This window comes from Streptomyces sp. NPDC053673, assembly GCF_055585225.1.
Genome location: NZ_JBVJKN010000021.1, coordinates 1 through 56,167 on the forward strand (window position 1 = coordinate 1; position 56,167 = coordinate 56,167).

Annotated in this window: 48 protein-coding genes and 5 pseudogenes (1 of these 53 cut by a window edge); 23 read left to right on the forward strand and 30 right to left on the reverse strand. The window is 69.9% G+C overall.

Translation table 11 applies throughout. The features are described from left to right. Window positions 1-3,716: type I polyketide synthase (locus tag ACZ6ZQ_RS26090; RefSeq protein ID WP_469770934.1), on the reverse strand; the 3,716-nt coding region annotated here is incomplete at its 3' end. 134 nt (window positions 3,717-3,850) lie between these two features. On the opposite strand from ACZ6ZQ_RS26090, the gene ACZ6ZQ_RS26095 reads away from it, so the two are divergent. Then, window positions 3,851-4,087, forward strand: a complete 237-nt coding sequence (locus ACZ6ZQ_RS26095; protein ID WP_469770935.1) for a hypothetical protein — start codon at window positions 3,851-3,853, stop codon at window positions 4,085-4,087. A gap of 174 nt (window positions 4,088-4,261) precedes the next feature. Next, entirely contained in the window at window positions 4,262-5,146 is an 885-nt protein-coding gene (locus tag ACZ6ZQ_RS26100) for a LysR family transcriptional regulator (RefSeq protein ID WP_469771021.1), read from the forward strand. Window positions 5,147-5,156: 10 nt separating this feature from the next. On the opposite strand, the gene ACZ6ZQ_RS26105 is transcribed toward ACZ6ZQ_RS26100, so the two are convergent. The 8 genes and pseudogenes from ACZ6ZQ_RS26105 to ACZ6ZQ_RS26140 all read right to left on the reverse strand — a co-directional run bounded on the left by ACZ6ZQ_RS26105 (window position 5,157) and on the right by ACZ6ZQ_RS26140 (window position 12,135). After that, on the reverse strand, window positions 5,157-6,458 hold the full coding sequence (locus ACZ6ZQ_RS26105) for an MFS transporter (protein WP_469770936.1): 1,302 nt from the start codon (window positions 6,456-6,458) through the stop codon (window positions 5,157-5,159). Between the two features lie 38 nt (window positions 6,459-6,496). Continuing rightward, the gene (locus tag ACZ6ZQ_RS26110) at window positions 6,497-7,168 is read right to left on the reverse strand and encodes an alpha/beta fold hydrolase (RefSeq protein WP_469770937.1); all 672 of its coding nucleotides are present in this window, start codon (window positions 7,166-7,168) and stop codon (window positions 6,497-6,499) included. Then, window positions 7,168-8,109: an NADP-dependent oxidoreductase gene (locus tag ACZ6ZQ_RS26115; RefSeq protein WP_469771022.1), complete on the reverse strand. Its 942-nt coding sequence runs from the start codon at window positions 8,107-8,109 to the stop codon at window positions 7,168-7,170. Before ACZ6ZQ_RS26115 ends, ACZ6ZQ_RS26110 begins: the two co-directional genes overlap by 1 nt. Before the next feature lie 298 nt (window positions 8,110-8,407). Continuing rightward, window positions 8,408-10,294 (reverse strand): ABC1 kinase family protein, encoded by a 1,887-nt coding sequence (locus ACZ6ZQ_RS26120; RefSeq protein ID WP_469771023.1) that lies wholly within the window; start codon window positions 10,292-10,294, stop codon window positions 8,408-8,410. Between the two features lie 213 nt (window positions 10,295-10,507). Next, window positions 10,508-10,957, reverse strand: a complete 450-nt coding sequence (locus tag ACZ6ZQ_RS26125) for a nuclear transport factor 2 family protein (protein ID WP_469770938.1) — start codon at window positions 10,955-10,957, stop codon at window positions 10,508-10,510. A gap of 143 nt (window positions 10,958-11,100) precedes the next feature. Further along, window positions 11,101-11,272: pseudogene (locus tag ACZ6ZQ_RS26130) on the reverse strand (DNA-binding protein); the annotation flags it as partial. A 192-nt stretch (window positions 11,273-11,464) separates the two neighbouring features. After that, window positions 11,465-11,992: a hypothetical protein gene (locus ACZ6ZQ_RS26135; RefSeq protein WP_469770939.1), complete on the reverse strand. Its 528-nt coding sequence runs from the start codon at window positions 11,990-11,992 to the stop codon at window positions 11,465-11,467. Further along, window positions 11,992-12,135 (reverse strand): hypothetical protein, encoded by a 144-nt coding sequence (locus tag ACZ6ZQ_RS26140; protein ID WP_469770940.1) that lies wholly within the window; start codon window positions 12,133-12,135, stop codon window positions 11,992-11,994. The genes ACZ6ZQ_RS26135 and ACZ6ZQ_RS26140 overlap by 1 nt, the downstream gene beginning before the upstream one ends. Window positions 12,136-12,255: 120 nt before the next feature. On the opposite strand from ACZ6ZQ_RS26140, the gene ACZ6ZQ_RS26145 reads away from it, so the two are divergent. The 3 genes and pseudogenes from ACZ6ZQ_RS26145 to ACZ6ZQ_RS26155 all read left to right on the forward strand — a co-directional run. Next, complete coding sequence (locus tag ACZ6ZQ_RS26145) at window positions 12,256-12,897, forward strand: TetR/AcrR family transcriptional regulator (RefSeq protein ID WP_469770941.1); 642 nt, start codon at window positions 12,256-12,258, stop codon at window positions 12,895-12,897. 74 nt (window positions 12,898-12,971) lie between these two features. Further along, window positions 12,972-13,175, forward strand: coding sequence for a hypothetical protein (locus ACZ6ZQ_RS26150; RefSeq protein ID WP_469770942.1), 204 nt, complete (start codon window positions 12,972-12,974; stop codon window positions 13,173-13,175). Window positions 13,176-13,233: 58 nt separating this feature from the next. Then, a pseudogene (locus ACZ6ZQ_RS26155) lies at window positions 13,234-13,665 on the forward strand (multicopper oxidase domain-containing protein); the annotation flags it as partial. 384 nt (window positions 13,666-14,049) lie between these two features. Here ACZ6ZQ_RS26155 and ACZ6ZQ_RS26160 read toward each other — a convergent pair. Further along, the gene (locus tag ACZ6ZQ_RS26160; protein ID WP_469770943.1) at window positions 14,050-14,964 is read right to left on the reverse strand and encodes a F510_1955 family glycosylhydrolase; all 915 of its coding nucleotides are present in this window, start codon (window positions 14,962-14,964) and stop codon (window positions 14,050-14,052) included. Window positions 14,965-15,311: 347 nt separating this feature from the next. Then, window positions 15,312-15,464, reverse strand: coding sequence for a DUF305 domain-containing protein (locus ACZ6ZQ_RS26165; protein ID WP_469770944.1), 153 nt, complete (start codon window positions 15,462-15,464; stop codon window positions 15,312-15,314). Window positions 15,465-15,635: 171 nt separating this feature from the next. Between ACZ6ZQ_RS26165 and ACZ6ZQ_RS26170 the strand changes: the two genes are divergently transcribed. Then, on the forward strand, window positions 15,636-18,377 hold the full coding sequence (locus ACZ6ZQ_RS26170) for a heavy metal translocating P-type ATPase (RefSeq protein WP_469770945.1): 2,742 nt from the start codon (window positions 15,636-15,638) through the stop codon (window positions 18,375-18,377). A 131-nt stretch (window positions 18,378-18,508) separates the two neighbouring features. Here ACZ6ZQ_RS26170 and ACZ6ZQ_RS26175 read toward each other — a convergent pair. From ACZ6ZQ_RS26175 to ACZ6ZQ_RS26195, 5 genes and pseudogenes are all read right to left on the reverse strand, one after another. Beyond that, a pseudogene (locus ACZ6ZQ_RS26175) lies at window positions 18,509-19,049 on the reverse strand (transposase); the annotation flags it as partial. Window positions 19,050-19,130: 81 nt separating this feature from the next. After that, window positions 19,131-19,418: a hypothetical protein gene (locus tag ACZ6ZQ_RS26180; RefSeq protein ID WP_469770946.1), complete on the reverse strand. Its 288-nt coding sequence runs from the start codon at window positions 19,416-19,418 to the stop codon at window positions 19,131-19,133. A 237-nt stretch (window positions 19,419-19,655) separates the two neighbouring features. Further along, window positions 19,656-20,009: a VOC family protein gene (locus ACZ6ZQ_RS26185; RefSeq protein ID WP_469770947.1), complete on the reverse strand. Its 354-nt coding sequence runs from the start codon at window positions 20,007-20,009 to the stop codon at window positions 19,656-19,658. A gap of 698 nt (window positions 20,010-20,707) precedes the next feature. After that, window positions 20,708-21,046, reverse strand: a pseudogene (locus tag ACZ6ZQ_RS26190) (zinc-binding dehydrogenase); the annotation flags it as partial. Window positions 21,047-21,117: 71 nt separating this feature from the next. After that, window positions 21,118-21,369 (reverse strand): annotated as a pseudogene (locus tag ACZ6ZQ_RS26195) (helix-turn-helix domain-containing protein); the annotation flags it as partial. 187 nt (window positions 21,370-21,556) lie between these two features. Between ACZ6ZQ_RS26195 and ACZ6ZQ_RS26200 the strand changes: the two are divergent. The 6 genes from ACZ6ZQ_RS26200 (at window position 21,557) to ACZ6ZQ_RS26225 (ending at window position 25,450) form a co-directional block, all read left to right on the forward strand. Further along, entirely contained in the window at window positions 21,557-22,339 is a 783-nt protein-coding gene (locus ACZ6ZQ_RS26200) for an SDR family oxidoreductase (RefSeq protein ID WP_469770948.1), read from the forward strand. 53 nt (window positions 22,340-22,392) lie between these two features. Further along, a complete protein-coding gene (locus ACZ6ZQ_RS26205; RefSeq protein ID WP_469770949.1) occupies window positions 22,393-23,301 on the forward strand; it encodes an SDR family NAD(P)-dependent oxidoreductase in 909 nt (302 codons plus the stop codon). A 32-nt stretch (window positions 23,302-23,333) separates the two neighbouring features. Continuing rightward, window positions 23,334-23,549, forward strand: a complete 216-nt coding sequence (locus tag ACZ6ZQ_RS26210; protein WP_469770950.1) for a tautomerase family protein — start codon at window positions 23,334-23,336, stop codon at window positions 23,547-23,549. 125 nt (window positions 23,550-23,674) lie between these two features. Continuing rightward, complete coding sequence (locus ACZ6ZQ_RS26215; RefSeq protein ID WP_469770951.1) at window positions 23,675-24,586, forward strand: hypothetical protein; 912 nt, start codon at window positions 23,675-23,677, stop codon at window positions 24,584-24,586. Between the two features lie 22 nt (window positions 24,587-24,608). After that, window positions 24,609-25,157, forward strand: a complete 549-nt coding sequence (locus tag ACZ6ZQ_RS26220) for a hypothetical protein (protein WP_469770952.1) — start codon at window positions 24,609-24,611, stop codon at window positions 25,155-25,157. Next, a complete protein-coding gene (locus ACZ6ZQ_RS26225; protein WP_469770953.1) occupies window positions 25,043-25,450 on the forward strand; it encodes a helix-turn-helix transcriptional regulator in 408 nt (135 codons plus the stop codon). The genes ACZ6ZQ_RS26220 and ACZ6ZQ_RS26225 overlap by 115 nt, the downstream gene beginning before the upstream one ends. Here the strand turns inward: ACZ6ZQ_RS26225 and ACZ6ZQ_RS26230 are convergent. The 6 genes from ACZ6ZQ_RS26230 to ACZ6ZQ_RS26255 form a co-directional block, all read right to left on the reverse strand. Next, a complete protein-coding gene (locus tag ACZ6ZQ_RS26230) occupies window positions 25,447-26,304 on the reverse strand; it encodes an MmyB family transcriptional regulator (RefSeq protein ID WP_469770954.1) in 858 nt (285 codons plus the stop codon). The genes ACZ6ZQ_RS26225 and ACZ6ZQ_RS26230 overlap by 4 nt on opposite strands. 571 nt (window positions 26,305-26,875) lie before the next feature. Then, entirely contained in the window at window positions 26,876-27,091 is a 216-nt protein-coding gene (locus tag ACZ6ZQ_RS26235; protein ID WP_469770955.1) for a ferredoxin, read from the reverse strand. Between the two features lie 4 nt (window positions 27,092-27,095). After that, window positions 27,096-28,349, reverse strand: coding sequence for a cytochrome P450 (locus ACZ6ZQ_RS26240; protein ID WP_469770956.1), 1,254 nt, complete (start codon window positions 28,347-28,349; stop codon window positions 27,096-27,098). A gap of 71 nt (window positions 28,350-28,420) precedes the next feature. Continuing rightward, the gene (locus ACZ6ZQ_RS26245) at window positions 28,421-29,212 is read right to left on the reverse strand and encodes an ABC transporter permease (protein ID WP_469770957.1); all 792 of its coding nucleotides are present in this window, start codon (window positions 29,210-29,212) and stop codon (window positions 28,421-28,423) included. Next, a complete protein-coding gene (locus ACZ6ZQ_RS26250) occupies window positions 29,209-30,180 on the reverse strand; it encodes an ATP-binding cassette domain-containing protein (RefSeq protein ID WP_469771024.1) in 972 nt (323 codons plus the stop codon). Before ACZ6ZQ_RS26250 ends, ACZ6ZQ_RS26245 begins: the two co-directional genes overlap by 4 nt. Window positions 30,181-30,343: 163 nt before the next feature. Next, window positions 30,344-30,796, reverse strand: a complete 453-nt coding sequence (locus ACZ6ZQ_RS26255) for a hypothetical protein (RefSeq protein ID WP_469770958.1) — start codon at window positions 30,794-30,796, stop codon at window positions 30,344-30,346. Window positions 30,797-31,325: 529 nt separating this feature from the next. On the opposite strand from ACZ6ZQ_RS26255, the gene ACZ6ZQ_RS26260 reads away from it, so the two are divergent. Together ACZ6ZQ_RS26260 and ACZ6ZQ_RS26265 are read left to right on the forward strand one after the other, a co-directional pair. Further along, window positions 31,326-32,420, forward strand: coding sequence for a hypothetical protein (locus tag ACZ6ZQ_RS26260; protein WP_469770959.1), 1,095 nt, complete (start codon window positions 31,326-31,328; stop codon window positions 32,418-32,420). 277 nt (window positions 32,421-32,697) lie between these two features. Next, window positions 32,698-32,922, forward strand: coding sequence for a hypothetical protein (locus tag ACZ6ZQ_RS26265; RefSeq protein ID WP_469770960.1), 225 nt, complete (start codon window positions 32,698-32,700; stop codon window positions 32,920-32,922). A 278-nt stretch (window positions 32,923-33,200) separates the two neighbouring features. Here the strand turns inward: ACZ6ZQ_RS26265 and phnE are convergent, their stop codons facing one another. Genes phnE through ACZ6ZQ_RS26285 form a run of 4 tightly spaced genes read right to left on the reverse strand, consistent with a single transcriptional unit; the run spans window position 33,201 to window position 37,805 of the window. Beyond that, entirely contained in the window at window positions 33,201-34,847 is a 1,647-nt protein-coding gene (phnE, locus tag ACZ6ZQ_RS26270; protein ID WP_469770961.1) for a phosphonate ABC transporter, permease protein PhnE, read from the reverse strand. A 26-nt stretch (window positions 34,848-34,873) separates the two neighbouring features. After that, complete coding sequence (locus ACZ6ZQ_RS26275; protein ID WP_469770962.1) at window positions 34,874-35,686, reverse strand: phosphonate ABC transporter ATP-binding protein; 813 nt, start codon at window positions 35,684-35,686, stop codon at window positions 34,874-34,876. Between the two features lie 50 nt (window positions 35,687-35,736). After that, entirely contained in the window at window positions 35,737-36,690 is a 954-nt protein-coding gene (locus ACZ6ZQ_RS26280) for a phosphate/phosphite/phosphonate ABC transporter substrate-binding protein (protein WP_469770963.1), read from the reverse strand. 26 nt (window positions 36,691-36,716) lie between these two features. After that, window positions 36,717-37,805, reverse strand: coding sequence for a thioesterase domain-containing protein (locus tag ACZ6ZQ_RS26285; RefSeq protein WP_469770964.1), 1,089 nt, complete (start codon window positions 37,803-37,805; stop codon window positions 36,717-36,719). Window positions 37,806-38,098: 293 nt separating this feature from the next. Here ACZ6ZQ_RS26285 and ACZ6ZQ_RS26290 point away from each other — a divergent pair, with 293 nt between their 5' ends. The 3 genes from ACZ6ZQ_RS26290 (at window position 38,099) to ACZ6ZQ_RS26300 (ending at window position 43,143) form a co-directional block, all read left to right on the forward strand. Next, on the forward strand, window positions 38,099-39,673 hold the full coding sequence (locus ACZ6ZQ_RS26290) for a condensation domain-containing protein (RefSeq protein ID WP_469770965.1): 1,575 nt from the start codon (window positions 38,099-38,101) through the stop codon (window positions 39,671-39,673). Continuing rightward, window positions 39,670-41,070, forward strand: a complete 1,401-nt coding sequence (locus tag ACZ6ZQ_RS26295; RefSeq protein WP_469770966.1) for an MFS transporter — start codon at window positions 39,670-39,672, stop codon at window positions 41,068-41,070. Before ACZ6ZQ_RS26290 ends, ACZ6ZQ_RS26295 begins: the two co-directional genes overlap by 4 nt. Window positions 41,071-41,382: 312 nt before the next feature. Next, entirely contained in the window at window positions 41,383-43,143 is a 1,761-nt protein-coding gene (locus ACZ6ZQ_RS26300) for an amino acid adenylation domain-containing protein (RefSeq protein WP_469770967.1), read from the forward strand. A gap of 88 nt (window positions 43,144-43,231) precedes the next feature. Here the strand turns inward: ACZ6ZQ_RS26300 and ACZ6ZQ_RS26305 are convergent, their stop codons facing one another. From ACZ6ZQ_RS26305 to acnA, 3 genes are read right to left on the reverse strand one after another with little or no spacing between them, the layout of a single operon-like run. Further along, the gene (locus tag ACZ6ZQ_RS26305; protein ID WP_469770968.1) at window positions 43,232-44,491 is read right to left on the reverse strand and encodes an ATP-grasp domain-containing protein; all 1,260 of its coding nucleotides are present in this window, start codon (window positions 44,489-44,491) and stop codon (window positions 43,232-43,234) included. Beyond that, window positions 44,488-45,993 carry an AMP-binding protein gene (locus ACZ6ZQ_RS26310; protein ID WP_469770969.1) on the reverse strand — a complete coding sequence of 502 codons (1,506 nt, stop codon included), beginning with the start codon at window positions 45,991-45,993 and terminating at the stop codon, window positions 44,488-44,490. The genes ACZ6ZQ_RS26305 and ACZ6ZQ_RS26310 overlap by 4 nt, the downstream gene beginning before the upstream one ends. 26 nt (window positions 45,994-46,019) lie before the next feature. Beyond that, window positions 46,020-48,686, reverse strand: coding sequence for an aconitate hydratase AcnA (acnA, locus tag ACZ6ZQ_RS26315; protein ID WP_469770970.1), 2,667 nt, complete (start codon window positions 48,684-48,686; stop codon window positions 46,020-46,022). 54 nt (window positions 48,687-48,740) lie between these two features. Between acnA and ACZ6ZQ_RS26320 the strand changes: the two genes are divergently transcribed. Next, on the forward strand, window positions 48,741-49,817 hold the full coding sequence (locus ACZ6ZQ_RS26320; protein ID WP_469770971.1) for an isocitrate/isopropylmalate family dehydrogenase: 1,077 nt from the start codon (window positions 48,741-48,743) through the stop codon (window positions 49,815-49,817). A gap of 42 nt (window positions 49,818-49,859) precedes the next feature. Here ACZ6ZQ_RS26320 and ACZ6ZQ_RS26325 read toward each other — a convergent pair whose 3' ends face one another. After that, complete coding sequence (locus tag ACZ6ZQ_RS26325) at window positions 49,860-50,999, reverse strand: homocitrate synthase/isopropylmalate synthase family protein (protein ID WP_469770972.1); 1,140 nt, start codon at window positions 50,997-50,999, stop codon at window positions 49,860-49,862. A 478-nt stretch (window positions 51,000-51,477) separates the two neighbouring features. On the opposite strand from ACZ6ZQ_RS26325, the gene ACZ6ZQ_RS26330 reads away from it, so the two are divergent. The 5 genes in view from ACZ6ZQ_RS26330 to ACZ6ZQ_RS26350 are tightly spaced (at most 43 nt apart) and all read left to right on the forward strand, a layout consistent with a single transcriptional unit that may run on beyond the window. Next, entirely contained in the window at window positions 51,478-51,678 is a 201-nt protein-coding gene (locus ACZ6ZQ_RS26330; RefSeq protein WP_469770973.1) for a hypothetical protein, read from the forward strand. 8 nt (window positions 51,679-51,686) lie between these two features. Then, a complete protein-coding gene (locus ACZ6ZQ_RS26335) occupies window positions 51,687-52,790 on the forward strand; it encodes an isocitrate/isopropylmalate family dehydrogenase (RefSeq protein ID WP_469770974.1) in 1,104 nt (367 codons plus the stop codon). Window positions 52,791-52,833: 43 nt separating this feature from the next. After that, on the forward strand, window positions 52,834-53,670 hold the full coding sequence (locus tag ACZ6ZQ_RS26340) for an AAC(3) family N-acetyltransferase (RefSeq protein ID WP_469770975.1): 837 nt from the start codon (window positions 52,834-52,836) through the stop codon (window positions 53,668-53,670). Continuing rightward, window positions 53,667-55,013, forward strand: coding sequence for a FrbG (locus ACZ6ZQ_RS26345; RefSeq protein WP_469770976.1), 1,347 nt, complete (start codon window positions 53,667-53,669; stop codon window positions 55,011-55,013). Before ACZ6ZQ_RS26340 ends, ACZ6ZQ_RS26345 begins: the two co-directional genes overlap by 4 nt. 17 nt (window positions 55,014-55,030) lie before the next feature. Next, window positions 55,031-56,167: the 5' portion of an aminotransferase class I/II-fold pyridoxal phosphate-dependent enzyme gene (locus ACZ6ZQ_RS26350; RefSeq protein ID WP_469770977.1), read on the forward strand. Its footprint extends 696 nt past the window's final position; only the first 1,137 of its 1,833 coding nucleotides appear in the window; its start codon is at window positions 55,031-55,033; its stop codon lies beyond the right edge, outside the window.

The following is a 56,167-nucleotide window of genomic DNA, read 5'->3' on the forward strand; positions in this document are numbered from 1 at the left end:
CGCTGACGCGAGAACTCCACGAACGTCGCCGGTGTCGACATCACCGTCACACCACCGGCCAGAGCCAAGGAGCACTCACCCTGCCGCAGCGCCTGCACCGCCATATGCAAGGCCACCAGCGACGACGAGCACGCCGTGTCCACGGTCACCGCCGGGCCGTTGAATCCGAAGGTGTACGCGAGGCGTCCAGAGGCGACGCTCGACGTGGTGCCGGTCAGCAAGTGGCCATCTCCCAGGCCGTCCGGCTGGTGCAGGCGCGGGCCGTAGTCGGAGCCCATGGAGCCGATGAAGACTCCCGTGGACGAGCCCCGCAGGCCGGCGGCGTCGATTCCGGAGCGCTCGATGGCCTCCCAGGCGGTCTCCAGCAGCAGCCGCTGCTGCGGATCCATCGCCAGCGCCTCGCGCGGCGAGATCCCGAAGAAGGCCGCGTCGAACGAGGCCGCCTCCTCGAGGAAGCCGCCGAACCTGGTGGCGGAGAGGCCGGGTGCGTCAGCCGTGGTTCCATAGAGCGCGTCGAGGTTCCAGCCGCGGTCGACCGGGAAACCGGAGATCGCGTCCGTACCCGTGGCGACCAGCTGCCAGAGGTCTTCCGGTGAGGTGACTCCACCGGGATAGCGGCAGCCGATGGCCACGATCGCGATCGGCTCGTTGCCGTCTGCGTCATCGGCCCCGTCCGCGGCGGCGGAGACGACCATGTTCTGCGATCGGTCGCCTTCACTGTCGCCCGTCAGGCGGTCGTGGAGGTGGTCAGCGAGGCGGCTGGGCGTCGGATACTCGAAGACCACCGTGGTCGGCAGCCGTACGCCCGTCAGGTCGCTGATCTGGTTGCGGAGGACGACGGCTCCCGCCGAGTCCACTCCCAGTTCCTTGAACGTACGGGACGGGTCGACGGCCTGCTTGTCGCGGTGGCCGAGCACGCCCGCGGCGGCGGCGACGACCAGGTCACGCAGTTCGTGCCGCGTCTTGGCAGCGTCGTCGCCATGGACGCCGCCTGCGGAAGCCCGCGCGGAACCGTCTCCGGAACCACCTCCGGCCCCGCCTGTCCCCAGGCGCCCGCGCCGCAGCGTCGCGTCACTGAGCCAGTGCCGCTCCCGCTGGAAGGCGTACGTCGGGAGGTCCACCGGTCGCGCGCCGGGGATGACGCAGTGGCGCTCCAGGTCGACTGCCGCGCCCCGGGTGTACGCCTCCGCGACGCTCCGCCGGATCCGGTCCGGGCCGCCCTCGGACCGGCGCAGCGTGCCGACCACGGCGGCCGCGCCGTGGTCCGCGGCCTCGATGGTCTCCTCGATGCCGCTGACCAGCACCGGGTGGGGGCTGCACTCGACGAACAGCGCACAGTCCCGTGCGAGCGCCTCGCGTGTGGCCCGCTCGAACTGCACGGTGTGCCGCAGGCTTTGGAACCAGTACGCAGCGTCGAGCCTGGCGGTATCGATCGGCTCACCGGTCAGGGTGGAGATGAACACCGTGGAGGTCGAGACCGGCCGGATGGGTTCCAGCAGGGTGAGCAGCTCCTCGCGGAGCACGTCCACAGCGGCGGAGTGCGAGGCGTAGTCGACCGGGATCAGCTTGGTCCGCAAGCCCTCGGCGGCCAGCTCGGCCTGGAACTCGTCGATTGCGTCGGCCGGGCCGGAGACCACCACCGAGGACGGGCCGTTGACGGTGGCGAGGCTGATGCCGGGGTGCTGCGGCAGCCGCTCCGCCATCGCCACCTGGGACGTTCCCACGGACAGCATGGCGCCGCCGGTGACCCGGACGAGGGCGCGGCTGCGGAGGGCCACGACCCGTGCGGCGTCGTCGAGGGTGAGCGCGCCGGTGAACGCGGCGGCCGCGATCTCGCCCTGCGAGTGGCCGATCACCACGGCCGGTTCGATGCCCTGGTCCCGCCAGACCTCGGCGAGCGACACCATGACCGCCCAGAGCGCGGGCTGCACCACATCGACCCGGCTCAGGTCAGGGGCGCCTGGGACCTCGCGCAGGACGTCCAGCAGGGAGTAGTCGGTGTACGGCGCGAGCGCCTCCGCACACTGGGCGATGCGACGGGCGAACACGGGGGAGGAGTCCAGCAGTTCGGCCGCCATCCCGGCCCACTGCGCGCCCTGACCGGGGAAGACGAAGGCGCAGGAGCCGTCGACCGTGCGGCCGGTGACCACCGAGGGGTGGGGAAGTCCGACCGCAAGCGACCGCAGGCCGTCCATCAGTTCGTCACGGCCCGAGCCGATGATCAAAGCCCGGTGCTCGAACTGGGCGCGCGTCCGGACGAGGGACAACGCCACGTCCGCGGGTTCCACCGCCGGGTGCGCGGCGAGGTGCCGGGCGAGCCGCTCGGCCTGGCCACGCAGGGCCGGCAGCGAGCGTGCGCTGACCACCCAGGGGGCGGCCGAGGCGGTGCCCGAGGGGGCGTACTGCGCCGGGGCCTCGACCTGCTCTGCGGCCTGGCGGTGCGGCGCCTCGCCCAGGACGAGGTGGCAGTTGGTGCCGCCCATGCCGAAGGAGCTGACACCGGCGATCAGCTGGGTGTCGGGTTGCGGCCATGCCTCGGGGGCTACGACCACCCGCAGGCCCAGCTCGTCGAGGGGGATGCGAGGGTTGGGGGTCTCGAAGTTCAGGTTCGGGGCGAGGCTGCGGTGCTTCAGGCTGAGGACGACCTTGAGCAGCCCGGCGATGCCCGCCGCGCCTTCCAGGTGGCCGATGTTGGTCTTCACCGAGCCCACGAGCAGCGGTTCGTCCCCGATCCGGCCGGTGCCGAGGGCGGCACCCAGCGCGGCCGCCTCGATCGGGTCGCCGACCTTGGTGCCGGTGCCGTGGAGTTCGACGTACTGCACGTCCGACGGGCTGACCCCGGCCCTGCGGCACGCCTGCTGGATCACCTGCTCCTGCGCACGGGCGCTTGGGGTGGTGAGGCTCTCTCCGCCGCCGTCGTTGTTCACGGCGCCGCCGAGGATCACGCAGTGGATCTCGTCGCCGTCGCCGACGGCGGCGGACAGCGGCTTGAGGACGACGACCGCGCCGCCCTCGCCGCGCACGTAACCGTTGGCCCGGCTGTCGAAGGTGTAGCAGCGACCGTCGGGCGAGAGCGCGCCGAATCGGCCGATGACGGTGGTGGTGTCGGCGAGCAGGTTGAGGTTGACGCCACCGGCCAGCGCAAGCCGTGACTCACCGCGCCACAGGCTCTCGCAGGCGGCCTGGACGGCGAGGAGGGAAGAGGACTGGCCGGAGTCCAGGGTCAGGCTGGGGCCGCGCAGACCGAGCAGGTACGACACCCGGTTGGCGATGATGCCGCGCTGGATACCGGTGAGGGTGTGCGGGCCCACCCCGTCGGTGCCGAGCCGGTCGTGCAGGCTGGCGTATTCGCCGGCAATGGCTCCGACGAATACCCCGGCTTCCGCTCCGCGCAAAGAGTCAGGGGAGATGCGGGAGCGTTCGAGTGCTTCCCAGGCCAATTCGAGGACGAGTCGTTGTTGGGGATCCATCGCCGCGGCCTCGTTCGGTGAAACCCCGAAGAATGCGGCATCGAAACCGTACACGTCCGAGATGAATCCGCCGCGGCGGTAGCTTCCGAGATCCTCGTGTGCCCATCGCTCGGCCGGCGCCTCGGTGATGGCGTCCACGCCGCCCCTGAGCAGCTGCCACAGTTGCTCAGGGCTGTCCGCCTGGGGCAGCCGGCACGCCATACCGATGACGGCGATCGGATCACTGATCTTGTGGGTATTTTCCATGGAAATCAACGACTCTCCCCGAACCACCGATGCATTCGAAACATCAACGCATAAGCGGAAAGCCTGCTTGCCCACAACTCCCGCGTCAACGTTCGGCAGTGTCGGCCCGTTGGCGAAAAGCAGTAGGCAAGAACATGTCGCCGGGGGGACTTCCCCTCCCCGTCACGTACTTCGCGATGCAGTACCTTCTCGCTGCTGACCGCGTCGTCTCCGCCCCGGCCTTCGCAGCCAAGGACGCCCATCCGCAGGCAACTTGGGGCCTGTTCTGGTACGCCCTGTTCCTGATCTGGGGCATCATGCTCGGCATGGCGGCCCGCCGGCGGCTGCGTGCCGGTCGCCCGCGTTGCGAGTGCTGCGGCGGGCCCCGATGAACCGCACACCGCCGAAGACGTCCTGGTCGATCGCCCGCATCATCATGGTTCCTCTGATTCAGCTGGTCGGGATAACGTGTCGACCACTCAACCGCCCCGCTGCGCGGGCCATCACGGCGCGATCGGAGCAGGGCCGTTCAGCGGAACTCAAGGGCTCGGGCTCGGGGGGTGGCAGTGCTGTTGGAACGCACGGAGGTGCAGACCTTCCTGGCTCTGGCCGAGGAGCTGCACTTCGGCCGGGTTGCCGAGCAACTCGGCCTGACGACCGGCCGGATCAGCCAGACCATCAAGAAACTGGAACGGCGGATCGGCGCGCCGCTGTTCGAGCGCACCACCCGCCAGGTCAGCTTGACCCCACTCGGCCGTGACCTGGCCACGGATCTGGCCCCGTTGGTGCACGGCATGGATGAGGCGGTCCTCCGGGCGGTCGACCGCGCGCGCGGGACCACCGGCCTGCTGCGGGCCGGATTCCTGGGGGCGGCGGCCGGGCAGCTCCTCCTCAAGGCCCTTGAGCTGTTCACCGTCCGCCACCCCGACTGCAAGGTGACCATCCACGAGTGCCAGATCCATGACTCCATGACGCGGTTGCACGGTGGTGAGCTGGACGTCCTCATCACGGCCTTCCCCGTCTCCCAGGCGATTGCCGGGCCGGTCCTGCTGTCGGAGGCTCGGGTTCTGGCCGTGCCGGCCGGATCGTCGTGGGCAGCGCATGCGTCGGTATCGATCGAAGTCCTCGCCGAGCAACCCGTGATCCAGTTGCCGCACGACATGCCCCAAGAGCTGCGCCACGAACGCACGCCCCCCCGCACCCCTGCGGGCAGGTCCGTGCCACGCGGCCCGACAGCCGCCACCTTCCCCGAGGTCTTGGCCTTGGTCGCCGCAGGCGAGGGCGTCTTCCCGGTCGGCGAGCACGCCCGGCGGTTCTACCCGCGCCCCGACATCGCCTACGTGGCCTTCAACGATGCCGCACCCGTCCAGTGGGGCCCGGTCTGGCTGGAGAGCAATATCAGCACGCGTTTGCGCGCGTTCGTCCAAGCCGCCGCCGACGCCAACACCTGACACCTTCACCTCAGTGCTGAGGAGAAACCGCGGATGATGTGGGGCCGGGGCCGGGGCTGTGGTCGGCGCCTCCGGAAGAACCGGCGGGTCTGAGCGGCGAATCGGGCCCGGCCATCGCTGCGGGGCGACAAGGGTGGGCCCTGGTGCGCTCGGCCCAGCGGACGGCCGGGCCCATGGCGATCCCCGCCGCGGCGAAGAGGGCACCGAGCAGGAGCCAGCCGGGCGCACCCCAGCCAAGGAGCAAGGTGGTCAGGGCCAGAGGGCCGAGCATTCTGGCGACGGCCTGCCCGGTGCCGAAGAAGCCCTGGTACTGCCCCTGCTTGTCGGCGGGAGCCAACCCGAAGCTGATCTCCCAGGCGCCCGAGGCGAGCATCATCTCGCCGAGGACTTGCAGGCCTGCTGCCGCCAGGAGAATCAGTCCGGCGGTCCAGGCGGAGGACCCGATCGTGGAGAGGGCGAAGACGGCACAGGCGGCGAACATGACGAGGCCCGCGTGCCGTACGACCCGTGAGGCGCTCCTGAGACCTCTCACCCGCCGTGCGACCCGGACCTGGAAGACGACCACACTGAGGGTGTTGAGCACCAGCAGCGCCGAGACCGTCCACGTCGGTGCCTGCGTCCGCTGCACGATCCACAGCGGGATCACCAGGCTGATCAGCGGCATGTAGAACAGCATGATCGCGTTGATCACGGTGACGACCGCGTACGGACGGTCACGCAGGACCGCGAGCCGCGGCTCCCCCGGTGTCGCCTTCGCCGGGGCGACCACGGGCAAACGGCTCAGCACGAGCGCCGCGGTGAGGAAGCTCACGGCGTCCATCACGAAGACGGCCAGGTAGGCCTCGCGCGTGTCGGACCGCAGGGCGAGCCCACCGAGTGCGGCGCCGACGGCCAAGCCGGCGTTCGTCGTCGACTGCAGGAAGGCACGCACCTGCGTGCGCCTGGCCTGTTCCACCAGCCCGGCCAGCAGTGCCTGCCGGGCCGCGGTGAGCCCGCACTGGCAGCTCGCGTAGAGCACGGCGGCGACTGCGAACAGCGGGAACGAACGCACGGACAGGAACGACGCCACCGCGATCGCGGTGGCCATCGCCAGCAGGACGGCGGTGCCGCGCGCGCCGCGCCGGTCGGCCAGGTTTCCCAGGGGAACCCCGACCACCGAACCGACCGCCCAGCCCAGCGTCAGGCCGAAGCCGATCTGGGCAGGGGTGAGGCCCACGATCCTGGCGAAGTAGAGAGCGGACGTGACGTAGTAGGCGCCGTCCCCGAATGAGTTCATCAGCTGGGCCAGTGCCAGCACACGCGGAGGTTTCATGCGTTCTCGTGTCTCCTTCAGCGCTGTGGGCAACTGACTCAACGTGTGGTCTGGATGAGGATGTTGAGGAGCTCTTCGGGGGCGTCGCGCATGACGTTGTGGCCGGAGCGGACGGCGTGGACCCGCCAGGAGGAGTCGGTCAGCAGACGCCGGTAGAGGGGCTCGAACGGGGAGGGCGTGTCCCAGCCGGTGGCGTAGATGTAGTGCTTGCGGGCGAACGCCGACAGATCGTGGCGCAGTCGGATGGCCTGGAGGAGGGAGGCCAGGGGATGGGAGGTGGCGCGCGGGTCGAAGAAGGGCAGGGGGGCGCTGGAGTAGCCGGTTCGGTCGGTGCCGTTGAGGTACCAGGCTCGTTCCTGTTCAGTGACCAGGGACCAGCATGAGTCACCGTCCTGGGGCACCATGGCGTCGATGTAGACCAGACCGCTCACCCGGTCGGGGACTCGGTCGGCGACTCCGGTGATGACCATGCCGCCGTAGCTGTGGCCGACCAGGACGGCGTCGGTGATCTGCTCGTCTTCCAGCAGGTTCAGCACGTCCTGCAGGTGGGTGTCGAGGTTGACGGTGCCGGTGAGCAGGTGCTTGCGCTCGCCGAGGCCGGTCAGGGTGAGCGCGTGGGCTTCGTGGCCGTGCACGCGCAGTCCTCGGGCCAGCGACTGGAAGGTCCAGGCGCCGTGCCAGGCGCCGGGGACCAGGACGAAGGTCGCCATCAGGCCTGTCCCACGGTCAGGACGATCTTTCCGCGAGTGTGGCCGCTCTGGGTCAGCTCGTGCGCCTGGGCCGCTCGCTCCAAGGGCAGGCAGGTGGCGATTTCGGGGCGCAGCCGGCCGGCCTTGACGAGCGAGACGAGCTGCCGCAGTCCTTCCTGGTCGGCTTCGACGATCATGAACTGGCTGCGCACCCCGAGTGGCCGCGCCACGTGGGCGAGCGCCGCTTCGGCCGGAGACGCGAGAGAGACGACGATTCCTCCCGGGCGCAAGGTCTTCAGCGAGCGCGGCCCGTACTCGCCTCCGATCGTGTCAATGACGACGTCGACATCGTGGACCGCGGGGGTGAAGTCGGTCTGGGTGTAGTCGATGACCTCTTCGGCGCCCAGGCTGCGTACGAAGGCGTGGTTGGCCGATCGGGCCGTGCCGATGACGTAGGCACCGCGGGCCTTGGCGATCTGGACGGCCAGATGCCCGACTCCGCCCGCCGCCGCGTGGATCAGCACCCGCTGTCCGGGGCGGACATCGGCGGTGTCGACCAGCGACTGCCATGCCGTGAGACCGGCCAGGGGCAGAGCGGCGGCTTGGGCATGGGAGATCTCGGACGGCTTGCGCACCAGATGCCGAGCCGGTGAGGTGACGTACTCGGCGTAGCCACCCGCGGGCCGCGGATGGCGTGGCATCCCGAACACCTCATCTCCCGGCGCAAGGGTCGTGACACCCGCTCCGACGGCCTCTACCACGCCCGACACGTCCCAGCCCAGCCTGATGGGGCCGTCACCACCTGCCAGTCCGCCGCTGGAACGGTGCCAGGCGTCGGTCGGGTTGACCCCTGCCGCCACCACCCGCACGAGCACCTCGGCGGGCCCCGCCTGAGGCCGCACCGCCTCCACGATCTTCAAGACTTCGGGACCGCCGAAAACGTCCTGGCCGATCGCCCGCATCATCATGGTTCCCCTGTTTCAGCTGGTCGGGATCACGTGTCGGCACCACTCAACCGCCCCGCCGCGCAGGCCATCAAGGCACGATCGGAACAGGGCTGTTTAGCGAAACTCAAGGGCTCGGGCAGTGCCAGCGCTGTGGGAAACGCACGGAGGCCGGCGCGGCGCCTCGCAGTCACGCGATGGCGTGCGGGCGTTGCTCGTCCATGTCCTCGGCCCTCTTCGGCACGGAGTCGATCATCTTGCGCACAAACAGCAGCCCGCGCCGATGCCGTGACCCGTTCCCGCGCAAGAAGGCCGACTATTCCATGGGCCGGCTGGTGACATAGACGGTACGGAGGACGATGGCGGCGGAGAGCAGCAGGAGGTTGAAGCCCATCAGCCCGTACAGTCCGAGGTTCTCGCTCACGCGCGGCCCGCCGTCCATACCCAGGAGTCGAAGGCCCGCGAACCCGAGGAAGATCCCGACAAGGGCGTGCACCACCCGCCCGACGAGCTCGCCGACGACCCGCCGGTCGCGGGGATCGGCGAAGAGCCGCACATTGACCCCGAGCCGACCCTCCTCGAGCGCACCGCCGAGGCGGTCGAGGCGACGCGGCAGCCGTCGCAGGACGGGCAGCAGCGCGATCAGTTCGTCGCGGGCGGTGTCACGGGCACTCTGCGGCCCCAGCCGGTCGGTGAGCCGGGCTGAGGCGTACGTACGGGATGCCTCCAGCATGTTGAATCCGGGGGAGAGTCGGACCAGTGTGCCCTCCAGGGTGGCCAGGGCCCGGAACACGGCCGCGATCTCCGGTGGAACCGCCAGCCGGAAGTCGGCCACCAGCCGGAACAGATCGCTGAACATCTCCACGTCGGGCGCGGATCCGCGCCCCAGATGGCGGGCGCTGAACTGCCCGAGCATGCGCAGCAGCCGCTGTTCGTCGACGTCCTCGGGACGGTCGGTGATCTCCAGGAGAGCCTCGCGCAGGGCAAGCGGATCGCCGCGGTCGACGGCGAGGAAGAGGCCGCCCATCGACTCGCGGAGCCCGGCGTCGATCCGGCCGACGGATCCGAAGTCGAGCAGGGCGGCCGTGCCGTCGGGCTGGAGCAGGATGTTGCCGGGGTGCGGATCGGCGTGGAAGACGCCGTCCACCATGATCTGGTTGAGCAGCGCGTTGAGAAGGGTCTCGGCCAGATGGGTGCCGTGTCGCTCGTCGTCGGGGACCGCCTTGCCGAGCGAGGTGCCCTCGACGCGGCTCATGACGAGGACACGCTCCGTGCTGAACTGCCCGTACAGGACAGGGAGGGCGACGCTGGAGTCGCCGCGAGCCTCGGCGGCCCGACGCACCGCGATCATGTTGCGAGCCTCGACGCGGAAGTCGAGCTCCTCGCTCAGCGCGACGGCGAAGCCCTGCGCCAGCTCCTTCAGCCCCAGACCGCGCCCCCAGGCGGTACGGTCGCTCAGAGCGGCGGCCAGGCGCCCGACGATGTCCAGATCGCGTTCCACGAGTTCCGTTATCCCGGGCCGCTGCACCTTGACGACGACCTCGGTGCCGTCATGCAGGACGGCCGCGTGCACCTGCGCGATGGAGGCTGCGGCCAGCGGGACCCGCTCGAACGCGGCGAACACCTCCCGCACCGGCGCTCCCAGGCTTTCCTGGAGCTGCGTCTCGACCTCGCTCCACGGCGCGGGCGGCACTTGGTCCTGAAGCAGGCTGAGCTCCTCGACGTACACCGCGGGCAGCAGGTCCCGCCGGGTCGACATCAGCTGCCCCAGCTTCACGAACGTGGTCCCGCCGGCCTGCAACGCCTGCCGCAGCTCCCGCGCCAGCAACTCGTGCCGCACCGCGGGCGCGCGCCGCCGGCCCCGCAGATATGGCCCGAGCCCGTGCCGGCCGGCGATGCGCACCACGCCGGAGTACCGCCGCGCCCGCGCGATCCGTCGCCGCACCGACTGCGCCCACCCGAGCGGCCGTACGGCGCCCATGGGCACCACGATGTCCAGCGCGACGAGAACCACCATCGAGGCGACCATCCCCACCCCGACCATCAAGGACAGCAGCGGCGCAAGCTCCCCCGACTCCTCCAGCCGGGGCCCGAACAGCCCCCCGGACACCGCGAGTCCGCACGCCCCCGCGGTCGCGACCCGCACCGCCCCCGCCCGCACCCCCAGCAGCCGCCGCCCCACCACCGCAGGGGCCACCACCACAAGCAAGAAGACAAGCGTCCCGAACAACGCACCGGTAATCCACATGACGTCATTCAACAGCACGCGCGTGCGAATTCTCCGTTCCCGGCATCTGGCCAAGTCGCCGAGTGGGGCCGCGACTTGGCGGACCGGGTGCTCGGTGCCGGCGTGCCCTCCAGTTTGTCGGCGCGGTCCTCAACAAGCGGCTGCGATCAGCGGGATCAGCAGTCGAGCTCACTCGCTCGGCGAAGGCACGGCGCAGACGTCGACGATGGCCCGCGTGTCCCAGTAGAACGGACGGACCTCGGTGATCCGCCCCTCTGTGACCGTGATCGCCTGCAGGATCGGGAAGCCGAGTTCCCGGCCTGTCGCACGGGCGCGGGCGCGGACCTGTGTGAGCACCACCGCGGTCTCACCGGTGGCGAGAAACTCCTGTTCCACCAGGTCGAACGTCTCCCACGCCTGTCCCATCGCGAGGAAGAACTGCGCCATGCCGTCGTGCCCGCGCCAGGTGCCGCCGTAGGGCAGAGCATCTGCTTGATGCAGCTCGACATCCGGCGCGAAGAAGGGCGCGAGCAGGTCGAACGAAGCCTCGCCGGGGCCTCCGGCCGCCAGGTACTTCGCTTCGGCCGCATACATGCCAGTGAGGACTGCCATGGAGTCCGTGGTGGATGAAATCGTCATGCAGCCAGCATGATCAGCAGCAGCGGATCCCGCTGGCGGCAATCAGACATCGTCATGCGGCACACTCAGCACTTCCGTACCGCACCTCGGGAGACTCAACAGGCCTTTGCAGGACTGCCAGCCCCCTGCTCACCGCATAGGACGGCGGTCTGGGCGGCGGCCTGGGTGATCGGTTCGACCCGCAGCTGGGACAGCGTCCACTTCAGGGCGGCGTCATTGACGCCTGGGATGGATCACCTCGACGAGGACCACGGCCGAGGTGACCACCGGAAGGCCGGCGTCACGGGCGGCGGTGAGCCACTCGTGAACCTTCTTCGGGGTGCCTCTATGTCCTTCGTCAAGCCGGAGTTGGTCATGCGACGGCTGCTTCGGGTGGTCAAGACCAGCTTGCGGATTCTGCCCGTGAGTGACGCCGGCGTGCCTGCTTGGACGTCGCCGTGACGAGTGAATGTGTGCGGAGGGATGTCACCGCATTGCTTCTGGGTGACGGTGCTGTCATGCGCGCCATCAGCCAAGTGGCAGCGGAGCCCGGCTCTGCAGCGTCCGTTGCCCGTGGCGGGTGCGGCCCTGTGGCTTGAACACCGACAGGGCGGTCGCGCCCAGGAGGACGAGCAGCGCGGCGCCGGACTGGACGACGAGCTGGGTCCGTAGGCCGACGAGGTCGTCCGCGGCCCAGCCTGGGGCGGCCGCGGCGTCGGCGATGTGGTCGATGGCGGGCATGTGGAGGAGGAGGGCGACGGTGGCGAGCACTGTGATCGCGAGCTTCACCGTGACCCAGTAGTGGCGCAGCAGACCCCACGTGGTGCCGACGGCCGACACGATGCCGGTCACGAGTGAGGCGAAGCAGAGCGGCACGATGACGAACCAGCCGGTCACGCCCATCGCCACGTAGACCGACCGCACTGTCAGGGCATCCCGCGCGACGAGGCCGGTGACGGCCAGAGCGAGGAAGACGGCGACCGCGCCGAACCAGCCGACGGACGCCGTCACATGAGCGGTGAGCGCAATCCTGCGTCCGAGGGGGGACATGAGCATCAGCCGTGGCCTCGCATACCGCCCCCTGCCAGGTGCAGGGCGAGGAAGGCCACGACGAGGACGGCGCCGCAGATCAGCAGGCCGCTCACCCAGCGGGGCCGCGGTGTGTGCGGGGGAGTGGGCTGGTGGTGTGCATCGGACATCGGGGACTCGCCTTCGAGCGGGGACGGCGCGCCGCCGTCAGGTGTTGCTCAGCTTTTTCGAGACAGAGTGTCTCTGTCAAGTCATCGTGTCGCGGTCTCGTCGTCCCGTACATTGAGGGCATGCCGAAGCTGTGGAACGAGACGATCGAGGCACACCGCGGTGCCGTGCGCGATGCGGTGCTCGACACCACCGGTGCGCTGGTCGCGGAGGGCGGACTGCTGTCCGTGACGATGTCGCGTCTCGCCCAGGAGGCCGGCATCGGGCGGGCGACGCTGTACAAATACTTCCCCGACGTCGAGTCGGTCCTGGTCGCCTGGCACGAGCGCCGGGTCGGCGACCACCTCGCACGGCTCGAAGCCGTACGGGACCGGCTCACCGACCCCGGCGAGCGGCTGCGCGGCGTCCTCGATGCGTACGCGAACATGACGTACGAACGCCACGAACACCACGGCACCGATATGGCTGCGCTCCTCCACCAGGGCGCCGGAATCGCTCACGCCCACCAGCGGCTCCTGGAACTCGTCACCGGACTGGTGGCCGAAGGAGCGGAGAGCGGCGCGCTCCGGAACGACGTCGCCGCCGGTGAGCTCGCCGCGTACTGCCTGCATGCCCTGGGGGCCGCCGCCGGACTCTCCTCGAAGGCGGCGGTGCGCCGGCTCGTCGCGGTGACGGTGGCCGGACTGCTGCTCCCGGACCGACCCGCCGAGGCGGCGCCACCGGCGCACAGGCAGCACCGCCCGCATCGGCACGGCGGCCACTGACGTCACGCATACCCCCTCCCCGTAACATGAGGGGCGGGTGGGAGTCGGCAGTCGGACCACGAACGGAGCCCGAGGTGGCAGCACGCCAGGAGATCGCGGCATGGCTGGACCGGGGTGCCCTCGCCGTCGCGCTGCTCTTCGGCATCGTGCTGATGCACGGGCTCGGTCAGCCCGGTGAGCACACGGTCTCCCACCCGGCCGGTGCGCACGCGGCCGTGGAATCTCACGCCTCTGCCGTGTCGGCGGAGCAGACCGTGGTCCCGAGAGCCTCCACCTGATGCACCCCGCACCGACGCACGGCGTCGATGGCGCTGGCGGCGCCGGCGGCATCGCCATGTGCCTCGACCCCGACTTACCCGCCGTACCGTCCTCGGCGCCGGACTCGCCACCGCGGGCACCGGTGGCGACACCGCCTGCTCAAGCGGCGGCACCGGCCACTCCGCCCACGGAGGCGGTACGTCGCCGACCGCCGACTACATCACGCCCGACAGCAAGGAGGTCGGCGCTGCCGAAGCCCTCCGCAAGCCCGGACCGGAGCGGAAAGTGAAGCTCACCGCCGTCGAGACCCCGCTCGACCTCGGCGGCGGGCGGACGGTCCGCTCCTGGGCGTACGGGGACGAACTCCCAGGCCGGGAGGTGCGGGTCACCGCCGGCGACACCCTCACGCTGACCCTCGCAAACAACCTTCCCGAGCCCACGAGCATCCACTGGCACGGACTCGCCCTGCGCAACGACATGGACGGGGTGCCCGGGCTCACCCAGCGCGAAGCGGGAACGCTGAATCGAGCCGCTCGACGGGACGACGATGAGGGCAGCAGCAAAAGGGCCCATGCAGGCCTGAGACGAGGATGTGAGTGCTGACGAGGGCGGCGCGGTCGCGCGGGATGCCGGCTGAATGCGGTGGACCACCGTTGCTGGGTAACCGGTCGTCACCGGTCGCGCGACGGTGGGCTGCCCGGTCGCGCAGTCCTGCACGGCGTATGCCGACTCCTCGGCGGGGTGGTGGTCCTCGTCGGACGACAGGGCCTGCTCAGGATGACCGGTGACGGCCGCCGCGGCGAGGCTGCCCGGTGCGGCATGTCCCGCCACGCCGTCGGCGTGGAGACCGTGCGCAGGCGGCAGGGGCCGTTTCGCGGTCCATGGTGCCGGACGTCAGTGGTGACCGCCGTTCGTGACAGTGAGTCGCTTGGTGAAGGTCTTGCCGGCGTCCGTGGACTCGTAGACGCCGTCCTGGGTGGCCGCGAGGATGTGCTGATCGTCGACGGCGGTCAGGGCCTGCGGTTGGCCTCCCGGTACGGTCGCGGTCTGCCTCCAGGTCGTCCCGCCGTCCTTGCTGACACTCAGGGCGCCGGAGAAGCCGACGCCGAACAGCGACTCCGGTGACGTCCACGAGAGGAACTCCATCCCCGGCCCCTCACCGCGAGCGAAGGTCGCGCCCGCGTCCGTGCTGCGCGCCACACCCTCCGGCGTGGTGGCGACGACTTGGCGGGGATCGGCGGGGTTCACGGCGATGTCGAGGGCCTGCAGACGGGCACGGTCCTGCCAGGCGGCGCCGTCCTCGCTCACGCGCAGCAGCCCGTTCGTGCTGTCGTATCCGTAGATGAAGCCCTTGGCGTGGTCCAGGCTGTGGAAGTCCGCCTCGCCCTTGAGCGACGAGGTCTTCCAGGACTTCCCGGCGTCGGTGCTCTTGATCAGCCCGTGGTTGGCCGGCTGGTCAGCGCCGCGGGCTGGGTGACCGCTGGCCAGGAATGTCTTGGTGCCGATCACGGTGAATCCCATGAAGTCGTCGCGGCTGTCACCCACCAACTGGGGATCACCGGCGTCGTCCGGGGTGAAGATGCCCTCGTGGGTGGCCACGTAGAGCCGTCCGTCCTGCGGATCGATTCCCAGCCCGTGGATGTGACTGTGCAGGGCGGACCTCGACTCCTCGACCTCTCCGGCGGCGTCGCCACCGGCCTTGCCCTCGGCGCAGGCGGCAAGGAGGACCGCTCCGGCGATCGCCGCACAGGTGGTGGCCAGCGCGCGGCTGCACCGTCGGCGGAGTGGATTCGAGAAGAAGGGGGGCATGCGTGAATCACCTCGTGCTGGCGGTGGGACGGCATAGGTCGTACGGCACGTCGCAAGCGCGTGACGCCTCGCCCGAAGGGCGGGCAACCGGTCACGTCCGGTCTCCGAGCGGACCCTATCAATCCGCTCCGGGCAGCCATCCAGCGTGAGCATCTCCATCCATGGGCTCGCGGGTGAGGTTCCTCCTCGTGGCGCGGGTCCCGGCGGCAACGGAGTCCGCGTCCGAACGGCAAGGACCGGGCGTTGCCCTGGAGGCGCGAGGCACGGCGAGCGGTACCCCTTCCCCCGCGCGCTCGTCGTGCCTGCGGCGCTCGCCCGGCCCTGCCGTTCTGAGGCGAGAACGCGGGTCAGGAGACGTGGAGCATGTCGCGCATGTGGGCGATCTCGGCGGTCTGGGTCGTGATGATCTGGCCGGCGAGGTCCTTGGCCGGGGCGTAGGCGCCGTTCTGCTTCTCCGCCTTGGCCATGGTGACGGCGCCCTCGTGGTGTTCGATGATCATGGTCAGGACATGGTGTCGAAGTTCCGGCCGGAAGCGCTGTCGAGGTCCGTCATCGGCTGGGGGCCCATCATGCCGTGCATCATGGAGCCGTCGTCCCTGCCTTGCCAGGTGGCCTGGGCGGATGGCGCGCGGGAGGCTGGAGGGGCAGGCGCGCGCGAGGAGGCGAGCCCCATGGCCGTGGCGGATGTCGTCGTCGTGATCGTCGCTGCCGGGCTGATCGCCGGGCTGGGCTGGTACTTCTTCGGCCCGCGCAAGGCTGCTACCGCCCGGCTGGAGGACGGCGTTCAGTGGGTCGAGGTGACCGTGCGGGGCGGCTACAGCCCGAATCTGATCAAGGTGCGGCAGGGGACGCCGGTCGACGTGGTCTTCGACCGTCAGGAGGCCGGTGAGTGCACCTCGCGGGTCGTCTTCCCCGACCTCAGGGTGGGCGCCGGGCTGCCCGCCCACACCCGCACGACCGTGCGGCTGAACCCCGACCGGCCGGGCTCCTTCGGGTTCGCCTGCGGCATGAACATGATCCACGGCACCCTGGTCGTCGACCCCGTCGAAGGGGCCGGTCCAGCCCCGCCTCCAGAGGAAACCGCGTCTGGCGAGGGACATGGGGACGCCGCAGCGGAAGAGGCCGCGGACGTCGCCGAGCGACAGGCGGAGATCAAGGACCTGACACGTCGGGTCGCCGTCGGAGCGGTGCTCACCGCGCCGGTGCTGTTCGCCGTCATGGCGCACGAGCTGTTCGGAGCGGAATGGGTGCCGGGCTGGATGCTGAACCACTGGGTCCAGCTGGCTCTGATCACCCCGGTGATGTTCTACACAGGATGGCCGATCCACTCGATCGGCTGGGCGGCCCTGCGTCATCGCGGCGCGGACATGAACTCCCTGATCACACTGGGAACTTCCGCCGCCTACGGCTACAGCCTGCTCGTCACCCTCGCCCCCGGACTCCTGCCCCAGGACGTGCGGGAGGTCTACTTCGAGGCCGTCGGCGTGATCCTCACGCTGATCCTCCTCGGGCGTCTCCTGGAGGCCCGGGCGAAGGCCGGAACCGGCGAGGCCATCCGCTCCCTGATCGGCCTGCAGGCCCGTACCGCACGGGTCGTACGGGACGGGGGCGAGACCGAGATCCCCGTGGAGGCGGTCGTCGTCGGGGACGAGATCGTCATCCGGCCGGGCGAGAAGATCCCCGTCGACGCCGAGGTCGTCTCGGGCTCGTCGGCCGTGGACGAGTCGATGGTGACCGGCGAGCCGATGCCCGTCACCAAGCAGGCGGGCGACGGCGTCATCGGGGCCACCGTCAACACCACCGGCTCGCTGCGGGTCCGCGCCGCCAAGGTCGGCGCCGACACGATGCTCGCCCAGATCGTGCGTCTCGTGCAGCAGGCGCAGGCGTCCAAGGCGCCCATCCAGCGCCTCGCCGACGCGATCTCCGCCTACTTTGTCCCGGTCGTGATCGCCATCGCGATCGGCACCTTCGCCCTCTGGTACACGATCGGCCCCGCGCCGGCCCTCACCCTGGCCCTGGTCTCCGCCGTCGCCGTACTGATCATCGCCTGCCCCTGTGCCCTCGGCCTGGCCACCCCGCTCTCGGTCATGGTCGGCACCGGCAAGGGAGCGCGGGCCGGCATCCTCATCCGTTCCGCCGAGGCCCTGGAGACCGCCCACAAGCTCGACACGATCGTCCTCGACAAGACGGGCACCGTCACCGAAGGCAGGCCGGTCCTCACCGATGTGGAGCCGGTCGGCGGCCTCACCGAGGACGAGTTGCTCGGACTGGCGGCCGGCGCCGAGAGCGACAGCGAACACCCCCTCGCCCGGGCAGTCGTCGAGGGCGCCCGCGACCGCGGCCTGACCGTCCCCGGTGCCTCGGACTTCGACTCCGTCACCGGCAAGGGCGTCCGGGCCACCGTCGACGGCCACGCCGTTCTCGTGGGCACGGCCCGGCTCCTGGCGGACGCGGGCGTCGGCACCGCCGACCTGCCCCAGCGGGCCGGGCGGCTGTCCGAGCAGGGCCGGACGCCCGTGCTCGTCGCGGTCGACGGGCGCGCCGCCGGCGCACTGGCCGTTGCCGACACGGTCAAGGACGACTCCGCCCGGGCCGTGGCCGCCCTGCGGCACCTCGGTACCGACATCGTGATGCTCACCGGCGACAACACCCGCACGGCCGCCGCCATCGCGGGCCAGGTCGGCATCCCCCGCGTCCTGGCCGAGGTGCTGCCCGAGCACAAGGCCGACGAGATCCGCCGCCTCCAGGCCGAGGGCCGCACCGTCGGCATGGTCGGCGACGGCATCAACGACGCCCCCGCGCTCGCCCAGGCCGACGTGGGCCTCGCGATCGGCACCGGCACCGACGTCGCCATCGAGTCCGCCGACATCACCCTCGTCTCCGGCTCCCTCGCCGGAGTCGTCACCGCCATCCGCCTGTCCCGCGCCACCCTGCGCAACATCAAGCAGAACCTGTTCTTCGCCCTCGTCTACAACGCCGTCGGCATCCCCATCGCCGCCGGCGCCCTCTACCCCCTGTGGGGCATCCGCCTCAGCCCGATCATCGCCGCGGCCGCCATGGCCCTGTCGTCCCTGTCGGTGGTCACCAATGCCTCCCGGCTGCGCCGTTGGCGCCCCACGCCACTTCCGGCGCAGGCCGAGGCGGCGCCCGTACGGCCGGACGTCGAGTCGGGGGCCGACCGGGCAGCACCGGACGAATACCGGGACGAGCAGCCGGAGACGGCCATCGACCCCGTCTGTGGCATGCACGTCGATCCCACGACCGCGCCCGAACGCCGCGAACGCCCGGACGGAGGCACCCTCTGCTTCTGCTCCGCCGACTGCGCCGCGACCTACGACAGCGCCCCCGACCGCTTCACCCAACCACCGGGCGAGAGGACGGAACCGTCCGCACCAGGGCATGAGCACCATTGAACGGCTGGCAGCTTGACCGGACAGCGGCCGGCGACGCTGAGGGGGCAATGGCGGACGTGGCCCTGTCGGCCAAGTGCCAAGCCCCGGGCGGAGGCGGGAGTCAGACCTTCTCGGCGGTGACGCGCGGGTGGTCGCTGGGTCTGTCCGCCCCTGGAGCGTCCGAGGAGGGCGGCCTTCAGCCGGAGTTTGCGCCGACGCCGGATGCGTCGTCGTTCTTCCCGCGCGGCATCGCTTTCGGCCTCCTGCCTGCTTTGTTCTTCGAGACCGCCCCCTTTGACCTGGCCTTCTCCTCCTCGGCGGCGGCTTTCTCCAGGGCGGTGACGACGTCCTCGTCGAGGTGTATCCCGGCGGCGTCGTGGTGGGCCCGGGCGGTGGTGGAGTCGATGCTGACCAGGGACAGGTCCACCTCACCGCGCTTCGCTGCTTCCGCGATCAGGCCCTCCAGCAGGGCCTCGAAGACACCGGCGTCACGCCACTGCGGAAGCGGTTGTGGACGGTCGACCGGGCGCCGAGCTCCTGCGGCATCTCCCGCCACTGTCCGCCGGTCTTGAACCGCCAGATCACCCCCTCGAACTGCTGGCGCAGCCGCTCGGGGTACGGGCCGTACTCGCCGATCGGCAGGTACGGCCCGATGAACTCCCACTCCGCATCCGCCAGTTGCACTCGTGTCACGCAAGAAGATCTACCCTTCCAGGCCGCGCCGCGAGAGCGAAGCCCGGAACTGTCACCGTCCGCCTTCGAGCCGAACTAAGCTCAGCCGAGACCACGATGAGCGGCCCACAACGCCCCCGCACGGCTGGCAGCGCCGGCAACCAGGGCCGCCAGTTCGGGTTTGTCGGGGACAGGGAACGAGACGTATGCGCCCCGACCACCACCAACTGGTCGGCCATACGCCTTTGCGGCGAGGCGACCGTCCGGGAGAAGCCGGACGTTAAGCGTGGTCAGCATGAACGCTTCGCCGCGTCGACTATCCGTCCAGCGGAGCGCCTGCGGGATCGCGACATTGATCGCCAGAGCACTCACTTCCAGGTCGCTGCTCATGGACGGATGATCTCACGCGAGTCGCCGCAGGCGGCCACCACCGGCTTATGAAGCGGTGCAGTTTGATCACGATTCAATACGCGCCCTAGCACTGCGGCAATGGCCGAGCGTTTGGCCCTGTGAACGTGCCGGTGACGGGCTGTGGTGGAAGTGGACCGGCCCAAGGCGCGCAGGTGTCCGCGCGGCTCAAGACGGACCGGCCGGGGCAGTCCCCGCGGTGACGGCGTGGGCGGAGGCTCAGTCGAGGCTGTGTGCGATGGGGTGCAGCGGCTGGTACAGGGGCAGTTCACTGCCGCTGGGGAGGCGTACGGCGGTAAGGCGTCCCCACCGCTCCTCGGTCACCTCGCCGGTGAGCTCCGCGCCGCGCTCTGCGAGCTGGGCGAGTACGGCGTCGAGGTCGTCGCACATCAGGTAGAGCTCGTGCTTCGGCGCGCCGTCGGTCGGGTGCACGGCGACCTCGGCGGGCGGCAGCTTGAAGATCAGCCAGCCGTGGCCCGCGTCGACGTGGGCGAAGCCGAGCACGTCCTTGATGAAGGCCCGGTCGGCCTCAGCATCCTGGGAGTAGAGGATCACGTGTGCGCCTGAGAGCATGCCCCGATGTTCGCACGCCGCCACCGTCTACGTTGAGGACACCGCGCCCATGATCTGGACCTCGCCTCGTCCCGGATCGGTCACCGCGCAGAACCCTTGTCCGCATCGCGTGGTGGCTCGACGGAGCACCGGCGCGCAGCGAGTCGGCCTGGCGTTCCCGGACTCGAGAAGGGACGAAGAGGGCGCCCCAAGGGGCCGCGGCCCATGACGGTGCGTCATAGCGAGTCCGTCAGTGGGGAGCTGCCGTGTCCGGATTCCCTTCACCGTGTCCGCCGCTGAGGAAATTCTCAACAGTCCGCCCACATTGCTCGGAGGATCGCGGATGCCGGTGCCGGCAGTGGAGCCGTCTGGGTCGGTGTGGTGCGTCGTCAGTGCCGGTGCTGCCGTGGACGGCCCGGTGTCATACCGCCCAAGTCCGGCGGTTGCCGGTACGCGGCTCCGGTGCGCACCGACGCCACCCGGCGGCCGACCTGTACGAGCCGTCGTAAGTACAGCCTCGCCCCGTGCCGGCCGACCAGCGGTGATTGAGGCGGCCCATCAGTGCGAACCATCAGTGACAGGGCCTCTTGAACCACATGCGGCGTCCCTGGCGGGTCAACCAACCGAAGGGCTCGCCACGTCCCACAGACCAACCCAGGGAGGCTTTCCCACCTGGCTGATCTACTTGATGTCTGGCAGCAGGGGGCACTCAGCTGGGGTCAGTTCGGCGGTACGACGGTGATGACGACGTTGCCGGTCTTCCCTCCGGTCTCGACATACCGGTAGGCGTCGGCGATCCGCTCCAACGGGTACCGTCGGTCGATGACCGGCCCGAACTCGCCTGCCTCGATCAGGTCCCGGAAGTAGAGCACCATCTCCTGGTCCTGCTTCGGCACGGGGAACTTCACCTTCCTTCCGCGGAACAGGGGCGTGACGAGCGGCAGGAGCAGGTTCTGCCACCCGGGGCCCAGGTCCGAGGACAGGTACACCCCGCCGGGTTTCAACAGCCGCCTGCAGCGGCCGAACGTACTCTTGCCGACTGCGTCGAACACCGCGTCGTAGCTCTGCTCGTGTAATCAAGGTGACGACGTCATCTGAAACCCAGAAGCTGGTCGTCGTAACCGGAGTCTAGGTGGTCGCGCTCGTCGCCGTTGAGGCGCAGCGCACGGGCGAGGGCGGCCAGGACCTGGGCCGAGGGCTGGACGCTGCCCCCGCGTTCCAGCTCGGTGTAGTAGTCGGCCGACAGGCCCGCGAGCTGCGCGACCTCCTCGCGCCGCAGGCCGGGCACCCGGCGCCGGGGTCCGGTGGGCAGGCCCACGTCGGGCGGCCGGATACGGTCCCGCCGGGACTTCAGGAATGCAGCGAATTCGGGAAGGTTCACGCCCCGTCCTTACTCGCACCGTGCGTCTGAGACCAGGGTTGGCAACCCCAGGGTAGACACAGCCCTGGCTGGGGTCGGAACACCAACGGATCGTTGAGGGCACCGCGCGGCACCACGGCGGCGACGCCGCAGCCCGCGCCCACGATCCACACACCTCGTAGCCGTCCCACCCCATGCAGGAGTTCCCATGTCTCCCCGAACCTCCCCGGAGAGCAGCACCGGTGCCGGTCAGGGCACCGACCAGGTCCGTGTCGCCGTCGTCACCGGTGGCTCGCGCGGTATCGGCCGCGAAGCGGTGAGCCGGCTGGCCGCCGACGGGTTCGCCGTCGTCGTCGGGTTCGCCGGCAACCGTGACCTGGCCGAGGCGGCCGTCAAGGACGTCACCGCGGCCGGTGGCCGGGCGGTCGCCGTCCAGGCCGACGTCGCCGACGAGCAGGCCGTGGCCGCGCTGTTCGCCACCGCCGAGTCCGAGTACGGCGGCGTCGACGTCGTCGTCCACGCCGCCGGCCGGGCGTACCTGTCCTCCATCGCCGACGTGGACCTGGCGGAGGTGGACGCGGTGCACCGCACCAACATCCGCGGCACCTTCGTCGTCGCCCAGCAGGCCGCCCGCAAGGTCCGCGAGGGCGGGGCCGTCATCACCTTCTCCACGTCCGTGGTGGGCCTGGCCTTCCCCGGATACGGTCCCTACAGCGCGAGCAAGGGCGCGGTGGAGGCGCTCACGCTGATCCTCGCCCGCGAGATGCGCGGCCGGGACATCACCGTGAACGCCGTCGCCCCCGGCCCCACCGCCACCGAGCTCTTCTTCGAGGGCAAGGACGAGGAGACCATCGCCCGCCTCGCCGCCCAGCCCCCGCTGGAGCGGCTCGGCAGCCCCGCCGACATCGCCGAGGTCGTCGCCTTCCTCGCCTCCCCCGCCGGCCACTGGGTCAACGGCCAGGTCATCCGCGCCAACGGCGGCATCATCTGACCCGCCCCGGCGCCGTCCACAGCGCAGGCACCCATCTCTTCGAGGATCACACCATGCCCTCCGACACCGCCGGCACCATCTTGGTGACCGGGGCCTCCAGCGGCTTCGGGGCACTGACCGTACGTGCCCTGGGCCACGCCGGCCACACCGTGTACGCCGGCATCCGGCAGACCGTCACCCGCAACGCACCGGCTGTGCAGGACCTGGCCCGCTGCGCCGCCGACCACGTCCTCGACCTGCACGCCGTCGAACTCGACGTCACCTCCCAGGAGTCCGCCGACGCCGCCATCGCCCACATCCTGGCCGCCCACGGCCGCCTGGACGTGGTCGTCCACAACGCCGGACACATGGCCACCGGGCCGGCCGAGGCCTTTACCCCGGACCAGCTCGCGGCCCTCTACGACGTCAACGTCCTGGGCACCCAGCGCGTCAACCGCGCCGCACTGCCCCACCTGCGAGCGCAGGGCCACGGGCTGCTGGTGTGGATCGGCAGCACCAGCACCCGCGGCGGCTGCCCGCCGTTCGTCGGCCCCTACTTCGCCGCGAAGGCGGCCATGGACGCCCTGGCGGTCAGCTACGCCGCCGAAGTGGTGCGCTTTGGCATCGACACCGCCATCGTCGTCCCCGGCGCCTTCACCTCCGGCACCAACCACTTCACGCACGCCGGCGCCCCCGCCGACTCCGATCGGGCCGCCGACTACAACGAGCGCTACGGACCCCTGCTGGCCGGTCTCGACAAGCGGCTGTCCGCGCTCATCCCCCCGGACGCCGACGCGACCCACGTCGCCGACGCCGTCGTACGCCTGGTCGCCATGCCCGCCGGCACCCGGCCACTGCGTACCCACATGGACCCCAGCCGTGACGGCAGCGAAGTCGTCTCCGCGGTCGCCGACCGTGTCCGCGCCGAATTCTTCCGCCGCGCCGGGCTGGACGACCTGCTCACCGCAGGCAGCTCCCTGTAACCAGTTCCCTCACTGAGAAACGAGATCGACCCATGCCTTTCGCCAACTTCAAGGTCCCCGCCGGCACCCTCGACGAGAAGCAGAAGGAGGAGATCGTCACCCGTACCACCGAGCTGTACGTCGAGATCTACGGCGAGCGGGCGCGCGCCAACACCATGGTCCTGGTCGAGGAGGTAGTGGACGGCGGCTGGGGCATCGGCGGCAACGTCCTGACCCTCGCCATGCTCCAGCAGAGCCCGGAGGACTGACGACCGCACCGGCCCGCTCGACCAAGCGCGGCCCGACACCCCTCGCTCCCCGGTCGGCACCTGCCGCCCGCCGAGCGCCGCGCCGCTCACGCGCTGCTCGCGCGGCGCTGGCCAAGGCGACGGAAGTGCGGACGGATCCCGATCGCCACGCCTGGCACCGGGCTCAGGCGACGTTCGGCCTGGACGAGGAGGTCGCGGCCAAGCTGGAGCAATCCGCGCAGCGGGCACAGGCTCGGGGCGGTCTGGCCGCCGCGGCGGCCCTCCTGGAGAAAGCAGCCGTACTGACGCCGGACCCCGGCCGCCGCAACGAACGCCTGTTGTCCGCCGCGCAGGCCAAGCACGACGCCGGCGCTCCCGAGGAGGCGCTGAGCCTGCTCGCCGCGCTGGACGCCGGTCTTCTCGACGGAGTCCACCACGCCCGGTCCGTACGCCTGCGCGGCCGGATCTCGTTCGCGGTGCAGCGGGGAAACGAGGCTCCGCCGCTGCTGCTCGAAGCGGCGCGCCTGCTCACCCCCTTCAACGCCGGGCTCGCCCGTGAAACGCTCCTGGAAGTGTTGTGGGCAGCGGCGTGGGCAGGTCGATTCGGCCAAGCCGAGGCGGTCGTCCGGGCAGCCGAGGCGGTGCTCGCCGGCACAGCTCTGCCGCAGCCTCCAGGAGCGGCCGACCTTCTGCTGGACGGCATCGTGAGGTTCTTCACCAGGGGGATGACGGCAGCCGTACCGGACATCCAAGCCGCGCTCCGCGCGTACCGGCGCTCCGGTGAACTACGGGCACTCCCGCTCGCCTGCCGTGCGGCATGGGGCGTATGGGACGACGATGCCCTGGAAGCCCTCAGCACGCGGCTGACCGCGACCGCTCGGGAGTCGGGAGCGCTTGCCGTGCTCCCGGTCGGCCTCAATTTCGCGGCATGGCTGAGCCTGCAAGAGGGGTGCTTCGACCGGGGCGGCGCTCATCCAGGAAGCCGATGCCGTGGCAGAGGCGACCGGTGCTCCGCAGACGGCGTACGGGGCAGCCTTTCCGGCCGGATGGCGCGGTGACCCGGACCAGGGTTTGCGGCTGTTGGATGTCAGCGCACGTGAAGCCGCCACGCGTGGTGAGGCGACCGCGGTCACGATCACCGAGTTGACCACCTCGGTGCTGCACAACGGCGGCGGCCGCTATGACGCCGCGCTCATCGCCGCGCGGAAGGCCGCGGAGCAGATTCCGATCTCGGCGTTCGGGGTGTGGGCATTGCCCGAGGTCGTCGAGGCTGCCACTCGCCTGGGACTGACGGAAGTGGCCATCGACGCGGCCGATGAGCTGTCCGGGAGGACCCTCCCGTGCGGCACCGACTGGGCCCTCGGCGTCGAGGCCGTGACACGAGCCCTGATCGCGGACGACGCCGTGGCGGAGGACCTCTATCGCGAGGCGATCGAGCGACTGGGGCGGACACGGATACGCGTGCAACTGGCGCGGGCGCACCTCGTCTACGGCGAGTGGCTGCGTCGCCGCCGATGCCGCATCGATGCTCGCGCGCAGCTGCTCACGGCGCACGAGCTGTTCTCCACGATGGGTGCCGAGGCGTTCGCGGCGCGAGCGGAGGGCGGGTTGAGAGCACGGGCGGGTTGAGAGCAACGGGCGGGTTCCGTCGCCCGGCGGATGGTCCCGAGCGGCCCGCCGTCCGCGAACCCAAGGCCGCGCGTCCCGTCGAGCCGCCGTCGGACCTGCCCGCGGGATTGACCGAGCGGGAGGTGCAGGTGCTCTGCCTGGCGGCCCAAGGACTGCGCAATCGGGAGATCGGCATGAAGCTGTCGATCTCGAGCCGGACGGTTGGGCACCATCTGGCCCACATCTACGACAAGACCGGCCGGCGGACCCGGGCCGGTGTGACGCTGTTCGCCACGGAACACGGTCTGCTCTAGGAAGGGTTCTCGCTGGCGGCCATGTCCTGTGTGCCGATGACGGAGAGCAGTTCCAACTGAGCCGCGGCGTCGGTGCCGGGCGGGGCGGAGAACCACAGCAGGCGCTGCCGCCCGTCCTCACTGAACAGGCTGTGGCAGTCGAGTTCGATGACACCCAGTGTGGGGTGCACGATGCGTTTGTGGTCGGTCCGGCGCAGCGCGACGTCGTGGGTGTCCCACAGGTCGGTGAACTCCTGGCTGCGCCGACGCAGCTCGGCCACCATCCGGGCCACCTCGGGGTCGCGGCCGCGCCGCGCGGCGACCGCCCGGAGGTCGGCCACGAAGACCCGCGAGTGGTGCGGATGGTCCTCCGGTGGGTAGAGCCGGCGGGAGTCGGGGTCGGTGAACCAGCGGTGGACGAAGCTCGCCGCGGGGCCTCGGCACGGCGGCTGCCGGCCGACGAGGGCGACGGCCAGTTCGTTCTGGACGACGGTCTCGTGGAGGTCGGTGATGACCTGGGCCGGGGTGGTGGTGAGCCGGTCCAGCAGTCCGAGCAGGGCGGGCTGGACGTGCGCGGTCGAGCCGTGGGCCGCCGGGGGAACGGCCCGGCCGGCGAGGTGGAAGAGGTGGTCGCGCTCGTCGCTGTTGAGGCGCAGCGCACGGGCGAGGGCGGCCAGGACCTGGGCCGAGGGCTGGACGCTGCCCCCGCGTTCCAGCTCGGTGTAGTAGTCGGCCGACAGGCCCGCGAGCTGCGCGACCTCCTCGCGCCGCAGGCCGGGCACCCGGCGCCGGGGTCCGGTGGGCAGGCCCACGTCGGGCGGCCGGATACGGTCCCGCCGGGACTTCAGGAATGCAGCGAATTCGGGAAGGTTCACGCCCTCATCGTCACTCGGGCAGATGGGCTGATCCAGGGGACGCCAACCCCTGGATGGACGAACCCAGCCTCACACTCTCACCTCACACCCTGGCCTCACCGCCCGTTCCCGTCCGGCAGACATGCCTCAGGTGGATCGCTCCTCCAGGAAGGAGCGCATGGCGCGGTTCACCACGGACGGGTGGGACGCCGCCCCTGGGGCCGCCGCAGCCCTGACTGGAGCCGGGGCGCACGGCGCCGCCCGGACGTGGCGGCGACCGGCATGTTTGGAGAGGAACATGGCCACAGTGGAGGAGTCCTGTCGGTGAGGCGGTCGCGTCGCCGACGGCACGCCGGAGGTGCCGTCGGCGACGGACCGGGTCTTTGCGGGTGAGGAACGGTGCTCATCGGCCACCAGGGGCACCACGGGCGGGCCGGACCGGTGTCGGTGAGGGAGCCGCGTGGGGCGGTGGTGAGCCGGCGGCGTCAGGAAAGGCGGGTTGAGAACCACTATGGCTCAGGGCCGCTGACGGGGCGTCGCCCGCGCAGGGGCGGTCGCCGGAGGCGACGCTGATGTGGAGAGGCCGCCGCGGTTACGAGGCCGGGGAGGAGCCGCGCTCCGTGAGGGTGATGGCCGAGGCCGGGCAGACACCGGCGGCGACGCGGACTGCCGCGTGCTGCTCCTGCGGCGGCCGGGCGTTCAGCAGGAGGACCAGGCCCTCGTCCTCGTCCTGGTCGAAGACCTCGGGGGCGGTCAGGGCGCACATTCCGGCACCGAGGCAGCGGTCACGGTCGACGTGGACGTCCATGGGATCAGTTCTCGTCCCAGGTGACCGGCAGCCGGTGCACGCCGTAGATGTTCATGTTCGTCCGCAGGGGCACCTCCTCCGGCGGCACGTCCAGCCGCAGTGTGGGGAACCGCCTCAGCAGCGCGGGCAGGGCCACCGTCATCTCGACACGGGCCAGTTGCTGGCCCAGGCACTGGTGCATGCCGTGCCCGAAACCCAGGTGACCGGTGGACTTGCGGTACAGGTCGAGGACGTCGGGGTCGGGGAACCGCTCCGGGTCACGGTTGGCGGCCTCCATCGAGATGGTGACGCTCTCGCCCGCCTTGATGAGCCGGCCCTCCAGCTCGACGTCCTCCAGCGCGGACTTCACGCTGGTGTGAGCGATGGTCAGATAGCGCATCAGCTCCTCGACGGCCTGGGGGGCGAGGTCCGGGTCCGTACGCAGGGCGTCGGTCTGGGCCGGGTCGGTGAGGAGCGCGAACGTACCGTGGGCGATCATGTTGGCGGTGGTGTCGAGCCCGGCGGCGAGCAGGAAGCCCCCGACGCCGATCAGCTCCTCGTCGGTGAGATCGGAGTCCTGGGCCAAGTCGCCGAGCAGGTCGTCGGAGGGCGCGGCGCGCTTGGCGGCGACCAACTCGGCCATGTACTCCTGGAGTCCGACGAAGGCGGCGTACCGGTCCTCGGGCGTCACGTCCATGGACATGATCGTGTGGGCGTGGTCCTGGAAACGCTCACGGTCGGCGTAGGGCACGCCGAGCAGCTCGCAGATCATCAGGGCGGGGAGGGGGCGGGCGAACGCCTCGACCAGGTCGGCGCCCGGCCCGCGGCGCTCCATCGCGTCCAGGTGCTCGGTGGTGATCTCCTCGACGCGCTCGGAGAGCTGCCGCATGCGGCGGACGGTGAACTTGCCCATCAGGAGCCGCCGGAAGCGGGTGTGCTCGGGCGCGTCCATCCCGGTCATGTCACCGACGGGGGCCGGCGGCAGCGGACCCTCGGGCCCCCCGGGGAAGGGGTAGTGCATCAGCTCGTACCGCGAGCTGAAACGCGGGTCCGCCAGGATCGAGCGGACCGTGGAGTAGCCGGTGGCCAGCCAGCCGACGTGCCCGTCGGGGTAGGTCATCCGGGTCAGGGGGCTCTGCTCGCGCAGCTCCGCCAGACCGGCGGGCGGGTCGAAGGGGCAGCCGGCGGCGCGCTGCGTGGGAAGCGTGACGGGCTCTACGGTCTCGGTGGCCTCGGTGGCCTCGGTGGCCTCGGGTCGGGTCGACGGTTCGTGCTGCATGGTGTCCTCCGTGGAGAGCGATGTGCGGTGAACGTGTCGTGTGAAGCGAAGTGCCGTGGGGAAAGCCGTACTTACCGCTTGACGGTGCGGCCGAAGGCGGAGCGCGCCCAGAGGCAGCCGACGAGAGTGAGGCCGACGCACCAGGCGAGCGCGATGTATCCGCTGTTGCCGATCCCGGTTCCCATGAGCAGGCCGCGCAGGGTCTCGATGACCGGGGTGAAGGGCTGGTACTCGGCGAACCAGCGCAGTCCGGTCGGCATCGAGTCGGTCGGGACGATGGCGCTGCCGAGGAAGGGCAGAAAGGTCAGCGGCAGGGGCGTGTTGCTCGCGGACTCGGGGGTCCTGGCCACCAGGCCGATGCCGGCCGACAGCCAGGTCAGCGCCAGGATGAGCAGGGCGAGGAGGCCGACCGCGGCGAGCCACTCGACGGGGGTGGCGTCGGGGCGGAACCCGATGGCGAGCGCGACGCCGATCACCAGGGCGACGGCGACCAGGGTCTGGAGGACGCTGCCGACGACATGCCCGGTCAGGAACGCGGCGCGGGAGATCGACATCGTACGGAACCGGTTCACGATGCCCTCGGTCATGTCGACGCACACGCTGACCGCGGTCGCCACCGCCCCGGAGGTCGCGGCCATGAGGATGATGCCGGGCGCGACGTAGTCGATGTACTCGCCGCCGCCGGACGGCGCGCCGTCGATTCCGGCGCCGAGGGCGCCACCGAAGGCGTAGTTGAACAGCAGCAGCATCATCACCGGCATGAGGACCACGGAGAAGGTCATCGCCGGGTAGCGCAGGGCGTGCTTGAAGTTGCGCCGCAGCATCGTCATCGAGTCGCTGACGGCGTACGTGAAGGTGCTCATCGGGCCATCTCCGTAGCGGTGTCGGGGGTGCCGTGACCGGTGAGGGTGAGGAAGACGTCGTCGAGGTCGGGGGTGTGCACGGTCAGCGACTCGGCCTGGACCGCCGCGTCGTCGAGGACGTCGAGGACGGCCCGCAGGGTGGGGATGCTCCCGTCGCCGGCGATACGGAGTGTGAGCTCCTCGGGGTCGCGGGCCGCCGCACCGAAGTGGCGTGCGGCGACGTCGAGTTGATGTGCGTCCGCGAACCGCAACCGGATGTGCCCGCCGGGGATCAGGCGCTTGAGCTCGTCCGAGGTGCCCTCGGCGACCAGCCGACCCCGGTCGAGGACGGCGATACGGTCGGCGAGCTGGTCGGCCTCCTCCAGGTACTGCGTGGTGAGGAAGACGGTCACGCCGTCCTCGACGACCAGATTGCGGATGATCTCCCACATGGTGCGGCGGCTGCGGGGGTCGAGCCCCGTGGTCGGCTCGTCGAGGAAGATGATCCGCGGGTCGCCGACCAGGGTCATCGCCAGGTCGAGCTTGCGGCGCATGCCGCCGGAGAAGGTGCTGACGGGTTTGCGGGCGGCCTCGGTCAGCTCGAAGCGGTGCAGGAGCTCGGTGGCGCGCCGCTTGCCCGCGCGGCGGGGCAGGTGCTGGAGGTCGGCCATCAGCATCAGGTTCTCCTCGGCGGTGAGGAGTTGGTCGACGGCGGCGAACTGGCCGGTGACGCCGATCGCGGCGCGTACGCCCTCGGGCCGTTCGGCGAGGTCGTGGCCGGCGATCCGGGCCTGACCGGCGTCGGGGGCGATGAGCGTGGACAGGATCTCGACGGTGGTGGTCTTGCCGGCGCCGTTGGGGCCGAGCAGGGCGAAGACCGTGCCTTCGGGGATGGTGAGGTCGATGCCGTCCAGGACGACCTTGTCTCCGTACGACTTGCTCAGCCCGACGGCGGAGATCGCCGGCGAGGCTGTGGTGGTGGACGTCATGGTCATGGAGTCCGCCTCCTCTTTCATAGGCAATGTGACATTTCACATGTGGAATGGGTTGTGTGGATCGCGCGGTCGCCGTCACGAGGGATGGCGACACGTTCTTGGGGTGTCTGGGGCGTCTGGGGCGCCTCGGTGGTGGAGAGAGCTCAGGCGCGACGGATCACGATGTCGCCGGCACCGGTGCGGGCGTAGATCTTGACTCCTGGTCGGCGGCATCCTCGACGCGGGCCTTGAGGGGCGTCGGGAGCCGGAAGTTGATCCCGGCAGTGCCGCCCTCGTCGCCGTTCAGAGCCGGTGGCGCCACCGGTGCCACGGGTGGTGCCATGGGTGCCGACGTGCCGGGTGCGCCCTCGGCGGGCGCCTCGGGCGCGGGCGGTGCCGTCACCACGAACTCGGGGTCCAGCCCCCGCAGCCGCATGTCCACCGAGCCCGGCGCCAACTCGCGCGTGATCGCGTCCGAGGCGGCGGTCAGCGCGCTCACGAGCGTCAGCCGAGCGGCCGACTCCAGGGGGGCGATCAGCCGTTCGGCCAGGGCCCGCGCTTCGTCGCCGCGGACGTTCGCGGCGACCGCGAGCTCACGGCGGAGGTGGCCGACGTAAGGGGTCAGGTCCATGGAGAGATAGTGGCACCATTGTGGTGCCATCGCAAGTCAAAGTGGCGCCATGCGACACCTGACGGTGCCTCGCGGTGGCGCATGGTGCGCCTCGTGGTGCCATCGCCCGAGGTTCGGGGGCGTGGCGTCAAGGGCGCGCATGGGGACTGTGCCATATGGCGTGAAGGCGGCGAGGGGGGGCGCTCGGCGACTCTCCCATCACCGCGCTGCGGTGGGGCCGAAGGAGAGCAGCATGGTCTCGGCGGTCTTCGTGCCTGTTACTCGAGCGGGAGACCGAGTTCGCCCGTGGTCTGGTGGCGCAGCTGCCGCCCGCCCCGCACGGCCCGTTCGCACCGTCGCGCACCGTCCCGGCGGATGCCCCCGCGATCGACCATCTGGCCGCCCTGCTCGGACGCGAGATCACCGGCTGCCCTCCCCCTCACAGCCGTACCGCCCGTACTCCAACGCCGTCCGCGGCGGCGTCGACGCCGCCGCTCGATCACTCACAGCCCTTCGCGAAGAACGCATCAACAGACGGAGGAAGAATTCCATGAAGCTCAAGCTCGTGCTCGCTGCCGCCGCTTTCACCGCAGCGCTGACCACCGGTACGGCCGTCATGACGGAGTCCGCCTCCACGGGTACCGGCCGCGACGGACACAGGATCGAGCAGACCGAGAACGCCGCGCACAGCGTCATCAAGGCCAACGGTCCGGGGGTGTTCCCGCACTCGGTCGACTACAACCGCCAGTCGAAGAACTTCGTCGTCGGCTCGCTGAAGCACAGCACGATATCCACGGTCGGTCTCGACGGAACCGTCCGCACCCTCGTCGACGACCCGAACGTGGTGTCCGTCCAGGCGGTCCGCGTCGACCGCGACCGGCACCGTGTCCTGGCCGGCAACGTGGACTACGGCCTCGCCGACGGCTCCTCCAAGGACACCACGTTCCGTGTCGCCGGAGTGGGCAGCTACGACCTGACCACCGGAGAGCGTCGCTGGTACGCCGATCTGGCCAAGGCCGCGAACGACGGCAAGCAGCACCTGATCGCCGACGTGACGGTGGCACCCGACGGCACCGTGTACGCGGTCGACCAGCTGACCCCGACGGTGTTCCGCATCGACCGCGAGGGCCGCGCTTCGGTCCTCCTGCGCAGCGACCTCCTGAAGGGAACGGTCGACGTTCCCAACTTCCTCTTCGGCATCGGGATGACCGCGGTGGCGTGGACGCCGCAGAACCACCTCGTCATCGCCAAGGCCGACGGCTCTCTGGTCCGGGTACCGGTCAACCACCCCGAGCGGGCGCGGAAGGTGGCGCTCTCCAAGCCGCTGGCCGCCCTCACCGCCGGCATCCGGGTGCTGCCGGACGGCTCCGTCGCCGCGGTCAGCAGCGGCCTCCTGACCGGCAAGCCCGCCCAGATCCAGCGGGTGCGCTCCTGCGGTGACTGGAAGTACGCCACGGTGAATGTCACCGACACCGTCGCCGATCCCGTCACCAGCGGCATCGCCGCGGGTCCCCGTGGGTCGACCTTCGCCCTCAGCGGCGGGCTGCCCGACCTGCTCATGGGCAAGCCCAACAACGGATTCACCCTGACCCCCGTCAAGGCTGACACCAGGCATCACAATCTCGCGGGTGCCGGAAGGCCGTGATCGGCCGGTGGCCCACGGCAGGGCCTGACCGCGGGCTTCGACGAAGTTCGCCGCGGTGCCGGACGGGTCGGGCGCGTCATGGGCCACGCCGCCCCAGGTGACTGTGCCGGCCTTCGGGAGCAGGTCCGCGTCGTAGCTCCGGCCGAGGCCGTCGAAGTCGCCCTGGCCCGGCTCCGACGCCGTGGCCGTGCCGTCGTGGTTCAGATCGCGGCGGAGGTCGACCGCGCACTGCTCGCCCGATGCCGTCGCGCATGTCGCGGCCGGACGGACCTCGACGGTGGCGGTGCGGATCTCCGTGTTCGCGCCCTTCGCGGCGACCGCGACGGACACCGGATACGACCCGACGGGTGTGCCGGCCGGCACGGTCACCGCCAGCGACACGGCCTGCTGCACCGGCAGGTGCCGGGAGCGCAGCACCAGCGGCGAGTCCGGCGTCGCCGCCACCTTCCAGCCGGAAGGCGCCTTCGGCGTCACGGTCACGCGGAGTTCGTCCGGTGCCTGACCGAGAACGTCCAGGGTCAGGTGGGCGGTCCGGTCCGCTTCGCCCGCCGGCACGACGTCCGAGGAGGTCCGCAGTGACGCGTCGACGTGCCGGCGGCTGTCGGCCCCGGCCCGGCCCACGGACGGCGGTTCGGCGCCCTCCTCCGTACCCCAGGAACGCTGACCTGCTGTGGTGGGCCTTCAGGTCCTGCAACCCCCGGCGCTGGCACGGCTTTCGCGGTTTCAGGGCCGGGGTGTGGTCCGCAAGGGCTGCGTGCGGCTGCGGGCCGCTGACGACGGTCAGGCAGTCGCTCGGCGCAGCCAGGAGGCGATGGCCTCGATCAGGAGCACGACACCGAGCACCATCAGGATGATCGTGGTCACCACGTCGAACTCCAGCACCCGGGTCGCGCTGATCAAGTGGAAGCCGATGCCGCCGGCCCCCACGATGCCCAACAGCGTGGCCGAGCGCACGTTCACGTCCAGCTGATGCAGGACATGGCCGATCACGGCCGGTACGGCCTGTGGCAGCGTGCTTCCGAAGAAGACCTGCCACGCGGAGGCGCCCGTGGCGGTCAGGCCCGTGCGGGGCCCTGGGTCGAGCTCTTCCAGGGAGTCCGCCAGGAGCTTGCCGAGAAAGCCGACCGATCCCAGACCGAGTGCGAGTACGCCCGCCACGGGGCCGAGACCGGTGGCTATGACGAACACGATGGCGAGGATGAGCTCGGGCGTACCGCGCACCATCAGGATGAGCAGCCGGGCGACGCGTGCCACGAGGGGCGAGGGAGAGGTGTTTTCCGCGGCGAGCACAGCGGCGGGAATCGCCAGGACGAGACCTATGAGGGTGCCGGCGAATGCGATCTGGACCGTTGTCCACAGAGCGGCGAGCAGCTCGTCGAGGATGCCGCCCGCCGACGGCGGGAAGAACTCGCTGAACACGGGCGGGACTTGGTCCGCGCCGTCGGCGAACTGCCCCCACGACAGCTGTGCTTCACGTACCGCCGCGACCAGGACGACGGCGACGAGGGCCGTGTACGCGAGGTGGCGCAAGCGTGCGGCGGTCCACGGCGGAGTGGTGCGGCGCCTCTTGGGGGCTGCTGCAGGAGCTGTCGGTTGCTTCGGTGCGTCGCCGCCGGCTCGCGCCTTGCCCGCGACCAGGGCCCGGGGCCCACGGAGCAGTGCTCGGCGTACGCCGCCGGAAATCAGTTCCATGGCGACGCAGAGCAGGAGGACCACCAAGGCCAGTGCCATCGCCCGTGGGTAGTCGAGGCGCTGGACCGCATGGGCGACATCCGCGCCGATGCCGGCCACACCCACGAAGCCGAGGACGACGGAGATCCTGAGGTTGACGTCCAGCCGGTGCAGTGCGGTGGCGACGAACGAGGGCAGCACCTGGGGCACCACTCCGGCCACCAACTGCTGAAGCCGGGAGGTGCCGATGGCGCGGACCGCCGTGGGTACGCCGTTGTCGATGTCCTCGATGGCGTCGGCGAAGAGCTTGCCGACCATGCCGACCGAGTGGATGCCCATGGCGAGCACGGCGCCCATACCGCCGAGGCCGAAGATCCGGAACGCGATGATCACCAGGATCAGGTCCGGGACAGCGCGGGCGAGTACGATCACCGACCGCGCGGCGACCCGACTCGGTTCGTTCCAGGACGTGTTGACCGCGGCCAGCACGGCGACGGGCAGGCTGAGCAGCACCGACAGCAGCGTCGCGCAGATCACGATGGACAGGGTCCGGCCGCACGAGCGCAGAATCTCGCCCGGTGGGGGGAAGTCCAGGGGGAGCATGCGACGAGCGAAGTCGACGCAGAGCCCCGCACTGTCCGCCAGCGTGGCGAAATTGACCTTCAGATCGACGAGCGCGACGACGCCGGCGGCCAGGCCCCCGAGGATCAGCGCGACAGTGCCAAGGCCCGATGCGGACGGGCGCGGCAAGGTCACGCGTCTGATCGGCGCCGGTGTCTGCGTCACAGCGCCACGTCCCGGACAGCCTTGGGCAGCACTATGTCGGCCGCCGGGCCGGTCGGCGTGCCGGCGATGTCGGAGTACAGCCCCATCACATCCGTGCGGTCGGCGTCCTCGGTGCGTACGTCGAGCACGACGCGGCCGGAGCGCAGGCCGATGATGCGCTCGGCCCAGCCGAGTGCCAGGCCGACCTGGTGGAGGCTGCACACGACGGTCAGCTGTTCCGACCGCGCCAGCTCCTTGATGAGGGACATGACCTGGCCGGCCGACTCGGGGTCGAGCGAGGCCACCGGCTCGTCGGCCAGCAGGATCCTCGGTTCCTGCATGAGCGCCCGGGCCAGCGCCACTCGCTGCTGCTCGCCGCCCGACAGCGTGTCGGCCCGCTGGAACGCGCGGTCCGCGAGCCCCACCCGGTCCAGCCGGTCGAGGGCCTGCTCACGGATGCTCCGGGGATAGGTGATCAGCCCGAGCCGGGGCCCGCGCAGCCGCCCGAGGGCTCCCGTGCAGACGTTCTCCAGCACCGAACGGCTGCCCACGAGGTGGAAGCGCTGGAAGACGAAGCCGATGTGCCGCCGCATGGCGCGGAGCTGAGCGGGGCTCGCCGAGGCGAGATCGGTGCCCAGCACCGTGCCGGTTCCGGTCGTGGGGAGCTGGAGGCCGTTCATGTGCTCGAGGATGGTGGACTTTCCCGAGCCGGAGGGGCCGAGCAGGGCGACGATCTCGCCGGGGTTCACGTCGAAGGTCACGCCGTCCAGTGCGCGGACGGTCTCCTTTCCCTTCCGGAAGTATTTCCCGAGGGAGTTCAATTCGATCACAGGGTCGGCTCTGTCGGCGCCGGACCGTGTCAACTGTGGTACAGAGCAGCTCATTTGGCGGTCTGGCACTGCTTGTCCTTGGTCACCCTGCAGACTTCGCGCACACTGTCGAAGGCGGCGTCGTTGATCGCGACGTAGCCCCAGTTGTTGCCGATCCGACATTCATCGCCCGTACAGAAACCGTTCGCCTTGAGGTAGTCCTCGGTTGCCTTGTGCGCGAAGACGTCGCTGATCTTCTTGCGGAGCTCCAGGCTGAGGCTGTCGGAAACCGCGGCCGGTGATCCGGGGATCACGTCGGACTTCCAGATGACCCGGACATCGCCCTTCTTGATCGTCCCTTTCTCCGGCAGCAGGGTGTCCACCATGGCCTCGGCGGCGAAGCCGGCCTCGCACTGCCCGGTGTTGACGGCGATGACGGAGGCGTCCTGGCCGCCGGTCAGCGTCGGCTCGGTGTCCTTCTCGACGTTGAGGCCCGCCTTGGCGAGCGCGGCCTTGGGGTAGAGATAGCCGGAGGTCGAGTTGGGGTCGACCAGGCAGACCTTCTTTCCCTTGAAGTCCGCCAGGGTCTTGATCGGAGAATTCGCCTTCACGATGCCGTAGGACCGGTATCCGGGCTTTCCACCCTTCTCGGTGACCTGCGCGCCGACCGGTGTCGCCCTGACGCCGGTGCTAAGGGCGACGACATAGGAGAGCGGTCCGTACTGGGCGATATGAATCTTGCCGGCGCGCTGTCCCTCGATCACCGCTGCATAGTCGGTCGCTGCCTGCATCCGGACCTTCTTACCGGTTTCCTTCTCAAGCAGCTCGATAAGCGGCTGGAACTTCTGATGCAGCGTGGTGGAGTTCTCATCCGGCACGGCCGCAAAAACGAGTTCATCAGGATTCTGGCCACCGCCGGCGGAGCCCTTGTCGGTCTTCGCGCTGGATCCGCACGCGACCAGGCTTGCTGAAAGAGCAACCGGAACCAGGAAGTACCGGAACAGGCGAGAGTTGATCGCTGACATGCGTAATCTCCGTGATGTGGGGGCTTTCAAAATGCCTGTGCCAGGTGGCGGCTGATGCTCTCCTGGAAAGGCGGGTGCGTCAGGATCGGCAAGGTGCTGCGCACGTCGAAGGTCTCGGCCTCGGAATTCGGCACAAGGTCTTTCCAGTGGGATGTGAAGAAGGGTTCGCCCTTCTTCGTCTGGAAGACCAGGGTCCGGCCGGCGAAGGGGCGGGGCTCATGGTGCGCCTGCGCGTGGGCGATCCCGGCCCAGACCGCCTGGAACCACATGAAGTCGTCCGGGCTCTCGTGGCCGTCGTAGTACGCGACGTCCTCCGCCTGCAGCTGTGCAAGTACCTCGGGCGCGGAGGCGGCCAGATTGTCGACACCGAAGCGCTGCTTGAAGTGGGCGAGCCGCAGCTGGTACAGCTCCGCCAGGCCGTCGCCCGGGTCGAGGTCGGAGGGCACGGTGTTCGGGTAGCCGTTGACGAAGACCAGCAGGGCGACCTCCTTGCCCAGAGCCGTCAGGCGCCTGGCCATCTCCAGGGCGATATTGCTGCCGTTGCAGAGCCCGCCCAGCAGGTACGGCCCCGAGGGCTGGGCTTCCAGGAGTTCGTCGATGTACGACTCGGCGATCTCGGCGACGGACAGCTGTACGCGCTCACGCCTGACCAGGGCCGGGTGCTGGAAGCCGTACAGCGGCCTGCCGCCGCTGATCCGTTCCGCGATGCGGCGCAGGAAGGCGATGTTGCCGGTGCCCCAGTGCACCCAGTGGAAGGGGGTGCCCTCTCCCTGGCAGAGCTCGATGCGGGCCTTCGGACGCTCACCGCTCCAGGGGCTCACCGCTTCGGACCACAGAGCGGTGAAGGAGGGCTCCGGCTGCGCCTCCGCGAGCTGCTCCCCGGAGATGAAGGCGGCGAGTTCGGTAAGTGTTTGGTGGGCGAATACGTCGCTGGCGGTCAGGTGATATCCGACTTCCCGCAATTGGCTGACCAACTGGACTGCGAGGAAGGAGTATCCACCGATGTCGAAGAAGTTGTCTGAAGGCTCGACATCAGTATCCAGAAGGTCTTCCCAGATTTGCTGGAGCTGCTTCTCCGCTGCCTTGAGCGGGGTCTCTGCAAAGTTATGGTCCACCGGAATTCCAACTCCTCGACGACAACGCGCAATCGCGTCGTGAAAGTACCACACGCCCTCTGCGGAGAATCGGATTTTCTGAATCCGGTTGTCCGTATTGTTGCAGTTTGGTCTTTAATGTTACCTCCGAGTATAATCGTGTTGATCTTTCGTCAAAAACTTTGACCCAGTCATCTCGGCTGCAAAATCGACGTGACCATCTCGGCATCGTGCTTGTAGAGTTCACGTACTCATACGTGGATTCATTCCACAGTAAATGTGCAGCTCGTGATGCAGGTGGCAAGGGGGATGGAGTGCCGTACGTCCAGGGGCAAGGGGCGGAGGACGCGAAGCCGGATATGCTGATGCTGGTGCTCGATACGTTCGCCGACGTTCTGGAGGAGGACGACCTCCCCGATGACGTCTCCTTCACAGCGCTGGGCGGATCCTCGCTCGACGGGACGCTGGTCTGCGCACGCCTGGGCAACGCACTCGGATTCCCGGTTCCGCTCTCCCAGCTCGCCGCCAGCTCCACGGCCCGCGAGTTCGCACGATCGCTCGCGGAGGCCGGAACACGCGCCGAGGAACTGCAGGCACGCGGCGAGGCCGTGAGCGAATCCGCCGTGCTGACCCCGATGCAGGTCAGCTTCCTCAGTCAGCACGCGATGGACCCCGGCGACCGGACACCGCACCTGCTGTTCACCTGGGTCCTGTCGGGAACCCTGGACACGGCGGCCCTGCGCGCCGCACTCCAGGACGTGCACAAGCGTCATCAGCCCCTGGGCAGCCGGTACCTGATCCGTCGTCCGGCGGTTGCCGAGCCCGGCGCCGCCGCCGAGGTGGACATTGTCACGCTTCCCGACGCGGCCGATGAGGAGGCCGCCCTCGACGCCACCCGGGCCGCGCTGGACGGCGACCTCGATCTCGCGGCAGGCAGGGTGTGGCGCGTGGCCCTGGCCGGTTTCGCCGGACAGGACGCCCACGTTCTGCGGGTACTGGCTCACCACATCGCCTTCGACGGATGGTCGGAGTCCATCCTGGCCGACGAACTCGGCGCCTGTTACACGGCGCGACTGCGGGGTGAGGCCGCCGAGTTGCCGGTCGTCCCGGGCATGGCCGAGCGCGCCCGCTTCCGGGAACGGCAGGCCGATCTGCACCGCGCCGAGCTGGAACGCCAGCGCGAGTTCTGGAAGGGCGCCCTGGCCGACACCCCCGACCTCGCCTTCCCGCCGGTACCGGCCAAGGACACCGGCTCCGCCCGGCTCAGGCGTACGGTCCGGACTCTCGAGGCGGGCGTGATGGACGCCGTCGACGCCCTGGCCGCCCAGCACGGCTGCACGCGCTTCGCCGTCCTGCTCACCCTCTACGACCGGGCGCTCGGAGAGATCTCGGGCGGGCCCGTATACGCCGTCGGCTTCCCGGTCGCCCGCCGATGGGATTCCTCCACAGCCGCCGTGATCGATTGCTGTGTCGAAACCATGTGCCTGCGGATGCCCGCCGCGACCCGGTACGGCAACGTCGACCTCGACACGGCTCTGAAGGCCACCGCGCACCGGCTGTCCGAGGCGTTCGCCGCCGCCGACACCGCCTTCGCCGACATCGTGCGGGCGATCAACCCGACCCGGACGGGGCGCGCTCCGCTCTTCCAGAACATGCTGGCTCTCCAGGACCATGACATCCGGGAACTCGACATGGCCGGGCTCAACTCCCGTCGCGTGGTGGAGCCCTACCTGGGCCTGCCGGCGGAACTCCACACGGAAGTCGTCCCGTACCCGGACGGCCGGACCACCGTCGCCGTCAGCCACCTCACAGACCGGGTCCCCTCCGAGTCAGCCGAGCGCTTCGCCACCTCGTTCCTGTCCCTTCTGACAGCTCTCGCCGCGGCGTGACGGCCTCCGACGACCGGCAGCCCCACGGGCAGGGCACCAGGCTGCTGCGCGTGATGACCGGAGACGCGCTGCCCCCGCCCGGGCCCTCCCGACGGGTGGCGGCCTCCCAGCTCGTGGACGCCATCGGCTTCGGCACCAACCTGCTGGCCCTGCCGCTCTTCCTCAGCAGGGTCGTGGAGCTCTCCGCGGTCGAGGTGGGACTCGCCTTCAGCATCGGTGGCCTGGCCGGGGTCTGGGCCGGGGTGCCGATCGGCCACCTCGCCGACCGCCGGGGCCTGCGCAACGTCCTCGTCTGCATGTACGTGTTCCATGCCTGTGTCGCCGCGGCCACCCCGTTCATCGACTCCTTCACCATGGCCGTCGTCCTGGTCGGCCTCACGAGTTTCTCGTTCGAAGGGTCCAGGGCGGTGCGTCATGCCGTGATAGCCCGTCTCGGCGGCACTCAACGCGCTCAGTTCCGCGCCCAGTTGCGGTCCATATCCAATGTGGGGATGGCGCTGGGATCGGTGCTCGCCGGCATCGCGGCCCAGCTCGATACGCGGGTGTCGTTCACCGCGGCGTTGTGGATCAAGGCGATCGCGCTCCTCGCCGCAGCCGCGCTGCAGTGCACCCTGCCGCGGATGGATCCGCTGCCGGTACCGGCCCCACCGAACGGCAGGTCCCCGGGATCACCCGAGTACGGCACCGGGGGCGGATCCGGCGAGCACGTCGGCACGCCCGCGTCCAAGGCGGTGGCCTTCAAGGACCTGCCCTACCTCGCCGTCGCCGTCCTCAACGCGGCACTGCACCTCTCGGGCCACATCCTTACGCTGGCCATCCCTCTGTGGATCGCGGCCCGCAATGTCGCACCCGCCTGGACCGCGGCGGCGCTCCTGCTCCTCAACACCGCGATCGTGGTGTTCCTCCAGGTGAGGATGACCCGGAGCATCGACTCGCCGACAGCCGCCGGCCGCGCCTGGGTACGCTCGGGCGCCGCCCTCCTGGTGACCTGCCTGCTCATCGCCGTCACAGGCTCGGTGCCCACCCCGGTGGCGGTAGGAATCCTCTTCATGGCCGTCATCATCTTCACCGCGGCCGAGATGTGGCATGCGGCCGGCAGCTTCGAGCTGGCTCTCGGACTGGCACCACCCCACGCCCAAGGCCAGTACCAGGGTGTCTTCAATCTCGGCGAGGGCATGGGCGGGGCGATCGCCCCGACCGTGATCGCCGTACTGTGCATCGCCTGGGGCGCCCCGGGCTGGATCCTGCTCGGAGTCGCCCTCGCCTGCTGCGGAGCCATCGGCCCCGCGGTCACCCGGTGGGCGCTGGCGACCCGGCCGGCCCCCGAGCCGGTGCCGGCGACCCGGCCGGCCCCCGAGCCGGTGCCGGCGACCGTCGGCGCACCCGGTCCGCGCTAGGCCGTGTCTGACAAATCCCGCCTGGCGCGCGACGCCCGGCACGCCCTCCCCCGTAGCCCTTCGGGCACGGGAGGTGCCCCCACGCTGCGTTGTCGGAGTCATCCACGTACGTCCAGTACGCGGATGATCTCCCCCAGAGCTGCGCCTGGGAGGTTCCCCCACCGCCTTGCGCCCTCGACGGGCAAACATTGCCGGTCGCGGCACTAGGGGGTGTCCGGCGGATCAGGCCGCAACGGTGCCCGCCGCCCGCGTCACAGGCCACCCCTGCACCACCCGTACCGATGCCCCCTCACGTAGGAGCGCGCAAACACCATGTCCCTGCCCAGTGCCCCGGAACCACTGACGTCCGTACTGGTCAACCACGAAGGCGTGCGAAGCCTCTGGCCGGCGGACATCGCCGTACCCGCCGGATGGCGCGTCGAGCTGGACGCTGCCACGAAGGCGGACTGCCTCGCGTACGTAGAACGCCACTGGAGTGACATACGGCCGGCCGCCGGTGCCCGCCCGGCCCCGGCGGAGGCCGTGGCGCTCGTACCGCAGATCTTCGAGCGGACGGCCGCGGAATTCCCCGACGCGATCGCTGTCAGCGGCACAGAGGGGGAACTGACCTACCGTGAGCTCAACCTCCGCGCCAACCGGCTGGCCCGACGGCTGATCGACCGCGGCGCCGGCCCCGAGTCCCTGGTGGGCATCATGCTGCCGCGGGGCCAGGACGCCGTCGTGGCCATTCTGGGCGTGCTCAAGTCCGGGGCGGCCTACGTGCCGCTCGACCCCGCCTACCCGGCCGAGCGGCGTGAGTTCATGCTCTCCGACGCCCGGCCCGTCTGTCTGATCAGCGACACGGGCGAGCCGGTCCAGGGGTGGGACGGGCCGTGCCTGAAGCCGTCGGGGGAGAGCACGTCCGGCGGGACGAGCGGCGCGGACGAGGCGGATGTCCGCGACCAGGAGCGACTGGCCCCGCTGACCCCCCACAGCCCGGCCTACGTCATCTACACGTCCGGTTCGACGGGTCGGCCGAAGGGAGTCGTGATCGAGCATGACGCGCTCCTCCACTACCTGACGTGGGCCGCGGACTCGTATCCCGGCGGCCGGGTGTCGTCCTTCCTCCACTCCTCCCTCAGCTTCGATCTCACGGTCACCACCCTCTTTCTGCCGCTGCTGCACGGTGGTCGCATCCACGTCGCGGACCTGGCGGACGATGTGGACGCACGGGCAGCCCTCGAGGGGGCACCCCTGCGCTTTCTCAAGGCCACCCCGAGCCACCTCGCACTGCTGGCGCTGCTGCCACCCCAGTTCTCCCCGGCAGGACAGCTGGTGGTCGGCGGTGAGCAGCTGGCCGGCAGCATGCTGCACGGCTGGCGGTCCCTCCACCCGGATGCCACCGTCGTGAACGAGTACGGCCCCACCGAGGCGACCGTCGGTTGCATGGAATACCGGATCGAGCCCGGCCAGGAGGTGGCGGACGGTCCGGTGCCGATCGGCACGGCCGCGCCCGGCCTGACGATCCGCGTTCTCGACGACTCGATGCGGGAGGTCGAGGAGGGACAGGAAGGCGAGATCCACATCGCGGGCGGGCAACTGGCCCGCGGGTATCTGCGGCGGGCGGGCATCACCGCAGAGCGCTTCGTGGCGGATCCGTTCGGCAAGCCGGGCTCCCGGATGTACCGCACGGGGGACCTGGCCCGTCGTGACCGGGAAGGCACCGCCGTCTACTTGGGACGGCTCGACGACCAGGTGAAGGTGTCGGGATTCCGGATCGAACCGGGGGAGATCGAAGCCGTGCTCGCCCGGCATCCGGCCGTCGCGCAGGTCTCTGTGCTCGCCGTGGCCGGCCGTCGCGGCAGCACGCGGCTTGTTGCGTACTTCGTGCCGGTCCCGGACGACACGCCACCGACCCCCGTCGATCTGCGTGAACTGGCCGCTTCGGCACTTCCCGAACATATGGTGCCGGCCGCCTACCTCGGGCTCGAGGCGCTTCCCCTGACGACCAACGGCAAACTGGACCGACAGGCGCTGCCGACACCCGAGTTCCGCAGGAACCCCGAGATAGCAGGACTTCCGACGCCCGGCTGACCGCCAACCGGCCGACGCCCGCGGCCAGGTGCGCCGAGGGCACCGCGCACGGTCACGCGGTGCCCTCGGCGTGTGCCGGTGCGCGCCGTCAGCGCGTGCCGGCCACCTTGATCCGTTCCCTGAACCAGGCTCCCATCGCGTGCAGTCGGGCCTCCGTCTCCTCTTCCGACGGGAGAGCGACCATGACGCGACCGCCACGTGAGGAGGAATGGACGAGCTCCCCCACGACGGCACCCTCCTTCACGTCGACGGTGCCCAGCACGACGGCGTCCTGACGCATCAGCTCCTCCTGCGTCGGAGCGCTCACCACACGTCCGGCGGGCGCCAGCAGATTGGTGTAGCCGTGCACGAGCTGGTCCGCCGGAGGCTCGGGGCGGGACGACGGCAGCCCGAGCAGTGCTCTGGCCCACTCGTCCATGAGGTCCACTCCCGTCTGCGCGCGTACCACCTCACGGGCCAGACCGCCGCTGGTACGGCCGCCGCACTCACTGAAGACCAGCCGGTCCTCCTGGTCGAACGCCTCCAGGTGGAACACTCCGTCCGCATGGCCCAGGGCCGCGAGCGAGCGGTCCAGCAGCTCGGCGGCGCGCTCGTACAGGACCGGATACTTTCCGGGGCGCAGCAGGACACTGCCCGTGGCACCGCCCGAGCGGAAGGCGATCACATTGAACAGGTAGCGGGAGATGCTGAAGGTCTCGACCTTCCCGCTCCGTACGACACCGTCGATGTGCAGTTCCCTGCCCTGCACGAACGATTCCACCGCCCAGGGCCCCGACGTCCGGCCGGACCGGCTCTCCAGCAGCTCGGTGAGGTCCTGCCGGGTCCGCACGGCCCAGGTACTCTCCGTGCCGGCACCGAGCAGGGGCTTCACCACGTAGGGGAAGTCCAGCTCCACATCTGCCAGTTCCCCCAGGTCGTCGATGGTCAGGGTGGTGGCCACCGGGAGTCCGGCGGCACGAATGGCCGCCTTCTGGGCCACCTTGTCGCGCAGCAGCACAGCCGTTTCGACGGGCACGCTGCGCGCGCCGGCGAGCGCGCCGATCACACTCGCCGTGACGAGAGTGAACTCCAGGTCGCTGCCCACCGCCGTGAATCCGTCGAGAGGGAGCCCGGACCGGGCCAGCCCCGCCAGGACGGACTCCGTGCTGGTGGGATCCGCGACAGTGACCAGATCACCTGTGAATCCGTCGGCACGTACGGCGGCCACCTCACCCGGGGTGACGACCCATGTCACCTTGCAGCCGAGGCGGTTGACCGCGGCCACGGAGTGGGTGCGCCAACCGACCAGCAGCAGGTGCTCCGCCCTCGGTGCGGCGGCGCGCGCCCCTGGGAGACCGGTTCCGGTCATATCTGCTCCTCGGACTGTGTGCGGGCCGACGGTGTGCCGGACGGCAGGGCGGCGAGCGAGACCCGGTCCACTTTGCCCGCGGTCGTGCGCGGCAGCTCCGGGACGAAGGTGAAGCGGCGCGGGTGCTCGCTCGCGGGCAGCCGCGCGCGCAGCCACTTGCGCAGTTCCCGCTCGGCAAGCTCGCCGTGGGCGACGAGGAAGGCTTCGATGAAGGTGCGCTCGGGGTGCTCCACATCGCGCAGGACGACCGCGGCCTGGGCGATCGATGCGTGCTCCTCGAGCGCGGCTTCGACGGACGTCAGCTCGATGCGGTGACCGCGCAGCTTGACCTGCGCGTCGGTGCGGCCGAGGAACTCCAGCGCCCCGTCCTCGCGATAGCGGCCCCGGTCGCCGGTGCGGTACACCCGGCGCGGGCCGTCGGGCGTCTCGCGTGTGAGGAATGCCCGGGAGGTGAGGTCGTCCCGGTCAAGGTACCCGAGAGCCAGCCCCTCGCCGTACAGGAGGATCTCACCCTGCTGCCCGGGCTCGGTCACCAGAGGCCCCGATCCGGCGTCGGGGCCGTCGGCGGTCTCCGGCAGCGCGGCGAGACAGACCCCGGTGCCCGGCAGAGCCTCACCCAAGGTGATGACGTCCGCCTCGGTGACCTGTGCGGCGGTGGCCCAGACAGTGGCCTCGGTCGGACCGTAGAGGTTCCACAACTCCTTGCACACCGGCATCAGCCGCTTGGCGAGACTCGGGGTGAGCGCCTCGCCACCGGACCATATGCGGGTATGGGGGGCACCCTGCCAGCCACTGGTCAGGGCCAGGCGCCAGAAGCTGGGAGTGGCCTGGATGACGTCGGCGGGGTGCTCCTGCGTGAACCGGACGAACGCCTCCGGGTCCAGCCGGGCCATCGGGGGTGCCGTGATGAAGCGGGCCCCGGCAGTGAGCGGCACCAGCATCTCCGCCAGCGAGATGTCGAAGGAGAGGGCCGTCATCGAGACGATGGACTCGCCCGCCGCCAGGCCCGGGACCCGCGCCAGGCCGGCCAGCCGGTGGAGCAGCGAGGTGTGCGGTACGGCAACGCCCTTCGGGCGTCCCGTGGATCCCGAGGTGTAGAGCACATAGGCCACCTCCTGGAGGGAGGGCTCGCGTGGCTGTGCGTCCAGGTCGTCCGCCGGTGTCCCGAGGTCGAACCGGTGGTCGCGGGCCTCCTTCAGGAGCAGTGCCGGACGGGCGTCGGCCAGCAGCGCCGCACGCTGCAACGGCGGGCTCTCCTGGCTGAGGGGCAGCACCGCGCAACCGGCCTTCGCCGCCGCGAGCACTGCTATGGCCCCGCAGGTCCCTCCGGATGCGTCCACGGCCACCAGAGCGCCGGCGGGGGCGCGTTCGGAGATCACGGCGGCCAACTCAGCGGCTCGGTCGACGAGTTCGCGGTACGTGATGTCGTACGCGTCCGTGACGGCTACGGCCGAGGGAGCCTTGCGGGCCTGCTCCGCGACGATGTCCCAAACGGTCGTCATGGATGTCCCTTCGATGTGAGGGGCGGTCATTGAGTGCTCAGCAGAGTGTCCGCGACGGCTCGCAGGAACCCGCCCTTGCGGACGTAGTCGAGCTCACCGCTCGTGTCGACGCGTGCATGCATGCGCCATTCCCTGGAGACGCCGGTCTCGGTGTCACGCGCGCGCACCAGCACCTCGCCCCGGGGCTCCAGGCCGTCCAGGCCGACGATGTCGAAGGTCTCATGACCGGTGAGGCCCAGGGAGTCGGGACTGTCGCCCTCGGCGAACTGCAGCGGAACGATGCCCATGCCGACCAGGTTGCTGCGGTGGATGCGCTCGAAGCTCTGCGCCAGTACGGCCCGGACGCCCAGCAGCGCGGGGCCCTTGGCCGCCCAGTCCCGGGAACTGCCGAAGCCGTAGTCCCTGCCCGCCAGCACGACGACGGGCGTGCCCGCGGCCGCGTAGGCGGTCGAGGCGTCGTACACGCTCATGGTCTGCCCGGTGGGGGTGTGGACGGTGTGGCTGCCGCGGAGGTCCGGGGTCAGCCGGTTGCGGAACTTGATGTTGGCGAAGGTGCCGCGGATGAGCACTTCGTGGTTGCCGCGGCGGCATCCGTAGGAGTTGTACTCCGCCGGCGGTACCCCCGCGTCGGACAGGAAGCGCCCGGCCGGTGAGTCCGGCGCGATGGAACCCGCGGGCGAGATGTGATCGGTGGTGGTCGAGTCCCCGGCGAAGACCAGGACCCGGGCACCGCTCAGGTCGGACAGCGTGCGTCGTGTCTCCTCGTCGAAGAACGGCGACCTGATCAGGTAGTCGGAGCCGGCGGGCCAGTCGTAGACGGGCCCGGACGGGAACTCCAGCGCACCCCAGGCCTCGTCGCCTGCGAACAGCGACGCCTTCTCCCGGCCGAAGTGCTCGAACGACACATGACCGACGGCTTCGGTGATCTCCTGCGGTGTCGGCCAGAGGTCGCGGAGGTACACCTCCCGGCCCTCGGCGTCGACACCGATGGGCTGTGAGGTGAGGTCCGTGAGTACGGTTCCGGCCAGCGCGTACGCGAGCACGAGCGCCGGAGAGGCGAGATAGGCGGCGGCGACGTCGGGGTGGATGCGTCCCTCGAAGTTGCGGTTGCCCGACAGTACGGCGGACAGCCGGGCCCCGGTGGTGCGCACGGCCTCCTCGGCCAGCGGCGACAGGCCGCCCGAGTTGCCGATGCAGGTGGTGCAGCCGAAGCCCGCCACGGTGAAGCCGAGTTTCTCGAAGCTCGGCAGCAGCCCTGCCGCGTCCAGGTAGTGGATCACTGCCCGGGAGCCGGGGGCCAGGCTCGTCTTGACCCACTCGGGCACGGTCAGCGCGCGCTCCACCGCCTTACGGGCCATCAGGCCCGCGGTCACCATGGAGATCGGGTTCGAGGTGTTGGTACAGCTGGTGATGGCCGCGATGGCGATCGAGCCGTCTCCGACGGACGCGGCGCCGGACGTGGCGTCCACGGCCTGACCCGTCGGTGCGTCGGTGCGTTCGGGGAAGCCGGCCGGCACGGAGCGGAGCGGGATCCGTTCCTGCGGGCGGCGCGGGCCGGCGACGACGGGCTCGACCGCGGACAGGTCGAACTCGACGGTCCGGGCGAACCGGGGCTCCTCGGTGCTGCCCAGCGGGACGAAGAGTCCTTGCTCCTTGCTGTACGCCTCCACCCGGGCGATCTCGTCCTCGGGGCGCCCGGTCAGCCGCAAATACGACAGGGTTGCCTCGTCCACCGGGAAGAACGCCACGGTGCAGCCGTACTCGGGGGCCATGTTCGAGAGCGTGGCCCGGTCGGGCAGCGACAGCGCCGCGACTCCGGGACCGAAGAACTCCACGAACTGCCCCACGACGCCGGTGCCGCGAAGGAACTCGGTCATGGTCAGGGCGAGGTCCGTGGCCGTGCTGCCGGTCGGCAGCGCACCCGTCAGCCGGACGCCGACAACAGGCGGGCTGAGCAACGAGATCGGGTGGCCGAGCAGCGCGGTCTCGGCCTCGATGCCTCCGACACCCCAGCCAAGCACACCGAGTGCACCGACCATGGGGGTGTGTGAATCGGTGCCGAGGACCGTGTCACAGGCCAGCAGGCCGTCCGTGTGCGTCATGACGACGCGGGCGAGGTGCTCCAGGTGCATCTGGTGGACGATGCCCTTGCCCGGCGGCACGACCCGGAGTCCGGCGACCTCCTGCTGGGCCCAGCGCAGGAACCGGTAGCGCTCGTTGTTGAGTTCGTACTCGCGCCGCATGTTGAGGCTCAGGGCGTCGGGGCGTGCCCAGGCGTTCACCTCGACCGAGTGGTCGACGACGAGGTCGACGGGCAGCGCGGGCCTGGCCTTGCGGGGGTCCAGCCCGCGTTGCTCCATGATGGAGCGCAGGGACGCCAGGTCGGCGAGGACCGGAATGCCGGAGTGGTCCTGCAGAATGAGCCTCGTCGGGCGGAACGCGACCTCGACGTCAGGGCCCTCGCCCGTGCTCGCGGAGATCAATGCAGCAGAGGTCGCGAAGGCCTCCTCAATTCCCTGCCCGTCCTGTTCGGCGCTGGTAGAAATCGCGCTCCGTAGTATATTCTCCACCAGAATCCGGACACTGCGGGGCGCGGTTGCCATGCCGCTGAGCCCATTCTCTTCGGCGGCCGCCAGGCTACAGAACCGGGCCGTTCTGTCCGGCAGGGTCAGGGTGCGCAGCAAGTTCTGCATTTCTTTCGCTCTTATTTCTCGTCGAAGGATTCATATAGCGTGCAGGGTTCATGAATGGGCGCTGCCGGGAACGAGGTCGTCATGATGAATACGGCAGTGCGTGAGGTCGCTCTCTGGCAGAGCCCGGAGCCGTCCGTGGCGGCTGACGTGGATGTCGCCGTCGAGGTGCTGGAAGCGGCGGGGCTCACTGTGCGGTGGGTCCTGACAGCGCCGGGGTCCGCCGCGTCAAGGGAGGTGAATGCGCAGGTGGATGCCGGTCTTCTGGCTCCGCTTCACGCGTCGCCTGCCGATGCCCACCAGTTGGCCCGGCAGGCTCGCCAGGACTGGGGCGCGGCTCTCAGCCTCATCGAGAGGCGTGGTCCGAGCCTGCGTGAAGGAACAGTTCTGGATGTGCTTCTGGTGCGGTCGGAATTCGACCTCAGTGACCTCGGAATAGAGTTCGCCGAACATTCTGACGGCGTCGCCGAGCTGCGCGGTATCACCCTCGAGCACAGTGCGAGGCCCCTGCGTGAAGAGGCTGCAGCGGCCGTCCATACAGCTGACCCCGAGCGCATTCGAGTATTTATCGAGAAGGCCGTTCAGGTGTGTCGTGACAGGGGTGTGAGGCGGATTACCGTTGCCCATAAGGGAAACTCCATCAAATACACTGACGGGCTCTTCGCGCTGACCGCACGTGAAGCATTGGAGAAGCTGGTCGATTCTCCGGACATCGTGTGCGACAGCCTGATCATCGATCATATGGCCGCTGAGCTGGTGCGGAATCCGGACAAGTACAGTGCCGTTCTCACCCACAGTGCGTTCGCCGACCTGCTGGCTGCCGTTCTCGAAGGTCAGCTGACCGGGGACCGGGGCGGCGTGTGCACCACGCTCGACCACGCCGGCCGGCCCCAGTTCGGCTATGACACCGCGCTGGACACCACGCGCCTCGACGGGGAAAGCGCCGACCGGGCCCGCGTGCGCCGACTCCGCTCAACTTTGCTGGCCGGCACGGAACTTGCCGGGTACCTGTCGCTCGACGCGGCCGAGGCGGCGATCAGGACGGCCGTCACCGCCGTGGAGAACGACGGTGCGACCTGGCAGGCCGCTGAGAGGGCCGCGCGTCACGCCGTCGGACGGGGCGGTGCCCGATGACGGCGTGACGCACGGCTTCAGCGCCCGGCGGGTGAGGAGCCGTCAGGCAGCCGACTCCGCGAGGGCCTTCTTGTAGAGCTCGACCGTGGCCTCCTGCGAGACCGCGCCGCGCAGCCGGATCGACTCTGCGCGGACCGCGTCGAGCACCTCACCGAGGAGCTCCTCGCGGGGCTCGACGCCCTGCTGCTCCAGGGCCCAGGCAACGAGGGCGCGACCGGAGTGCTTGCCGAGCACGTACCGGCGCTCGCCGCCGACGTGCTCCGGCGGGAAGGGCTCGAAGCTGGAGGTGTCGCGGAACATGCCGTTCGCGTGGATTCCCGACTCGTGCGCGAAGACGTTGTCACCGGTCACCGGCTGCCAGGGCAGCACCTCGTGGTTGGCCGCCTCGGCGACGAGCCGGCTCATCTCCTTCAGCTTCGTCAGGTCGATGCCCAGGTCGCGGTCGTAGAGCTTCTTGAGTGCGACGACGACCTGCGCCAGGTCCGCCATGCCGGCCCGCTCGCCGATGGCGTTGACCGTGACGTGGAAGTAGCGGGCACCGGCCTTGAGGCCGGCCAGGGTGTTGGCCGTGGCCAGACCGAAGTCGTTGTGGGCGTGGCACTGGGTGTCGATCGGTGCCGCCTCGCCCACGGCGGCCACCCGCTCGCCGTACGCCTCCGGGCCGAGCAGACCGACGGTGTCGGACAGCCGCAGGCGGTCGGCGCCGGCCTCGTGCACGACGCCGGCGTACTCCTGCAGGAACGAGATCTCCGTACGTGCGATGTCCTCGGCGCTGATGGAGACGAACGCCCCGCGGTCCTTGGCCATCTTGATGAGCTCGGTGGCCGTGCTCAGCAGCCACGTGCGGTCCTTGCGGACGCTGGCCTTGAGGTGACCGGCCGAGGTGGGCAGGCCGATGTGCACTGCCTTGAAGCCCATGTCGAGCGAGCGCTCGACGTCCTCGCGGACACCGCGGTGCCAGACGACGAGGCGGGCCTCGTCCTGCCGCTCCACACAGGACCGGATGAAATCCAGCTCCTCGCCGCCCATGGCGGGGATGCCGATCTCGATCGAACGCACACCGGCGTCGATAAGAGAATTCAAAATCTTGGTTTTGGTTTCCTTGGAGAAGGCAACCCCGGGCGTCTGCTCTCCGTCGCGGAGGGTCGTGTCTTCGAGGACGATGTCATTCCGGATAGACATTGAAGTCTAAACCTTTCGCTCTGAGGCGTCCTGAGGCGGTGCGACGCCGCCTTAGGGTGAATTGAATAGCAAGACCGATCAAGATCATCCAACTTGGGGTGAAACGGACATACTTAGCCATTCAACGGTATGTTTCCCCCGTACCGGAAAGCTCTTGCCAACGTGTCCTGCGGGACGGTTGACTACCGTAGCTGGTGCAGGTTGCAACTGTACACAGGTATGTTCTCGGTGAACATCTCTTTAGCGTCATGTGGACAGTGTGGCCGAGATAACGGGGAGAATCATTGAATAAGCGCAAGATGCTGCGTGAAGCCATTTCCAGGAATTCCTTCTCCACGGCGGCCGGCGTGCATGATGGGCTGAGTGCGCGCGACTGCGACACGGGCTTCGTGGGCACCCGCAGCGTGGCCCGCATCGTGGACTGGAGATCCTCGACTTCGGCCGGAGCTGGGTCAACAAGGAGGTCCCGCTCGTCGCGGTGCCGACCACCTGTCCGGACATCGATGCCGCCCAGCTGCGCGAGGCGGGCTTCTCCTTGGCCATCTACGCGAACCAGGCCCCCCGGGCGTCCATCACGGCCATGGAGGCCGGACTCACCCGGATCTCCGGGGAGGGATGCACCAGCAGTCTCGACAGTGAGATCGCCGCACTGGGCGATGTATTCCAGCTCCAAGACTGATGAAGCACATGAATAAATACAGGGTGACCCTGGTGCCGGGCGACGGAAGCGGCCCGGAACTCGTATCCGCAGCCCGTGTCGTACTGGATGCCGCGGCGGCCGCCGCAGGTTTCCGCTTCGATTGGAATGTCAGACAGGCCGGCCAGGGCGCCCTCGCCGAGGCGGGCGCATTGTTGCCGGCCGCAACGCTGGACGCCATAAGGGATGACGGAGTGGCCCTGAAAGGGCCCACGACGACTCCGATCGGTACCGGCCACAGGTCTGTGAATATCACTATCAGGCAGGAACTGGATCTCTACGCCTGCCTCCGCCCGGTCCGTGTCCTTCCCGGTTTCGCGGAGGAGGAAAGCCGCAGAATTGACTTGGTAGTCGTACGCGAGAACACTGAAGACGTCTATTCAGGCCTCGAGTACCCGGCGGGCTCGGCAGGCGCCAAAGCCGTGGTGAGGATGCTGGGCGACTCCGGAAAAGGTATATCCGCCGAGGCAGGTGTATCCCTGAAGCCGTTCACGCCGGAAGGCTGCCGCAGAGTCATCGAGTTCTCCTTCGACTACGCGCGACGCAACGGCCGGAAGCTGGTGGAGGTCGGTGCAGACGGTCACCGCTACCCCCTCACGGAGGGGATGTTCGCCCGGACCGGCAGGGCCGTCGCCGAGGGCTTCGCGGATGTGACGTCCCGCGCCGTACCGGTCACCGAGCTGTGCGCCTCACTGCTCAGATCCCCCCTGGACCACGACGTCATCGTCCTGCCGAACCTCTACGGGGACATTGTGTCGGACATCACCGCGGCCCTCGTGGGTGGCCTGGGCGTGGCTCCCGGGGCCAACATCGGCAAGGGACATGCCGTGTTCGAGGCGACGCACGGATCGGCCCCCGAGTTCGCGGGCACCAACCGGCTGAACCCAACGGCGCTGATCTTCTCCGGCTGCATGCTGCTCGACCACCTGGGAGAGCACGATACGGCGGCCCGGGTCCGCACCGCTGTGGAAGACGTGGTGCGTGAGGGGCGCGTGCTCACCTTCGACCTCCTTCAGCCGGAGCAGGCGCACAACGCGGCCACCACGACGGAGTTCACGGCTGCCGTCATCGACCGGATCCGGCAACTGGCATGAGAGACAACTCGGTTCGCGCGACCACGCGCTGTTGGAGAGGTGTATGAACCCGCAAGCGGCACAGGCCGGACCGGTCACACGGGAGAGTCTTCGCAGAGACTTGGCGGCCCTCGGAGTCACACGCGGTCAGATTCTTCTCGTCCACGCGTCCCTCTCCTCCCTCGGGTGGGTATGCGGCGGGGCACAGACCGCTGTGCGGGCACTGCAGGACGCGGTGGGTTCCGAGGGAACCCTCGTGATGCCCACCTTCTCGGGCGACCAGTCCGATCCGGCGACGTGGCGCAAGCCCGCGGTACCGGAGAGCTGGTGGCCCGTCATCAGGGAACAGATGCCGGTCTTCGACCCGGCACTCACACCCACGCGCGGCATGGGCGTGATCGCGGACACCTTCCGCCGTGCGCCGGGCGTCGTGCGCAGCCTCCACCCCCAGAACTCGTTCGCCGCCTGGGGCAGGCACGCCCGCGAGATCACGGAGGACCACGGTCTGCGGGAGCGACTGGGCGGGGGCTCACCGCTGGAGCGGATCTACGACCTCGACGGCCATGTCCTGCTGCTGGGCTGTGGCTTCGAAAGCAACTCGTCCTTCCATCTGGCCGAGTACCGCACGGCCTATCCCGGACGGAGGAACGCGAATCGCCTCGTCCCGGTGCCGCGCGGAGACCGCAACGAGTGGGTGGTCCAGGACGACATCGTCTACTACGAGGAGGACTTCCACGTGATGGGTGAAAGCTGCCTGTCGGCCATCGCGGGACATGCGCGCGGTCGCGTGGGGGAGGCCCGGGCGATGCACTATCTCCAGCGGCCGTTCGTGGACGCGGCGTGCACGTGGATGGCGCGTCATCGCGACCTCACGGCAAGCGGAGCGGCGGTGGCGTCGTGACCGGTCGGCCGCGGTTCGGTACGGTCGTCTGCGGCGGCGGCCCGGCCGGAGTGTCCCCGGTGGTGGCGGCAGCCGTGCAGGGTCGGCTGGAGGAACTGCTCGAGGACGGGGTCCTGCTGATCGAGGCGGGGGAGCGGGCGGGAGCCGGAGCGTTCGCCCGCTACCACATCCGCGCGAACTCCCTCGGCTCCGTCTTCCTGGAATGCATTGAGGGTCCGGCGGGCAAGGAACTGCTGGCCGGCCTCGAGGACACGCCGGAGGTGGCGGCGCTGCGCGAGTGGGCGGACGAGTATCCCCCGCTGCCCGTGGTCGGTGCCTTCCTCGCCCTGGTCGGCGACCGCGTGGTGAAGGTGCTGCGCGCCCATCCGAGGTGCGACGTCCTGCTGGGGCACCGCGTCGACGAAGTCCGGCTGGCGTCGGACGGTGTCCAGGTCCGCGTGACCACCACGGATGGTGAGACAAGTGAGGTACACGGGGATCGGGCGCTCGTCGCGATGGGAGGGGACGAGCGGACGGATGTGGCTTCCGGCGCGCTTCGATGGCTATGCGACGCCCACCCGCACCTGCGCGTGCTCACGTCCGGGCGCGTGGTCGGCGACGGTTCGTGGCTGCCGGAAGCCGAGGACTCCCCCCACCGGGACCTGCGCCGCATCACGGTGCTCGGTGGCGCGCACAGTGCCTGGGCCATCGCCGCGCAGCTCGCTGTGCTCTCCCAGGCGGGGTGGTTCGACGGGGACGTCGAAGTACGGGTGGTGGAACGGCAGGAGCCGCCCATCTTCTACTTCAACCCCGAGGAGGCGGCCGCCGATGGCTACCGCTTCTCGATCGAGCAGGACATGTGCCCGCTCAGCCGGCGCGTGCACCGCTTCGCCGGGTTGCGTGGTCCTGCCCGCGAACTGGCCCGACGGGTCATGGGACTTGCTCCGGAAGCGGCGCTGGACGGCTTCGCCGCACTGACCGTGCCCGGTCCGTGGACCGGACCAGTGCTGGAAGAGGCGGGAGTCGCGGACACGGATCTGCTCATCACCTCCCTCGGCTACGACGCTCTGCTGCCGCGGCTGGTCGGGCGCGACGGCGCCGAGCTGACGCTGGCCCGCCGGTCCGGCGCGGTGGACACCGGTACCACCGGCATTCCGGTGCTGGAGTCGGGTGAGGCGGTGGACCGCCTGGTCGTCTACGGGCTGGGGGCCGGCCTGGTGCCCTCCGGCAGCATCGGCGGCGAACCCGGCTACCGGGGCCGGCTGGACGGCGTGTGGATCTATCAGCACGACATCGGCGCCGTCATTCTCGACTCCCTGCTGCCGTCGGCCGCACAGGGTCGGGATCGTGGAGCCGACCGATGAGTCACGAAAGGAATCCCTTGAGCAAGACCGAACTGCCCTCCCGCGCCATTGTGTTGGCGGCCGGACTCGGACAGCGTCTTGGACAGGCCTCCACCCGGCGGCCCAAGCCGCTGACCCCGGTGGCCGACCGGCCCATCCTCGCCCACACGCTCGGCCACCTCGCGGCGGCGGGAGTGCAGGAGACCGTCCTGGTCGTAGGGCACCTGCACGAGCTGATCGAGGAGTTCGCGGGCGAGGAGTTCGCGGGCATGAAGATCCGCTACGTACGCAACGAGAATGCGGCCACGACGAACAACCTGCATTCCGTGTGGCTCGCCCGCGAGTACTTCGACCAGGACGTGCTGCTCCTGGAAGGAGACGTCGTGTTCGAGGCCGAGGTGCTGGAGCGCATGGGTGCGTTCGCGGATGCCAGTGTCGCGGCGGCCGCGCAGCCGCTGCGTGCGCTGCGTGGCACGGTCGTGTCGAAGGACCCCGACCACCGGCTCACGCAGTACGTCGACGACCGGCAGCAGTCCGGTGCCTTCGACCACCCGGGCTTCCTGAAGACCGCCAACCTCTACCTGCTGCGCGAGTCATTCCTCAAAGCGGGCTTCCTTCCCGCGTTGGATGACCTCAACAGCAGGCTCGACGGACAGGGCTACTACGACTACGCCATCAGCTCGGGTATCGAGGCCGGCGGTCACGCGTGGGCCGTCGCCGACATCACCGATCTGGCGTGGTACGAGGTGGACGACCCGGGTGACCGCCGACAGGCGGAGTTCCGGCTGCTCCCGGCAGCGGAACAGAAGCGGGTGCTGGAGACGCTGCACGGCGGCTACTGGCGATACGGGGTCAAGGACCACGCACTGCTCTACAACGTGCACTTCCCGCCCGCGGCAATGATGGACATCCTGAGGTCCGACTTCGACGCGGTCGTGCGGAACTACCCCTCGGCCCACGCCCCGCTGACAGAGCTGGCGGCCACCGTCGCGGGGCGAGCGCCCGAGGAGGTCGTGCTGGCCAACGGCAGCTCCGAGCTCATCAAGATGCTGGCCCGTATGCGCGGCAACTGGGCCGTCCCCGTGCCTGGTTTCAACGAGTACGAGAATGTCGTCGGCTCCGAACGGGTGAAGCGCTTCCAGCTGCACGGGCCGGACTTCACCCTGCCCGTCGAG

What these genes read in the sequence shown, in the direction of transcription:
- ACZ6ZQ_RS26235 (WP_469770955.1), bottom strand. Translation starts at nt 27,091, where the DNA reads ATGGACGTCCACGTCGACCGTGACCGCTGCCTCGGTGCCGGAATGTGC.
- ACZ6ZQ_RS26165 (WP_469770944.1), bottom strand. Translation starts at nt 15,464, where the DNA reads ATGATCATCGAACACCACGAGGGCGCCGTCACCATGGCCAAGGCGGAG.
- ACZ6ZQ_RS26260 (WP_469770959.1), top strand. Translation starts at nt 31,326, where the DNA reads ATGAAGCTCAAGCTCGTGCTCGCTGCCGCCGCTTTCACCGCAGCGCTG.
- ACZ6ZQ_RS26205 (WP_469770949.1), top strand. Translation starts at nt 22,393, where the DNA reads ATGCCCTCCGACACCGCCGGCACCATCTTGGTGACCGGGGCCTCCAGC.
- ACZ6ZQ_RS26135 (WP_469770939.1), bottom strand. Translation starts at nt 11,992, where the DNA reads ATGCTCATGTCCCCCCTCGGACGCAGGATTGCGCTCACCGCTCATGTG.
- ACZ6ZQ_RS26300 (WP_469770967.1), top strand. Translation starts at nt 41,383, where the DNA reads ATGTCCCTGCCCAGTGCCCCGGAACCACTGACGTCCGTACTGGTCAAC.
- ACZ6ZQ_RS26170 (WP_469770945.1), top strand. Translation starts at nt 15,636, where the DNA reads ATGGCCGTGGCGGATGTCGTCGTCGTGATCGTCGCTGCCGGGCTGATC.
- ACZ6ZQ_RS26335 (WP_469770974.1), top strand. Translation starts at nt 51,687, where the DNA reads ATGAATAAATACAGGGTGACCCTGGTGCCGGGCGACGGAAGCGGCCCG.
- ACZ6ZQ_RS26340 (WP_469770975.1), top strand. Translation starts at nt 52,834, where the DNA reads ATGAACCCGCAAGCGGCACAGGCCGGACCGGTCACACGGGAGAGTCTT.
- ACZ6ZQ_RS26200 (WP_469770948.1), top strand. Translation starts at nt 21,557, where the DNA reads ATGTCTCCCCGAACCTCCCCGGAGAGCAGCACCGGTGCCGGTCAGGGC.
- ACZ6ZQ_RS26160 (WP_469770943.1), bottom strand. Translation starts at nt 14,964, where the DNA reads ATGCCCCCCTTCTTCTCGAATCCACTCCGCCGACGGTGCAGCCGCGCG.
- ACZ6ZQ_RS26225 (WP_469770953.1), top strand. Translation starts at nt 25,043, where the DNA reads ATGCCGCATCGATGCTCGCGCGCAGCTGCTCACGGCGCACGAGCTGTT.
- ACZ6ZQ_RS26310 (WP_469770969.1), bottom strand. Translation starts at nt 45,993, where the DNA reads ATGACGACCGTTTGGGACATCGTCGCGGAGCAGGCCCGCAAGGCTCCC.
- ACZ6ZQ_RS26105 (WP_469770936.1), bottom strand. Translation starts at nt 6,458, where the DNA reads ATGAAACCTCCGCGTGTGCTGGCACTGGCCCAGCTGATGAACTCATTC.
- ACZ6ZQ_RS26180 (WP_469770946.1), bottom strand. Translation starts at nt 19,418, where the DNA reads ATGAGCAGCGACCTGGAAGTGAGTGCTCTGGCGATCAATGTCGCGATC.
- ACZ6ZQ_RS26245 (WP_469770957.1), bottom strand. Translation starts at nt 29,212, where the DNA reads ATGAGCACCTTCACGTACGCCGTCAGCGACTCGATGACGATGCTGCGG.
- ACZ6ZQ_RS26145 (WP_469770941.1), top strand. Translation starts at nt 12,256, where the DNA reads ATGCCGAAGCTGTGGAACGAGACGATCGAGGCACACCGCGGTGCCGTG.
- ACZ6ZQ_RS26140 (WP_469770940.1), bottom strand. Translation starts at nt 12,135, where the DNA reads ATGTCCGATGCACACCACCAGCCCACTCCCCCGCACACACCGCGGCCC.
- ACZ6ZQ_RS26110 (WP_469770937.1), bottom strand. Translation starts at nt 7,168, where the DNA reads ATGGCGACCTTCGTCCTGGTCCCCGGCGCCTGGCACGGCGCCTGGACC.
- ACZ6ZQ_RS26325 (WP_469770972.1), bottom strand. Translation starts at nt 50,999, where the DNA reads ATGTCTATCCGGAATGACATCGTCCTCGAAGACACGACCCTCCGCGAC.
- ACZ6ZQ_RS26250 (WP_469771024.1), bottom strand. Translation starts at nt 30,180, where the DNA reads ATGACGTCCACCACCACAGCCTCGCCGGCGATCTCCGCCGTCGGGCTG.
- ACZ6ZQ_RS26125 (WP_469770938.1), bottom strand. Translation starts at nt 10,957, where the DNA reads ATGACGATTTCATCCACCACGGACTCCATGGCAGTCCTCACTGGCATG.
- ACZ6ZQ_RS26095 (WP_469770935.1), top strand. Translation starts at nt 3,851, where the DNA reads ATGTCGCCGGGGGGACTTCCCCTCCCCGTCACGTACTTCGCGATGCAG.
- ACZ6ZQ_RS26255 (WP_469770958.1), bottom strand. Translation starts at nt 30,796, where the DNA reads ATGGACCTGACCCCTTACGTCGGCCACCTCCGCCGTGAGCTCGCGGTC.
- ACZ6ZQ_RS26240 (WP_469770956.1), bottom strand. Translation starts at nt 28,349, where the DNA reads ATGCAGCACGAACCGTCGACCCGACCCGAGGCCACCGAGGCCACCGAG.
- ACZ6ZQ_RS26210 (WP_469770950.1), top strand. Translation starts at nt 23,334, where the DNA reads ATGCCTTTCGCCAACTTCAAGGTCCCCGCCGGCACCCTCGACGAGAAG.
- ACZ6ZQ_RS26305 (WP_469770968.1), bottom strand. Translation starts at nt 44,491, where the DNA reads ATGACCGGAACCGGTCTCCCAGGGGCGCGCGCCGCCGCACCGAGGGCG.
- ACZ6ZQ_RS26320 (WP_469770971.1), top strand. Translation starts at nt 48,741, where the DNA reads ATGGGCGCTGCCGGGAACGAGGTCGTCATGATGAATACGGCAGTGCGT.
- ACZ6ZQ_RS26115 (WP_469771022.1), bottom strand. Translation starts at nt 8,109, where the DNA reads ATGCGGGCGATCGGCCAGGACGTTTTCGGCGGTCCCGAAGTCTTGAAG.
- ACZ6ZQ_RS26185 (WP_469770947.1), bottom strand. Translation starts at nt 20,009, where the DNA reads ATGCTCTCAGGCGCACACGTGATCCTCTACTCCCAGGATGCTGAGGCC.
- acnA (WP_469770970.1), bottom strand. Translation starts at nt 48,686, where the DNA reads ATGCAGAACTTGCTGCGCACCCTGACCCTGCCGGACAGAACGGCCCGG.
- ACZ6ZQ_RS26280 (WP_469770963.1), bottom strand. Translation starts at nt 36,690, where the DNA reads ATGTCAGCGATCAACTCTCGCCTGTTCCGGTACTTCCTGGTTCCGGTT.